General features: G+C 70.6%; 48 protein-coding genes, 3 pseudogenes and 1 riboswitch (1 of these 52 running past the window's edge). Of the genes and pseudogenes, 22 read left to right on the plus strand and 29 right to left on the minus strand.

The genetic code is table 11. The features are described from left to right. Positions 1-104: 104 nt before the first annotated feature. Positions 105-572, plus strand: a complete 468-nt coding sequence (locus AB0I51_RS42665; protein ID WP_362983939.1) for a hypothetical protein — start codon at positions 105-107, stop codon at positions 570-572. 4 nt (positions 573-576) lie between these two features. Here the strand turns inward: AB0I51_RS42665 and AB0I51_RS42670 are convergent, their stop codons facing one another. Then, positions 577-2,613 (minus strand): SpoIIE family protein phosphatase, encoded by a 2,037-nt coding sequence (locus AB0I51_RS42670; RefSeq protein WP_362983941.1) that lies wholly within the window; start codon positions 2,611-2,613, stop codon positions 577-579. Positions 2,614-2,811: 198 nt separating this feature from the next. On the opposite strand from AB0I51_RS42670, the gene AB0I51_RS42675 reads away from it, so the two are divergent. Both AB0I51_RS42675 and AB0I51_RS42680 read left to right on the plus strand, forming a co-directional pair. After that, positions 2,812-3,957 carry a serine hydrolase domain-containing protein gene (locus AB0I51_RS42675; protein ID WP_362983943.1) on the plus strand — a complete coding sequence of 382 codons (1,146 nt, stop codon included), beginning with the start codon at positions 2,812-2,814 and terminating at the stop codon, positions 3,955-3,957. Positions 3,958-4,003: 46 nt separating this feature from the next. Then, complete coding sequence (locus AB0I51_RS42680; RefSeq protein ID WP_362983945.1) at positions 4,004-4,555, plus strand: hypothetical protein; 552 nt, start codon at positions 4,004-4,006, stop codon at positions 4,553-4,555. Positions 4,556-4,579: 24 nt separating this feature from the next. Here AB0I51_RS42680 and tgmB read toward each other — a convergent pair whose 3' ends face one another. The 3 genes from tgmB to AB0I51_RS42695 form a co-directional block, all read right to left on the minus strand. Continuing rightward, the gene (tgmB, locus tag AB0I51_RS42685) at positions 4,580-5,566 is read right to left on the minus strand and encodes an ATP-grasp ribosomal peptide maturase (protein ID WP_362983947.1); all 987 of its coding nucleotides are present in this window, start codon (positions 5,564-5,566) and stop codon (positions 4,580-4,582) included. A 16-nt stretch (positions 5,567-5,582) separates the two neighbouring features. Further along, entirely contained in the window at positions 5,583-5,774 is a 192-nt protein-coding gene (tgmA, locus tag AB0I51_RS42690; RefSeq protein ID WP_019070092.1) for a putative ATP-grasp-modified RiPP, read from the minus strand. A gap of 164 nt (positions 5,775-5,938) precedes the next feature. Beyond that, positions 5,939-6,235, minus strand: a complete 297-nt coding sequence (locus AB0I51_RS42695; protein WP_362983950.1) for a YkvA family protein — start codon at positions 6,233-6,235, stop codon at positions 5,939-5,941. Between the two features lie 155 nt (positions 6,236-6,390). On the opposite strand from AB0I51_RS42695, the gene AB0I51_RS42700 reads away from it, so the two are divergent. Continuing rightward, positions 6,391-7,188, plus strand: coding sequence for an AraC family transcriptional regulator (locus AB0I51_RS42700; protein WP_362983952.1), 798 nt, complete (start codon positions 6,391-6,393; stop codon positions 7,186-7,188). Positions 7,189-7,240: 52 nt separating this feature from the next. On the opposite strand, the gene AB0I51_RS42705 is transcribed toward AB0I51_RS42700, so the two are convergent. Beyond that, a complete protein-coding gene (locus tag AB0I51_RS42705; protein WP_362983954.1) occupies positions 7,241-8,512 on the minus strand; it encodes an alpha-L-fucosidase in 1,272 nt (423 codons plus the stop codon). A gap of 98 nt (positions 8,513-8,610) precedes the next feature. Here AB0I51_RS42705 and AB0I51_RS42710 point away from each other — a divergent pair, with 98 nt between their 5' ends. Next, the gene (locus AB0I51_RS42710; RefSeq protein WP_362983956.1) at positions 8,611-9,309 is read left to right on the plus strand and encodes a maleylpyruvate isomerase N-terminal domain-containing protein; all 699 of its coding nucleotides are present in this window, start codon (positions 8,611-8,613) and stop codon (positions 9,307-9,309) included. Here the strand turns inward: AB0I51_RS42710 and AB0I51_RS42715 are convergent. Both AB0I51_RS42715 and AB0I51_RS42720 read right to left on the minus strand, forming a co-directional pair. After that, a complete protein-coding gene (locus AB0I51_RS42715) occupies positions 9,292-10,509 on the minus strand; it encodes a hypothetical protein (RefSeq protein ID WP_362983958.1) in 1,218 nt (405 codons plus the stop codon). The two genes, AB0I51_RS42710 and AB0I51_RS42715, sit on opposite strands and share 18 nt — an antisense overlap. A gap of 277 nt (positions 10,510-10,786) precedes the next feature. Further along, entirely contained in the window at positions 10,787-11,206 is a 420-nt protein-coding gene (locus tag AB0I51_RS42720) for a hypothetical protein (protein WP_362983960.1), read from the minus strand. Positions 11,207-11,500: 294 nt separating this feature from the next. Between AB0I51_RS42720 and AB0I51_RS42725 the strand changes: the two are divergent. Continuing rightward, positions 11,501-13,580 (plus strand): annotated as a pseudogene (locus AB0I51_RS42725) (SpoIIE family protein phosphatase). Between the two features lie 18 nt (positions 13,581-13,598). On the opposite strand, the gene AB0I51_RS42730 reads toward AB0I51_RS42725, so the two are convergent. Then, the gene (locus tag AB0I51_RS42730) at positions 13,599-14,564 is read right to left on the minus strand and encodes a DUF1152 domain-containing protein (RefSeq protein ID WP_362983962.1); all 966 of its coding nucleotides are present in this window, start codon (positions 14,562-14,564) and stop codon (positions 13,599-13,601) included. Here AB0I51_RS42730 and AB0I51_RS42735 point away from each other — a divergent pair. Both AB0I51_RS42735 and AB0I51_RS42740 read left to right on the plus strand, forming a co-directional pair. Further along, positions 14,564-15,541, plus strand: coding sequence for an RNA polymerase subunit sigma-70 (locus tag AB0I51_RS42735; RefSeq protein ID WP_362984026.1), 978 nt, complete (start codon positions 14,564-14,566; stop codon positions 15,539-15,541). The two genes, AB0I51_RS42730 and AB0I51_RS42735, sit on opposite strands and share 1 nt — an antisense overlap. 56 nt (positions 15,542-15,597) lie before the next feature. After that, positions 15,598-16,155, plus strand: coding sequence for a dihydrofolate reductase family protein (locus AB0I51_RS42740; RefSeq protein WP_362983964.1), 558 nt, complete (start codon positions 15,598-15,600; stop codon positions 16,153-16,155). Positions 16,156-16,212: 57 nt separating this feature from the next. On the opposite strand, the gene AB0I51_RS42745 is transcribed toward AB0I51_RS42740, so the two are convergent. Further along, on the minus strand, positions 16,213-17,577 hold the full coding sequence (locus AB0I51_RS42745) for an FAD-dependent oxidoreductase (RefSeq protein ID WP_362983965.1): 1,365 nt from the start codon (positions 17,575-17,577) through the stop codon (positions 16,213-16,215). A gap of 147 nt (positions 17,578-17,724) precedes the next feature. After that, positions 17,725-18,483, minus strand: coding sequence for an SDR family NAD(P)-dependent oxidoreductase (locus tag AB0I51_RS42750; RefSeq protein WP_362983967.1), 759 nt, complete (start codon positions 18,481-18,483; stop codon positions 17,725-17,727). 225 nt (positions 18,484-18,708) lie between these two features. On the opposite strand from AB0I51_RS42750, the gene AB0I51_RS42755 reads away from it, so the two are divergent. The 4 genes from AB0I51_RS42755 to AB0I51_RS42770 all read left to right on the plus strand — a co-directional run bounded on the left by AB0I51_RS42755 (position 18,709) and on the right by AB0I51_RS42770 (position 25,326). After that, entirely contained in the window at positions 18,709-20,022 is a 1,314-nt protein-coding gene (locus tag AB0I51_RS42755; RefSeq protein WP_362983969.1) for an MFS transporter, read from the plus strand. After that, positions 20,006-22,726, plus strand: a complete 2,721-nt coding sequence (locus tag AB0I51_RS42760) for a glucosidase (RefSeq protein ID WP_362983970.1) — start codon at positions 20,006-20,008, stop codon at positions 22,724-22,726. Before AB0I51_RS42755 ends, AB0I51_RS42760 begins: the two co-directional genes overlap by 17 nt. Then, on the plus strand, positions 22,723-24,207 hold the full coding sequence (locus AB0I51_RS42765) for an alpha-amylase (protein WP_362983971.1): 1,485 nt from the start codon (positions 22,723-22,725) through the stop codon (positions 24,205-24,207). The genes AB0I51_RS42760 and AB0I51_RS42765 overlap by 4 nt, the downstream gene beginning before the upstream one ends. A gap of 192 nt (positions 24,208-24,399) precedes the next feature. Next, positions 24,400-25,326, plus strand: coding sequence for a hypothetical protein (locus AB0I51_RS42770; protein WP_362983973.1), 927 nt, complete (start codon positions 24,400-24,402; stop codon positions 25,324-25,326). Between the two features lie 77 nt (positions 25,327-25,403). Here AB0I51_RS42770 and AB0I51_RS42775 read toward each other — a convergent pair. After that, positions 25,404-25,658 (minus strand): annotated as a pseudogene (locus AB0I51_RS42775) (MarR family transcriptional regulator); the annotation flags it as partial. A gap of 125 nt (positions 25,659-25,783) precedes the next feature. On the opposite strand from AB0I51_RS42775, the gene AB0I51_RS42780 reads away from it, so the two are divergent. After that, complete coding sequence (locus AB0I51_RS42780; RefSeq protein WP_362983975.1) at positions 25,784-26,992, plus strand: cytochrome P450; 1,209 nt, start codon at positions 25,784-25,786, stop codon at positions 26,990-26,992. Here AB0I51_RS42780 and AB0I51_RS42785 read toward each other — a convergent pair. The 7 genes from AB0I51_RS42785 to AB0I51_RS42815 all read right to left on the minus strand — a co-directional run bounded on the left by AB0I51_RS42785 (position 26,989) and on the right by AB0I51_RS42815 (position 33,063). Beyond that, complete coding sequence (locus tag AB0I51_RS42785; RefSeq protein WP_362983977.1) at positions 26,989-27,648, minus strand: DUF402 domain-containing protein; 660 nt, start codon at positions 27,646-27,648, stop codon at positions 26,989-26,991. The two genes, AB0I51_RS42780 and AB0I51_RS42785, sit on opposite strands and share 4 nt — an antisense overlap. A 3-nt stretch (positions 27,649-27,651) precedes the next feature. Then, positions 27,652-28,140, minus strand: a complete 489-nt coding sequence (locus AB0I51_RS42790) for a helix-turn-helix domain-containing protein (RefSeq protein ID WP_362983979.1) — start codon at positions 28,138-28,140, stop codon at positions 27,652-27,654. Continuing rightward, on the minus strand, positions 28,128-28,718 hold the full coding sequence (locus tag AB0I51_RS42795) for a TetR/AcrR family transcriptional regulator (RefSeq protein ID WP_362983981.1): 591 nt from the start codon (positions 28,716-28,718) through the stop codon (positions 28,128-28,130). Before AB0I51_RS42795 ends, AB0I51_RS42790 begins: the two co-directional genes overlap by 13 nt. A gap of 43 nt (positions 28,719-28,761) precedes the next feature. Continuing rightward, positions 28,762-29,211, minus strand: coding sequence for a hypothetical protein (locus tag AB0I51_RS42800; protein WP_362983982.1), 450 nt, complete (start codon positions 29,209-29,211; stop codon positions 28,762-28,764). Then, positions 29,204-30,616, minus strand: a complete 1,413-nt coding sequence (locus AB0I51_RS42805; RefSeq protein ID WP_362983984.1) for an APC family permease — start codon at positions 30,614-30,616, stop codon at positions 29,204-29,206. The genes AB0I51_RS42800 and AB0I51_RS42805 overlap by 8 nt, the downstream gene beginning before the upstream one ends. Then, positions 30,609-32,519 carry a primary-amine oxidase gene (locus AB0I51_RS42810; RefSeq protein ID WP_362983986.1) on the minus strand — a complete coding sequence of 637 codons (1,911 nt, stop codon included), beginning with the start codon at positions 32,517-32,519 and terminating at the stop codon, positions 30,609-30,611. Before AB0I51_RS42810 ends, AB0I51_RS42805 begins: the two co-directional genes overlap by 8 nt. Before the next feature lie 124 nt (positions 32,520-32,643). Next, the gene (locus AB0I51_RS42815) at positions 32,644-33,063 is read right to left on the minus strand and encodes an ATP-binding protein (RefSeq protein ID WP_362983988.1); all 420 of its coding nucleotides are present in this window, start codon (positions 33,061-33,063) and stop codon (positions 32,644-32,646) included. 301 nt (positions 33,064-33,364) lie between these two features. On the opposite strand from AB0I51_RS42815, the gene AB0I51_RS42820 reads away from it, so the two are divergent. The 4 genes and pseudogenes from AB0I51_RS42820 to AB0I51_RS42835 all read left to right on the plus strand — a co-directional run bounded on the left by AB0I51_RS42820 (position 33,365) and on the right by AB0I51_RS42835 (position 37,090). After that, positions 33,365-34,462, plus strand: a complete 1,098-nt coding sequence (locus tag AB0I51_RS42820) for a PP2C family protein-serine/threonine phosphatase (protein WP_362983990.1) — start codon at positions 33,365-33,367, stop codon at positions 34,460-34,462. A 70-nt stretch (positions 34,463-34,532) separates the two neighbouring features. Beyond that, positions 34,533-34,988: a MarR family transcriptional regulator gene (locus tag AB0I51_RS42825; RefSeq protein WP_362983992.1), complete on the plus strand. Its 456-nt coding sequence runs from the start codon at positions 34,533-34,535 to the stop codon at positions 34,986-34,988. A gap of 28 nt (positions 34,989-35,016) precedes the next feature. After that, positions 35,017-36,069, plus strand: coding sequence for an LLM class flavin-dependent oxidoreductase (locus AB0I51_RS42830; RefSeq protein ID WP_362983994.1), 1,053 nt, complete (start codon positions 35,017-35,019; stop codon positions 36,067-36,069). Between the two features lie 89 nt (positions 36,070-36,158). Next, positions 36,159-37,090 (plus strand): annotated as a pseudogene (locus AB0I51_RS42835) (GNAT family N-acetyltransferase). Here AB0I51_RS42835 and AB0I51_RS42840 read toward each other — a convergent pair. From AB0I51_RS42840 to AB0I51_RS42850, 3 genes are all read right to left on the minus strand, one after another. Further along, positions 37,077-38,009: a chitinase gene (locus AB0I51_RS42840; RefSeq protein ID WP_362983996.1), complete on the minus strand. Its 933-nt coding sequence runs from the start codon at positions 38,007-38,009 to the stop codon at positions 37,077-37,079. The pseudogene AB0I51_RS42835 and the gene AB0I51_RS42840 sit on opposite strands and share 14 nt — an antisense overlap. Positions 38,010-38,271: 262 nt before the next feature. Beyond that, positions 38,272-39,447: a permease gene (locus tag AB0I51_RS42845; RefSeq protein ID WP_362983998.1), complete on the minus strand. Its 1,176-nt coding sequence runs from the start codon at positions 39,445-39,447 to the stop codon at positions 38,272-38,274. Positions 39,448-39,521: 74 nt separating this feature from the next. Beyond that, positions 39,522-39,869 carry a DUF2218 domain-containing protein gene (locus AB0I51_RS42850; RefSeq protein ID WP_362984000.1) on the minus strand — a complete coding sequence of 116 codons (348 nt, stop codon included), beginning with the start codon at positions 39,867-39,869 and terminating at the stop codon, positions 39,522-39,524. Positions 39,870-39,974: 105 nt separating this feature from the next. Here AB0I51_RS42850 and AB0I51_RS42855 point away from each other — a divergent pair, with 105 nt between their 5' ends. After that, a complete protein-coding gene (locus tag AB0I51_RS42855; protein ID WP_362984002.1) occupies positions 39,975-40,556 on the plus strand; it encodes a TetR/AcrR family transcriptional regulator in 582 nt (193 codons plus the stop codon). Positions 40,557-40,814: 258 nt separating this feature from the next. Then, entirely contained in the window at positions 40,815-41,276 is a 462-nt protein-coding gene (locus AB0I51_RS42860) for a hypothetical protein (protein WP_362984004.1), read from the plus strand. 37 nt (positions 41,277-41,313) lie between these two features. Here the strand turns inward: AB0I51_RS42860 and AB0I51_RS42865 are convergent, their stop codons facing one another. The 4 genes from AB0I51_RS42865 to AB0I51_RS42880 form a co-directional block, all read right to left on the minus strand. Then, entirely contained in the window at positions 41,314-43,365 is a 2,052-nt protein-coding gene (locus AB0I51_RS42865; protein ID WP_362984006.1) for a beta-galactosidase, read from the minus strand. A 135-nt stretch (positions 43,366-43,500) separates the two neighbouring features. Beyond that, positions 43,501-44,841 carry a sugar ABC transporter substrate-binding protein gene (locus tag AB0I51_RS42870; RefSeq protein ID WP_362984008.1) on the minus strand — a complete coding sequence of 447 codons (1,341 nt, stop codon included), beginning with the start codon at positions 44,839-44,841 and terminating at the stop codon, positions 43,501-43,503. A 45-nt stretch (positions 44,842-44,886) separates the two neighbouring features. Continuing rightward, positions 44,887-45,837: a carbohydrate ABC transporter permease gene (locus tag AB0I51_RS42875; RefSeq protein WP_362984010.1), complete on the minus strand. Its 951-nt coding sequence runs from the start codon at positions 45,835-45,837 to the stop codon at positions 44,887-44,889. A 2-nt stretch (positions 45,838-45,839) separates the two neighbouring features. Beyond that, the gene (locus tag AB0I51_RS42880) at positions 45,840-46,766 is read right to left on the minus strand and encodes a sugar ABC transporter permease (protein WP_362984012.1); all 927 of its coding nucleotides are present in this window, start codon (positions 46,764-46,766) and stop codon (positions 45,840-45,842) included. 270 nt (positions 46,767-47,036) lie between these two features. Between AB0I51_RS42880 and AB0I51_RS42885 the strand changes: the two genes are divergently transcribed. Beyond that, positions 47,037-48,059 (plus strand): LacI family DNA-binding transcriptional regulator, encoded by a 1,023-nt coding sequence (locus tag AB0I51_RS42885; protein WP_362984028.1) that lies wholly within the window; start codon positions 47,037-47,039, stop codon positions 48,057-48,059. 54 nt (positions 48,060-48,113) lie between these two features. Here the strand turns inward: AB0I51_RS42885 and gndA are convergent, their stop codons facing one another. Continuing rightward, positions 48,114-49,583 carry an NADP-dependent phosphogluconate dehydrogenase gene (gndA, locus tag AB0I51_RS42890; RefSeq protein ID WP_362984014.1) on the minus strand — a complete coding sequence of 490 codons (1,470 nt, stop codon included), beginning with the start codon at positions 49,581-49,583 and terminating at the stop codon, positions 48,114-48,116. A 177-nt stretch (positions 49,584-49,760) separates the two neighbouring features. Between gndA and AB0I51_RS42895 the strand changes: the two genes are divergently transcribed. Further along, positions 49,761-50,621, plus strand: coding sequence for an endonuclease/exonuclease/phosphatase family protein (locus tag AB0I51_RS42895; protein ID WP_362984016.1), 861 nt, complete (start codon positions 49,761-49,763; stop codon positions 50,619-50,621). A gap of 6 nt (positions 50,622-50,627) precedes the next feature. Here the strand turns inward: AB0I51_RS42895 and AB0I51_RS42900 are convergent, their stop codons facing one another. Together AB0I51_RS42900 and AB0I51_RS42905 are read right to left on the minus strand one after the other, a co-directional pair. Beyond that, a complete protein-coding gene (locus AB0I51_RS42900) occupies positions 50,628-51,092 on the minus strand; it encodes a hypothetical protein (RefSeq protein WP_362984018.1) in 465 nt (154 codons plus the stop codon). Positions 51,093-51,298: 206 nt separating this feature from the next. Next, positions 51,299-53,035 (minus strand): NlpC/P60 family protein, encoded by a 1,737-nt coding sequence (locus AB0I51_RS42905; protein WP_362984020.1) that lies wholly within the window; start codon positions 53,033-53,035, stop codon positions 51,299-51,301. Positions 53,036-53,043: 8 nt separating this feature from the next. Next, positions 53,044-53,217, minus strand: a riboswitch (cyclic di-AMP (ydaO/yuaA leader). A 334-nt stretch (positions 53,218-53,551) separates the two neighbouring features. Here AB0I51_RS42905 and AB0I51_RS42910 point away from each other — a divergent pair. Beyond that, positions 53,552-55,633 carry a DUF1996 domain-containing protein gene (locus AB0I51_RS42910; RefSeq protein ID WP_362984022.1) on the plus strand — a complete coding sequence of 694 codons (2,082 nt, stop codon included), beginning with the start codon at positions 53,552-53,554 and terminating at the stop codon, positions 55,631-55,633. Positions 55,634-55,716: 83 nt separating this feature from the next. On the opposite strand, the gene AB0I51_RS42915 is transcribed toward AB0I51_RS42910, so the two are convergent. Continuing rightward, on the minus strand, positions 55,717-56,699 hold the 3' portion of the coding sequence (locus AB0I51_RS42915; RefSeq protein WP_362984024.1) for a glyceraldehyde-3-phosphate dehydrogenase. Its footprint extends 463 nt past the window's final position; 983 of the gene's 1,446 nt are visible here — the last part of the coding sequence; its start codon lies off the right edge, out of view — the gene reads right to left on this strand; it ends in the stop codon at positions 55,717-55,719.

Genomic DNA, 56,699 nt, shown 5'->3' on the forward strand with positions numbered 1-56,699 from the left:
TCGGCCACCGCACCTCCAGCGGTCGGAACGGACGTCACCGCCCATCCAACCGCCCTAACCAGCAACCCGGCGAACCTTCCCGGTCAGAGCACTAGCCTGGGCCGGTGACCAAGATCCTTCTCGCACTGCACGTGCTGGCCGCCATCGTCGCGGTCGGTCCCGTGACCGTCGCCGCCAGCATGTTCCCACCGGCGGCCCGCCGCGCTCTCACCGATACGGACGGCGCCGACTCGGGGGTGACGACCGTGCGACTGCTGCACCGCGTCTGCCGTCTCTACGGCGCGGTCGGCCTCGCGGTGCCCCTCTTCGGCTTCGCCACCGCCTCCGCGATGGGCGTCCTGGGCAGCGGCTGGCTCATCGCCTCCATCACCCTCACCGCGGTGGCGGCCGGCCTTCTGATCGCCTTCGTCCTGCCGCGTCAGGACGAACTCCTGGAGGAACTCGGCGAGGGGCGGCCCGTGGAGCGCGCCGGGACCGTTCAACTCGCCATGTTCACCGGCATCTTCAACCTGCTGTGGGCCACCGTCACCGTCCTCATGATCATCCGCCCGGGCTCGACCACGGGCGCCTGACCGGTCAGCCCGTGGCGCGGACCAGGAGGAGCGCGACATCGTCGTCGGGCTCGGGGCGCAGCGCGTTGAGGAGCATGTCGCTCGTCTGCTCCAGGGGGCGCCTGGAACTCTGCAGGAGCCGCGTCAGCGTGTGCAGCCCCACGTCGATCGACTCGCCCCGGTTCTCCACGAGCCCGTCGGAGTACAGGGCGAGCAACGCGCCCGTGGTGAACTCGACTTCGGCGGTCCCGAAGTCCACCCCGCCGACACCGAGCGGTACTCCGCCGGGGATGTCGAGGAGTTCCGCCGCGCCGTCGGGATGGATCAGTACGGGCGGCAGATGCCCGGCGCTGGACAGGGCGCAGGTGCCCCGGCCCAGGTCGACCACGCCGTACGCGCAGGTCGCGATCGTGTCGAGGGAACCGGTGAGGTCGTCGAGGTGGTGCAGCAACTCGGCGGGCGGCAGATCGAGTCGGGCCAGCGCGCGGGTCGCGGTGCTCAACTGCCCCATGATGGCGGCGGCTTGGACGCCCTTGCCCATCACGTCGCCCACCACGAGCCCGGTCCGGCCGGGTCCCAGTGGCAGCACGTCGTACCAGTCGCCCCCGACCTCGCTCAGCGCCGGCAGATAGCGGGCGGCGATGTCGAGCCCCTGCTGCCGGGCCGGGGCCGGCGGCAGCAGGCTGCGCTGCAGGGTCAGCGCGGTGGTGCGCTCACGGCCGTAGAGACGGGCGTTGTCGATGCAGATCGCGGCGCGCGCGGCGAGTTCCGAGGCGAGGACCCGGTCCTGCTCGTCGAAGGGGCGCTCGTTGACGGTGCGGTAGAGGCTCAGCGTTCCGAGCACCTCGCCGCGGGCCATCAGCGGGACGGCGAGGTAGGAGTGGACGCCCGCCGCGCGCAGGGTCTGGGCGGCGCGCCCGTCCCTGGCGATGCGCCGCATCATCGGCCGGTCCACCCGCTCCACCAGGATCGGCCCGGCCTCGCGGACGCACTGGGTGATGATGCGGTGGGGGCCGTAGGTGGCCAGTTCGCCGACCGGGTCCGCCGCGTGGATCGCGTCGGTGAGGTATCCGGCCGCGACGGCCAGTGCCCGGAACTCGACCTGCGCGTCCCCGGCCACCGGGGTGATCCCGCCGTGCGCCACGACCGACTCCAGCACGTCGACGGCGGCCAGGTCGGCCACATGCGGCACCGCCACGTCGGCCAGTTCCCGCGCGGTCTGCTGGAGGTCCAGCGTCGTCCCGATCCGCACCCCGGCCTCCGCCACCACGGACAGGTGCTGGCGGGCCTGCGCGACCTCGGCCGCCGCCTGCTCCCGCTCGGTGACGTCCAGGACGGCCATCGCGAGACCGAGCACCCTGCCTTGCGCGTCCTCGATGCGGTGGTACGACTCCGAGTACGCCCGCTCCACGGCATCGGCCGCCGTACGGCCCACGGTCTGCTGGTCGAGCAGCGGCTTGCCGGTGATCAGTACATGCCGCATCCGTGCCTCGATGGCCGCCACGTCCAGACCTGGCAGCACCTCGCCGACCCGGCGCCCGACGACGTCCGCCTCCGGTACGCCGTTGATGCGCTCCAGGGCCGGGTTCACCGCGACCCACCGCAGATCGGTGTCGAACACCGCGATGCCCACCGGTGTCTGCCGCACCAGGCTGTGGGACAGCGCCAGATCCCGTTCCACGCCCCGTACCGTCGTGGCGTCCGCCGCCAGACCCAGCAGATGTACCTGGCCGTGGCTGTCGCGCAGCCGCATCGTGCGGAACTCCACGGGCCGCTCCGTGCCGTCCCGGTGCAGCAGCGGGAAGACCCCCGCCCAACGCGCACCCGAGCCCACCTGGGCGAACAGCTCACGCGCCCGGACCCGGTCGTCGGGGGAGACGAGCAGCCGGTCGGCGCGCTGTGTCAGCGCCTCCTCGGGGGAGTAGCCGAGCAGTTGCTCCGCCTCCGGACTCCACAGCGTGATGTACCCGCCGGCGTCCAGGACCACCGCCGCGACCTGCAACAGGTCGAGCAGTCCTCCCGAGGCGGCCGTGACACCGTCCCCGGCACCGTACGTGTCCATCCAGCCGCTCCTTCCGGCGCGGCACGACACCACCAGGATCCGCACCACCGGTCATCCGATTACGGCACAGCCCGTCCCACCCGGCAACACCGTGGGGAGGGGGAGCGGACGCGGCCGTATGGAGCACCTACCCGCGCGAACGCCGAGGAGCCCCCGGATTCTGGTCGTGCCCTGCCCCCACTTCCCCCAGGACATCCGATGCCCTTCCCGCTCCGTCTCGTCTCCCTCCTGGTCGCCGGCTGCGTCGGCGCCCTCGTGCCCGCGTCGCCCGTCGCGGCCGACGACCACTCCCTGCAGAGCGGCCTCGACGAACTGGTCGCCGCCCCGGGCGGCCCGCCGGGCGTCATCGTCGTGCTGCGCGACGGCGACCGGCAGCGTGTCCTGCGGGCCGGTACCGCGGACCTCACCACCGGCCGTCCGCTCGAACCGGACGACCACACCCGGACCGCGAGCACCAGCAAGGCGTTCAGCGGCGCGGTGGCTCTGAGTCTCGTACGACAGCACCGGCTCGCCCTCGACGACACGATCGGCGCCCGGTTGCCCCAACTGCCCAAGGCCTGGCGGGCAGTGACACTGCGTCAGCTGCTCCAGCACACCAGCGGGCTCCCCGACTTCAGCCAGAGTCAGGAGTTCCGGAGCCTCATCCAGGCCGACCCGCACCACCACTTCGACTCGCGGCGCCTGCTCGACTTCGTGGCGGGAGAGCCGCTGCGGTTCGCTCCCGGCTTGCGGTACCAGTACTCCAACTCCGACAACATCGCCGTGGCGCTGATGGCGGAGGCCGCGACCGGCGCGCGCTACGATGACCTGCTGCGCCACGACGTGTACCGGCCGCTGGGCCTGCGTGACACGAGCCTGCCGCAGGGGTACCGGATGCCGAAGCCGTACATGCACGGCTACGCGGTCGGCGGACCGTCGGGACCCGAGGACGTCAGCGAGGCGATCGGCATGTCGGGGGTGTGGGCGTCCGGCGGCATCACCTCCTCGCCCCGCGACCTGACCTCGTTCATCGGCGGATACGCCGCCGGGGCCCTTACCTCCCGGGCGGCGCTGCGGGAACAGCGGCACTGGATCCCGGGCGCCTCCGAACCGGCGGGACCGGGCCGCAACAGCGCAGGACTTGCCCTCTTCCGCTACGACACCCGCTGTGGGGTAGTTCTGGGGCATACCGGAAACACCCTCGGTTACACACAGCTGATCGCGGCCACCCCCGACGGCCGGCGCGCGCTCACTTTCTCATTGACAACTCAGGTGAACCAGACGGGGAACGCCGCTCTGCTGAGCAAGCTGCGCTCGGTCGAGGAGGACGCGGTGTGCAGCCTCCTGGGGACATACGGGTCGTAACACCACAGGCGTGCCGGAAGCCTCCGGCATGCCCCACCATGAGTGCGTGCACACGCGACTCACTTACCAACGGCAGGACGAGCGGGCGGCGTTCGCGCTCGCGGACGCGCTGGGACGCGCCGGGGCCGACGTCGTGCTCGACGGGTGGCCGACAGCCCCGGACGGTGCCCCCGATCAGGAGACCGTCGTCGTCCTGCTGTGGTCGGCGGCGTGGGACCGGACACGGACGCAACCCGCGCCGCCCGCCGCGCACGTGCCCGTCCGGCTCGACGACACACCGCTGCCGTCCGCCCTGGCCGGGCTGCGCCACCTGCGGCTCGCTCAGGGCTGGGGCCGGGTGTCGGACGAGGCGGCGGCGATGATCGTGCGCCTCGGCTTCCCGGCTTCGGTGCCGGCGCTCTCCGTTCGGGGCAACCCCACCGAAAGCACCCTGGCGATCAGCGACTTCGGCCCTCTGGGGCTGTTCGCGAGCTGCCCGCGGTGCGGCGGGAGCAGCGAACGGCTGCGCCCGTACGTCACGGTCGACCACCACTACGACCGGGCGCTGCGGCTGGTCATCTGTGGCGCGTGCAACTGGCAGGACGGCTGCGAACTGTGACTGCGGCGAACCGTTTCCGCTACCTCAAGCGACCGTGCTGTCCGACCCGTTGACGAGACCCTCCCGCTCCGGGGCGGCGGGCAGGGCCAGCCACTCCGCGATGGTGCGGGCGATCGGCTGGCCGGTGTCCGCCTCGACGAAGCCGAACTGGCCCGACTGGTTGCACTCCAGGAACCACCAGGTCCCGTCCCCGTCCTCGGCGAAGTCGAAGGCGCCGTAGGCCAGTTCGGCCTCGCCCAGATAGGTCCGGACGGCCTCGGCGATGCGCGGGGGGACCTCGGCGGGGTGCCAGGGCTGCGCGGGTGCGGCGAAGCGGACGTCGACCTCGGTGGGGTCCGCGTCCGGGGCGGTCGCCATACGGGCGGCCAGCATCCGGTCGCCCACCACGGTGAGCCGGATGTCGGCGCGCTTGGCGATCCGGCGCTGCAGCAGCGTGGGACCGAAGGCCACGGCGGCGAAGTCGGTGTCCGGCGCGACCCGGCTGGTCGGCACCGCCCGGGGCGGATCCTGCGGGTGGGCGCCGGAGACCGGCTTGACCACCAGGTCGGGGAAGCGCCGCGAGAACTCGCGGGCGGCCTGCGGGAAAGTGGTGATCAGCGTGGCGGGCACGGGCAGTCCGCTGCGCTGGGCCAGCCGCAGCTGCCAGGGCTTGTGCCGGGCGCGGCGCGCCGCGTCGGGGTGGTTCATCCAGCGGGCGCCGGAGCCGCGCAGCATGCCGTAGAGCGCCTGTGAGGCCTCCTCGGTGAGCCACGCGGAGGGCTGGGGCGCGCGGGTCGCCGGGGTGCCCGGTCTGCGTACCCAGATCGAACGCAGTCCGCTCACGCTCACCAGCCGTCCGCCGGCCGCGAGATGGCCGCGGAAGGCTCCGTGGACGTACTCGCCGGAGAGCGCGACCCCACCGGTGAGGTCGGCGGGATCGATCCGGACCACGGGGACGCCGGCCGTGTGCAGGTGCACCATCACCAGGTCCGCGGTGACGTCCTCTTCGCAGGTAAGGACCAACACGGTCATTTTCGTCGTTCCGTGTTCAGTCGTCGAAGTGAGTCTTCGATCCCGCGGTGGACGTCGTGGTCCCCAGTTCTCTCAGCAGAGCGAGATCATGGGCGGCGACCCGTCCGTCGGCGAGCACGTTCAACTGCAGTCCGGAGTCGTAGCTGTACGGAGTGGTGAGCTCCAACTGTGCTGCCGGGCGAGCGTAGTTGAGCGCGAACGGTTGCATCGTCTCTCCCTCGTCGGTACTGCCTCGTGCAAGCGGTGGCCACCTCGCGAGGTTGCTTGGCCCGCTGACTTCCGTCTGCTTCCAGAGACTTATACGAATCGAACGAGTGAATGGTTTCCTTACTCTGCGTAGTCACGGTAAGGAAGGTAAGACGCTCGCCGGGTTCAGCCGAGGTCGCCCGGCCGCCCCTCCTCCTGCTCGCCGAGGGACTTGCGCATCGAGCGCAGGGCGAGCAGAAGTACGGCGATGTCGTCCAGGTACACGGGATCGGGCATCAGGTCGGTCGGCAGTACGAAGTAGAGGACGGCACCCCAGAAAACCCATTTGGGGCCGGTCGGAAGCCCTGCGCGCCGCAGTCCGCGCCGCATGCGGACGAGCCGCACCAGCAGTCCGACGGCCACGGCGAGCAGCGCCACCGCGAGCACCACGGCGACGACGATCACGGTTGTGGTCGAATCCACGGGCTCCCCTTTTCCGGTCCGGCCGCACGGCATGTGCCCTATCCGGATGCCCGGTTGAGGCCCTGGTATTGCCGAAGAGGGGAACATCACACCCGAACGCCCGGAACGGTCTTGACAGCCGTCTACGGCTTGTCCGGCGCTGGTACGTTTTCACCGTGAGTACGACCGGCGGGACAGGAACCCACGTACAGATCGGCCTCGACGCCCCACCACGCGTCGCGAGCCTCGGCGTCGGTGTGCACGGCACGGTGAGCCCGCGTGACGTGTTCCGGCTGCCGGACCTCTGGCAGCTCCATCTCTACCGGTACGAGGCGGAGTTGACCGTCGACGGGGTGCCGTACGAGATCAGGCCCGGCCGGGTGAGCCTGGTGCCGCCCGGCGCGCTGGTGCGCTTCCACTACCGCGGCCGTTCCGAGCATCTCTTCGCCCACCTGGAACTCCCCTCCGCCGGTGAGCGGTTGACCGTTCCCGTGATGCAGGACGCCGGTACGCAGACGCCGGTGCTCACCGACCTGATGCTGCGGGCCGTCGCGGCGGCGCCGCGCAACTCCGTCCGTGCGGCCGCCGAGTTGTGGACCGTGCTGTGGCGGGTGGCAGACCTCGCCACTCCGTCCGCCGGTGACACCGGCGGACCCCGTCCCGCGCTCGCCCTCGCCGTCGCACACATCGAGGCGCACCTGGCGGCACCGCTGACGGTGCCCGAGGTGGCACGCGCGGCGGGGGTCTCGCACAACCACCTCATCCGCCTCTTCCGTGCCGAGATCGGCAGCACGGTCGTCGCCTACATCCGGCACCGCCGCCTGGAACACGCACGGCACCTGCTTCGGGAGTCGACGCTGTCCGTCCCGGCGATCGCGGCGGCCGTCGGCATCAGCGACCTGCAGGCCTTCAACAAGGCGTGCCGACGCGAACTGGGCGCCTCGCCGAGGGCGGTTCGCGCCGGCACCGGGTGAATCGGGGCCGCGCTGTGCGCGTCGGTCCCGGCGCGCTTCGTGCGCGTGCAGGTCAGTCCCGGCCCGTGCCCCGGTACAGGTCCAACTCCCCGTCCAGCTCCACCGCCAGGACCGTCGCCGGCTCGTCCACATCGGCGGCCCGCGGGGCGTCGATCCACGTCACACCCGGAACCTCGCCGAGCCCGCCGATCACGTCGTGGCCGAGTGCGGCGCCGGTACCGAGCACCGTGACCCGCTTCACCGGCGTACGCAGGCCGCGCACCGACACCGACTCGCGCGGCGGATCGAAACACACCAGGTACAGCGTGCGGCGGTCGGCGGACAGGGTGCTCGGCCCGTAGTGGTGCCCGGCGGGCAGGCCCGCCACCGTGCCGTACACCGCCTCGGAGTGCCGGGCGATCCACGCACCGAGCCCCTCAAGGCGCTCCACCTGCGCGGGCGGGATCGTCCCGTCCTCCTTCGGGCCCACGTCGAGCAGCAGATTGCCGCCCATCCCGATGGTCTCCGTGAAGTAACGCACCAGCTGCCGCACCGACTTGTGGTGGTGGTCCCCGTGCTGGAAACCCCACGAGTCGTTGACCGTCAGACACAACTCCCAAGGCCCGTCCGGGGCTTGCAACGGCACCCCCTGCTCGGGCGTCGCGTAGTCGCCGTGGCTCAGCATGCGGGCGTTGAGGACGGTGTCGGGGTTCCCGGCGAGGATCAGCTCCGCCAACTCCCGCATGCCCCACTGCTCTTCGGCGCGCTCCCACTCGCCGTCGAACCACAGCAGGTCGGGCCGGAATCGGGCCACCAACTCGCCCACCTGGCCGTCGCGGTAGGCGAGGTAACGCGCCCAGGCTGCCGGATCCTCCTCGCCGGGCCGGGCGGAGGCGTACGGGTTGGCGCGCAGCTCCTCGTCCGGCGGTCGCGGGTGCACCGTGCTGGCGTAGTCGGGGTGGTTCCAGTCGGAGTGGGAGTAGTAGAGCCCGACCTTGAGGCCCTCCTCGCGCAGCGCGTCGGCATAGGGCCCGATCAGATCGCGGCCGGCCGGGGTGCGGCGGACCACGTCCAGGTCACCGTGGGCCGAGTCCCACAGGGCCACACCGTCGTGGTGCCGGGCGGTCAGCACCGCGTACCGGGCACCCGCCCGCGCGAACAGCCGCGCCCAGTCACGTGGTTCGTACCGCGCGGCGGTGAACCCGTCCAGCTGGCGCATGTACTGGTCGTGCGGGACCTGGCCCGTGTAGAACGACCAGGACTCCGGTACTCCGTCGACGGCGTAGATCCCGTAGTGGACGAAGATGCCCAACTTGGCATCGCGGAACCAGGGTTGCATCGGCATACCGCCAAGCTAGGCCGCGTGACGGCGGGGCGCGTGGGCGGTGATCACCACTGGTGGTCCATTTTCACCATCGCGGCAGCGCTGCGTAGGCTGTTCGCATGACCGAGGTTCCCGGAGGCCACTCGCGTCACCGGAGTCGCCCGGTCCAGGTGCTGCGCGATTCCTACGAGGCGCTGGCGTCCGTCGTCGCGCCGCTCGGGGACGAGGAGTCCTGGCTGCCGACCGCCTGCACCGGCTGGGCCGCGCGCGATCTGATCTTCCACTGCCTCTCGGACGCCCAGCGCGCTCTGGTGGCCCTGCACACTCCCGCCCCGGGCCCGGCCGACCGCGATGCCGTCACCTACTGGCGGGACTGGCGGCCCAACCCGGTCGGCGCGGCCAACGGCCGGCGCTGGAGCAGGGTCGGGGCGAGCATGTTCCTCGACTTCCGGCAGTTGCGCGCGCTGTACCTGGAGACGGCGACAGCCACGGTGGTGGCCGCTGCCGCGACCGACCCCGGCCTCCCGGTCTCCACGCAGGGCCACGTCCTGACCGCCGCGGACCTGATGACCACCCTCGCGGTCGAGGCGAGCATCCACCATCTCGACCTCGTCCGGGAACTGCCCGCCGCGCCCGGCCCGTCCGTGAGCGGACTGGCCGCGGTGCGCTCCACCCTGGACGGGTTGCTGGGGCGCCCCGTCCCCCTGGACTGGACGGACGAGCACTACGCGCGGGCCGCCACGGGCCGCGCACCGCTCACCGGGGCCGAACGACGTTCCCTGGGCGCGGATGCCGACCGGCTACCGCTCTTCAGCTGACCGGTCGCCGTCCCGTGACGGATCGACTCGGCCTTCTGCGTCGGCCGGCGGCGGTACGGGGTCTCTCTCGGCAGGCGGTGCCGGGCGCAGCGCCTTCGTCACGTCCCGCAAGCGGCCGAACGTGCGCTGGAACGGGGACCCGGCCGACGAGGGAGGTTCGCCCGGCACGACAGCGCCACCGGACTCGCGCAGTGCGGCCAGTGCCTCGTTCGCTCGGTCGGCCGCCTCCCGGTACAGATCCCGGGACTTCGTCATCGCTTCGAGCGCCTCGGCGTACATGGCCACGAGCCTGCGCTCCCGGGCCAGTTCCTCCTCCAGCGTCATCAGGCTCCACTGCTCGCGCAGCGCGGTGACGGCTTCCGCGCCGCCCTCCGGCAGGGGGCGCGCGGAAGCGGCGTAGCGGCAGAGCACGTCCACCAGTTCGGTGGGCTCGGAACCGTCGAGGAAGACGCTGCGCACGGAGAAGTCGCGCACGTCGTAGCCGGCGGCGACCGGGTTGGTGGGCAGCACCACGGCGCCGCCGCGCGGCACCTGGAAGTCGAACTCGCGCAGCAACGCCCAGTTGACGGACCGTAGTTGGTCGGGTGTGGCCCGGTGCTCGACCACGCAGTGCCGCAGACTCTCCGGCAGCAGCCGGGCCAGGGGGAGCCGGCCGAGCGCGTCCGGGGTCATCGCCTCGTGCACGACGACGTGAATGCTCCAGCCGTCCTGCGCGCAACTCCGGAACAGCCGCCGCAGGTCCTTCTCGTCGGACGGCAGCGGATTGACCTCCCGGAAGCGCAGACCGGGGACCGGCGCGTGGTCCCAGTCGGCGCCCGCGTCCTCGGGCCAGAAGACGGTCGCGGGGGAGGGCCAGTGCGGGGCCCATGTCCGTTCGGCCTCCGCGACCAGGATCCATTCCCGCCCGTCGGCCGAACCCGCGGGGGCCGGCGAGCCCGGCGCCGGAAGCGCCGGAAACGTCAGCCGGGCCCGCACGGTCACGGTCCCCTCGACCCGCCAGCGGGCCTCGAAGACCAGCTCCCGGGGATCATGGCCCTGGTCCTCGTCCGGTTCCAGATGGTCGTCGATGACCTCGCGGTCCTTGAGTCGCTGCAACTGTCGCCGTACGACACCCGCCGAGTCCTCGGACCCGACGTGGCGGCCGCGAGCCAGCCACACCGTGTGGGGGATCGTGGGCGGAGCTGTGGAGGAGTTCGACATAGGCCAATCTGCGGGCGGGAGCGGGGCTGACCCACCAGTATCTCCGTTGGAGATCTTGGCGGGTCAAGCGGGGGTCGTGGAGTCTCGTATGCCCGGAATTCCTCGGATCCCGCGTGAGCATACGCGCGGGGTGTGATCGGTCCACTCCGGGCGGCGGGGTTTCACACGTGCCTTTGACATGGCCCGGTCCCCAGAATGGTGGCGCGGACGGGACCCGCCCACCATCCGCTCGGGGTGGGTCCCGTCCGTGTGCCCCGCTCCGGGTGCCCCGCACACGTCACCTCCGCCGGCGTTCCGGCCGGGACGGCACACCCGCCCCGGCGGGCGGAGCGCTGAATCCGGCCGGCACCGAACGCGCGCCGGGCGGGGGCGGTGCCTGCAGGGGTACGACCGTCTCCTGGCGCGGCGGCCGGGTGCGCGGCGTGGGCTTGCCGACGACCCGGGTGTGCGTCATCAGCGAGGCGCAGGCCGCGCAGACCTCGGAGAGGGTCCACACCTGGCCGACCGCCGGATCGTGCCGCAGCACGAGCAGCACCGAGCCCGAGCAGTCGACCCGGGTCCCCTCGTGCGCCGCACACCGCTGCCGACGGCAGCCGCAGGCCGCGTCGGGGCGCACGGTCGCCGCTCTGACGTGGGCCGCCGCATGCGCTTCGGCGAAGCGGCGCAGGGCCGGGAGGTCACGCGACCGGGCGGGCATGCCGCACCCGGAGGAGCAGCTGACCGAGGCGGTACGGTCGCGGTGACCTGTGATGCGAATAGTCCAGGTACGCCCGGGTCGACGGGCTGACGGGGCGTCAGGGTACGCGAGAGCCAAGACCACAGTTCCTTTGAGTGGAGGTGTTCACGCGGAAGAGGCGCTGAGTTAAGAACTACCCGTCGTGGGGCACTTCACAGCATTTACGGACCCCAAGTATTCGTTCGATCCCGCGGACCCGGACGGCTGCTCCGGCGCCCGGTTGTTGGCGTCCGGGTGCGGGAGCACACTGATCCCATGGATCCCGCCCGCGGGGACGACGACGAGGGCGCGCTCAGCGAGCGCGCGTTCCGGCAGGCGTCGTTCTCGATGTCGGTGTTCGACGCCGCGCAGCGGTATGTGCGGCTCAATGCCGTGGCCTGCGAGGTGATGGGGCTCGGCGAGGAGGCCCTGCGCGGCCACGCCTTCCCGTACGGCCTGCCGGCGGACGTGGACCAGCTGGGCACCCTCCAGGCACTGCGCGACGTGGCGGCCACGGGCAAACCGGCGCACTACGAGAGCTACACCCGCGCCCCGTCCGGAATCCGCGAGCACGCCTGGAACCTGGAGCTGTGGCCGGTCCGGGACGACCGGGGCGAGGTCCGCGCCGTAGGCATGGCCGGATTCGACAGCAGCGAGCAGCACTGGGCGCGGCAGCGGCTCGCGGTGCTCGACGAGGCCGCCGTCTCCGTCGGCACGACCCTCGACCTCGACCGCACCGCGCGGGAACTCGCCGAACTGGTCGTCCCGAGGTTCGCCGACTTCGCGAGCGTGGATCTGCTGGAGGCGGTGATGCACGGCGAGGAGCCCGAGGACGGCGGCCCGGACACGGACGTCGTGCTGCGCCGGGCCGCGCATCTGTCCACCGAGCCGGGGACCCCGGAGGCCGTGATCGGCCTGGGCGCCAGCGACGCCTACCCGCCGTACTCGCCGCCCGCCCGCGCCCTGCACACCGGCCGTCCGGTGCTCAGCGGAAGCGGCGACCCGGACTTCGACCGGTGGATCGCGGGCGTCCCGGCACGGGCCGCGAAGATGCGGGGATCCGTCGTCAGCCCGCTGCTTGCGGTGCCGCTGATCGCGCGCGGCACCACGCTGGGCGTCGCCGTCCTGCTGCGTACCCGGCCCGACCCCTTCACACAGGACGACTTCGCCCTCGCGCGGGAGATCGCGGGCCGGGCCGCCCTCTGCGTCGACAACGCCCGCCGCTACGCCAGGGAGCGTTCCACCGCGCTCACCCTCTAGGAGAACCTGCTGCCGCGGGGTACGTCCCCGCAGTCGGCTGTCGACGTCGCCTGCCGCTATCTGCCCACCGACTCGCGGGCCGGTGTCGGCGGCGACTGGTTCGACATCATCCCGCTCTCCGGCGCGCGGGTGGGCCTGGTGGTCGGTGACGTGGTCGGCCACGGCATCCAGGCCTCCGCGACCATGGGACGGCTGCGCACCGCGGTCCAGACGCTCGCCGACGTCGACCTTCCGCCGGACGAGCTCCTGGCCCACCTCGACGACCTGGTCCTGCGGCTCGGCGGCGACGACGAGAACGGCGGGCGCGTCGGCGTCGGCGGAACCGGGGCGACCTGTCTGTACGCGGTCTACGACCCGGTGTCACGGATGCTGACTGCCGCGAGCGCCGGGCACCCCCACGCCCGTCCTCGTCCTGCCGGACGGCACCACGAAGGTGGTCGACATCGGCGTCGGCCCGGTCCTGGGCGTGGGCGGTCTGCCCTTCGAGACCACCGAACTCGAACTCCCGGAAGGCACCCTCGTCGCCCTGTACACGGACGGCCTGGTGGAGGCCACCGACCGGGACCCGGACCTCGGCTTCTCCCCGCTGCGGCGGGCCCTGGCGGGATCGCGGTCCACCCTGGAGGACCGCTGCGACCAGGTGCTCTCCGCGCTGCTGGCGAAACACCCGCGCGACGACGTGGCCCTGGTGCTCGCCCGCACCAAGGCCCTCGACGCCGACCACGTGCAAGTCTGGGACCTGGCAGCCGACTTCGAGGGCGTCTCCGAGGCCCGGAGGCTTGCCACCGCCCAACTCGACGCCTGGGGGCTGACGGAGGAGGCCTTCGTCACCGAACTGGTCGTCAGCGAACTCGTCACCAACGCGATCCGCTACGGCGCCGAGCCGATCCAACTCCGCCCGATCCACGACCGCACGCTCATCTGCGAGGTCTCCGACGGCAACTCCACCTCGCCCCATCTGCGCCGGGCCCGGATCTACGACGAGGGCGGCCGGGGCCTGCTGCTGGTCGCCCAGCTCACCGCCGACTGGGGCACCCGGCACACCTCGACCGGCAAGACCATCTGGGCCGAACAGGTGCTGACACCGACGACTTGACCCCGCCTGGTCGGGCGGTCAGTGGGGATAGGCGCGCGGTGGGCGCTGCCGGGGCAGTTCGTCGCGGAACTCCTCGATACGGGAACTGACCTGCCGGATCAGCGCGGTCCGCGCCAGCCGGTCGAGGTAGAGGTTGCGGCGCGCGAGCCCCGGAGCGTCCACGCAGAAGTACAGCGACATCAGCGGATTGATGAACAGCTCGCTGCCACGCGTGCGTTCGGTGAAGCGGACATCGCCGAAGTCCCCGCGTACGGCGGCGGCGACGGAACCGTTGACGATGCTCGGGTGGTCCGGCGTGCACTCCTGGGCGTGGGCCACCGCTTCGAGGTACAGCTGCCCCTCGCGGCTCTCGCGCGGGAGGGAGAACGCGCCGAGGTAGGCACCCTCGCGCTCCAGGGCGGCCAGATTCTCCAGCACCAGCGCGTGGTTGACCCCGTGGTACGCGTCGATGCCGAAGCCGAGGCACGCCACCAGGCGCACCGGTACCTCGTCGAGCCCGTCCACCGCGGCGAGGCTGACCATGTCCTCCTCCGGTGTACCGAGCCCGTGCTCGTCGCCGCGCATCAGGATGTCGGTCCCGCCGTCGACCAGCACGACGGCGTCGACACCGCCCAGGTGGTCGATCAGCGCGCGGTACGCGGCCCGCAGCGGCTGCACGCCGGTCAGGGGGAACGCGTACACCGTGGACGGCATGTCGTGCAGCTGGAGCCACCGGGCGAGGGACCGCTCGGGGAAGTAGTCGCCCCGGGCCTCCGTGCCGGGGCGTACCGCCGCGACGTCCGGTTCCACCCATACGTCCTGGTCGAGGCCGTAGAGATCGGCGAAGGACAGGTTGGCGAGGTGCACCTCCTTGCCTGCCGAGCGCAGGGCGAGGGCCAGGGGCAGCCCGGCGTAGACGTCGAAGCCGCCGCCGGCCCCGGCGACGAGTATCCGGCGCGCGTCGCGCAGCCGGGAGAAGAACGGGGGTTCGAGGAGGGAGAACACTGGAGGACGTTAACAGCCCCGTACGCCATGATGGGCGGGTGGACTTCGAGCCGTACCGGGGCGAGTTGGTGGCGTACTGCTACCGCGTGCTGGGCTCGTTCCACGAGGCCGAGGACCTGGTGCAGGAGACGATGCTGCGCGCGTGGAAGGCCCGCGAGCGCTACGACCCGAGCCGCGCGTCCGTCCGGACCTGGCTGTACCGCATCGCCACCAACGTCTGCCTCACCGCCCTCGAAGGACGGGCCCGCCGCCCCCTCCCGTCCGGCCTCGGCGCGCCGGGCGAGGACCCAGGGACCCCGCTCACTCCGGCCACCGACATCCCCTGGCTCCAGCCCTTCCCGGACGCGCGCTACGACATGGAGGCGCGGACCGACATGCGGCTCGCGCTGGTCGTGGCCCTGCAACGGCTCCCGGCGCGACAGCGGGCCGTGCTCGTCCTCCGCGAGGTGCTCCAGTTCAGCGCCGCCGAGGTCGCCGACCAGCTCGACACCACCGTTCCGGCCGTCAACAGCACACTCCAGCGTGCCCGCGCCGCCCTCACGGACATCGGCGACGGTCACACGGTCGCCGAACCGGACGACCGGGCGGCGCGCGAGGTGATCGACCGCTACCTGCGGGCCTTCGAGGCGGCCGACGTCCCTGCCCTCGTGCGGCTCCTGGCCGACGAGGTCGTCCTGGAGATGCCGCCGGTCCCGCTCTGGTTCCGGGGCACCGGGCACTACGGCGCGTTCATGCGCCGCGTCTTCGAACTCCGGGGTACGGACTGGGCGTTGAGGCCGATCGCGGCCAACGCGCAGCCCGCGCTCGCCGCGTACGCGAGGGACCCAGACGGAGGCCGGTGGCTGCACAGCGTCCAGGTGTTCACCGTCGCCGACGGCCGTGTCACCCGCAACGCCGTGTTCACGGAGCCGCAGGTGCTGGCGTCCTTCGGCCTGCCGCGGCGGATTTCCTCGGATCGACCGCTCCCGCCGCGATGAGTTCGGCCGCTGCCGCCGGTACGTACCGGTGAGCATCGACCGAAAGGACATGGATCATGAGCGTCACCGTCATTCAGTTCACCACCCTGGACGGGGTCGTCTCCGACCCCGACGGGTCCGACGGCACCCCGCACGGCGGCTGGCTCTTCCGCTACGGCCGTGAGGAGATCGAGGGCGACAGGTTCCGGCTGGCCGACACCCTGGACGACGGGGTGGTGCTGCTCGGCCGTGGCACGTGGGAGGCGTTCTCGCGGCTGTGGCCGGGACGCGACGACCCGTTCGCCGCCCGTATGAACGCCGCGTCGAAACTGGTCGCCTCCCGCACCCTGACCGATGTGTCGGCGTGGGCGAACTCGACCGTCCTCGACGGTGAACTCGTCGACGCCGTGAAACGCGAGGAGCGGGAGGTGGTCGTCATGGGCAGCCTGAGCGTCGTCCACACACTGATGGCACAGGACCTGGTCGACGAGTACCGGCTGATCACCTTCCCCACCGTCGTCGGCACCGGCGAGCAGCTCTTCGCCGCAGACGGTCCGCCCGCGCACCTGGAGTGCCTGGAGGTGGCGAAGCCGGGATTCACCGTGTTCGCCCGGTACGGGAGGGCCGTGCGCTGACATGCGCGAGGGCCCGGCGGTACGACCGCCGGGCCCTTGACGTCAACCGGCCGGGGCCTACGCGCCGCTCGCCCGGAGCATGTCCTCACGCTCGACGATCTTCACGCGCTCGCGGCCCTGCGGCTCGCCCAGCGCCTTCTCGGCCGCGTCCAGCCTGTACCAGCCGTCCCAGGTGGTGAACCGGACGTTCCGCTCGGCGAGGAACGCCTCCACGGCCTCCGGGTCGGGCGAAACAGGCGTGTGCAGTCGGCCGTTGGCGTGGTCGTCGAGCAGGTTCGCGACCGTCTCGTTGGCATCGCCCTTGGTGTGGCCGATCAGGCCGACCGGGCCACGCCGGATCCAGCCGGTCACGTACGTCGACTGGAGGTGCTCGCCGGTCTCCTGGATGACCCGGCCGCCCTCGTCCGGGACCGTGCCCGACTCGATGTCCCAGGGGAGTTTGGGGAGCTTGTCGGAGAGGTAGCCGACCGCACGGTAGACCGCGGTGACGTCCCAGTCCTTGAACTCGCCGGTGCCCTTGACGTTGCCTGTGCCGTCGAGGGCGGTGCGCTCGGTGCGCAGGCCGACGACCTTGCCGTCCTCGCCGAGGATTTCCGCGGGCGACTCGAAGAAGTGCAGGAACAGCTTGTGCGGGCGGTCGCCGACATCGCGGATCGCCCAGTTCTCCAGGGTCTTGGCGACCATGTCGGCCTGCTTGTTGCCACGACGGGTGGCGATCGAGCCCTCGTCGTAGTCGATGTCCTCGGGGTCGACGATGACCTCGATGTTGGGGGAGTGGTCCAGCTCGCGCAGCTCCATCGGGGAGAACTTCGCCTGCGCCGGGCCGCGGCGGCCGAAGACGTGGACTTCGAGGGCCTTGTTGGCCTTGAGGCCCTCGTGGACGTTCGGCGGGATCTCGGTCGGAAGCAGCTCGTCGCCGGTCTTGGCGAGAACGCGGGCCACGTCGAGAGCCACGTTGCCGACACCGAGGACGGCGACCTTCTCGGCCTCCAGCGGCCAGGTGCGCGGGACGTCCGGGTGACCGTCGTACCAGGAGACGAAGTCGGCGGCGCCGTAGGAGCCGTCCAGCTGGATGCCGGGTATGGACATGTCGCGGTCGGCGGTGGCGCCGGTGGAGAAGACCACGGCGTCGTAGAAGGAGCGCAGGTCGTCGAGGCTGATGTCCGTCGGGTAGTCGACGTTGCCGAAGAGACGGATCTGCGGCTTGTCCAGGACCTGGTGCAGGGCGGTGATGATGCCCTTGATGCGCGGGTGGTCGGGGGCGACGCCGTACCGGATCAGGCCGAAGGGCGCGGGCATCCGCTCGAAGAGGTCGATGGACACGCCGGGTTCGGCGGCCACCTCGGACTTGAGCAGGGCGTCGGCGGCGTAGATCCCGGCGGGGCCGGCTCCGACGATGGCTACCCGCAGGGGGCGCGGCATGATCAGGTTCCCTTCGAGCGATGACAAGCGACTCGACGGGAAGCTTAAGCTAAGGCATGCCTAACCCAGTACACGGGTCCGCTCTATGACCTCATAAGGCCGACTTATGGGGTGTCCAAGGCCGTCGCATGGTCCGGAACGGGGGCCTCAGCCGGCCGGGCGGATGTGCACCACGTCCTGCACGACCTCGGGCGGGGTGGCGAGCAGCTGGAGCATGACCCGGGCGACGGTCGCCGAGGGGAGCGGCTTCATGGCGCCCACCCTGGTCAGATAGCCGTCCGCCTCCCACACCGGCGCGGCGCGCTGCCGGTCCTCGCCGGGGAAGTTCTCGATGAAGGCGCTGTCCGAGATGGAGCCCAGGATCACCAGGGCGACCCGGATGCCGTCGCCGCGCAGCTCCTTGTGCATCGCGGCGGTGAAGCCGTTCAGGCCGTGCTTGCTCGCCGCGTACATGGCCATCAGGGGCATGTGGTCGAGGGTGATCTCGGAGGAGATGTTGAGGATGTCGCCGCCCCCGGCCGCCCGCAGCAGGGGTGCGGCCGAGCGGATCGTGTGGATCGGGCCCAGGAGGTTGGTGCCGACGCAGGCGTGGATGTCCTCGTCGGCGGTCTCCTCGATGGCGCGGATACGGGCCACGCCGGCACTGTTCACCAGGATGTCCACCCGTCCGAACCGTTCCCCGACCTGTGCGAACGCCGCCCGCACGCTGTCGCCGCTGCTGACGTCGGTCGGGATCGTCAGCACCGGTCCCGCCATCTCCCGCGCGGCCGTCTCCAGCCGGTCGGCGCGCCGGGCGAGCAGCACCACCTGTGCCCCGTTCTCGGCGAGTTGCGCCCCGGCAGCCCTCCCCACGCCGGTCGAACCGCCGCTGATCACCGCGACCTTGCCCTGCATCGTGCCTGCCATGACGGCCTCCCCGGCGAGACGTGACGATCGGATGAGAGGCTACCTCTCGTGATTTGAGAACGCCATATCCGTACCTGGAGCGCGAGAGTCGTGGGACGGCCGTGAGCGACGAAGTCGCTCTGGTGGCAGGGCGGTCGGCTCGCTAGGCTGCGCGGCAGAAGCGGGATCGTCAACGCGTCGGTGGCTGGGTAGCGCGTCCCTCCGACGTGCTCACGGGAGACGCCGATGGCGTACCGATCCCTTCTCCGTTTGCCCGGCGCGGGATTCTTCCCGCTCGGGTTCCTCGCCCGCCTTCCCTACGCGACCTCGTCGCTCGCGACGCTCATCCTGGTCCGGGCCGCCTCCGGCAGTTACGCCTTCGCGGGGCTCGCCGCCGCTGCCCAGGGCATCGCCAACGCGCTCGGCGCCCCGCTCGCCGGGGCACTGGCCGACCGGCACGGCCACCGTCTCGTCGGGGCGGCGTCGGCACTCGCCAACGCCGCCGCCCTGACCGGCCTGGTCGCGACGAGCCACACCGCCCGCCCGGGCACGATCGCCGCGGCTGCCCTGGCCGGGTTCACCCAACCGCCGGTCGGCTCCCTGGTCCGCGTCCACTGGTCACGCCTGCTCCACGCGCGCGAGCGGCCCGACCTCGTCCCCACCGCCCTCTTGTACGAGGCGACCGCCGACGAGATCAGCTTCGTCGCGGGCCCGGCGATCGTCGGACTGCTCACCCCCCTCGGCCCCACGGCACCGACCGTGGCGGCCATCACCCTGCTCCTCCTGGCCACCCTGCCCTTCGCCCTGTCCCTCGCCCCCGGCGGAGTCGCGCACCGACCCGCACCGGGCACCTCACGAACTCCCTTGCCCCGCCTGCCACTTGCGGTCATGTTCCTCGCCATGGCCGCGATGGGCACCGTCTTCGGCGCCGTACAGACCGGTGTCACCGCCTACGCCGACGACAGCGGACACCCCGGCAGCGCGGGACTCCTCTACGCCCTCTTCGGCGTCGCCAGCGCCCTGGCGGGTGCCGCCTGCGCCTGGCTCCCCGACCGGTTCGCTCTGCTCCACCGGTACGCGGTCTTCGCGGCGACCTTGCTCCTGGGCACCTGCACCCTCGTCGCCGGGAACGGACTGCACGCCCTTCCCGCGGCGATGACCGTCGCCGGTGTGACGGTGGCCCCCTACATGATCAGCCTGTACGCGCTCACCGAACGCCTCGCGCCCGCCGACCGGGCGACCGTCGCCCTGACGATCCTGTGCGCGGGCGGCCCGCTGGGCACCGCGACCGGGCAGGCGCTGGCCGGACACCTGGCCGACCGTCACGGTGCCACCGGAGCCTTTCTGGTGGCGCCGGTCGCGGCGGCAGCGGCGCTGCTGCTCGCCGTCACGGCGGTTCTCGTGTACTCCCGGCGCACCTTCCGTACCGGCCCGGTCACCGAACGGGACGCGGCCACCGGGTGGCCATCCGGGCAAGCCGTTGCGGTCGAGTCCAAGACGCCTGAGTCTGAGGGAATGCGCCGGGCCACGAGGAGGACACGTGATGGCGACGAACGGTGACACACCGGATGCCGAGCGGCGACGGCTGGCCGAGGCCGACGATTCCGGGGTGCCCTGGCGCCGTTGGGGCCCCTATCTGAGCGAGCGCCAGTGGGGGACCGTACGGGAGGACTACAGCCACAGCGGCGACGCCTGGTCCTACTTCACCCACGACCAGGCCCGCTCCCGCGCCTACCGCTGGGGCGAGGACGGCATCGCCGGCATCAGCGACGACAAACAGCGGCTGTGCTTCGGGCTCGCGCTGTGGAACGGCCGCGACCCGATCCTGAAGGAGCGGATGTTCGGCCTCACCAACTCCGAGGGCAACCACGGCGAGGACGTCAAGGAGTACTACTTCCATCTCGACAGCACGCCCACGCACTCGTACATGAAGTACCTCTACAAATACCCGCAGGCGGAGTACCCCTACGAGGACCTGAAGGCCACCAACTCGGCACGTGGGCGCGGTGACTTCGAGTACGAACTCCTCGACACCGGCATCTTCGACGAGGACCGCTACTTCGACGTGTTCGTGGAGTACGCCAAGGCGGGCCCCGAGGACCTGCTGATCGAGGTCACCGCCCACAACCGCGGCCCCGACGAAGCCCCGCTCCACCTGCTCCCGACCCTGTGGTTCCGGCACACCTGGTCCTGGGCGGGCGGGACCGCCGTCCCGTCCATCCATCAGGAATCCGGCGGCCTACTCCGCGCCGACCACGCAGACTTGGGCCCGCGCTGGCTGTACTGCGACGCGGACGCGCAGCCCCTGTTCACCGAGAACGACACCAACAACGAGAAGATCTTCGGCAGTTCGAACGCCTCCCCGTACGTCAAGGACGGTATCGACCGGTACGTGGTTCAGGGCGAGACCGGAGCGGTCAACCCCGAACGGATTGGCACCAAGGCCGCCGTCCACCATGTGCTCACCGTCCCGGCCGGACAGAGCGCGACCGTCCGCCTGCGCCTCACCGCTACCGAACTGCCCGACTGGACCGGCGACTTCGACACGGTCATGGCCCAACGCCGCTCCGAGGCCGACGAGTTCTACGACGACTGCTCCCCGGCCGGCGCGTCGGCCGACGAACGGCGGCTGGTGCGGCAGGCGTTGGCAGGAATGCTGTGGAGCAAGCAGTACTACTACCTCGACGTCGAGCGCTGGCTGACCGAGCACGGCGTCGACCCCCTCGCCTCCGACCCCCGGGTGCGGAACAGCAACTGGTACCACATGGTCAACGACGAGATCATGTCGATGCCGGACACCTGGGAGTACCCGTGGTTCGCGGCCTGGGACCTCGCCTTCCACACCGTGGCCCTGTCGATGGTCGATCTCACCTTCGCCAAGGGCCAGTTGGACCTGCTGCTGCGCCGCCTCTACCTCCACCCCAACGGCCAGATCCCGGCCTACGAATGGAACTTCGGGGACGTCAACCCGCCCGTCCACGCCTGGGCCACCCTGTTTCTCTACGAGTTGGAGAAGCACCGCACCGGCAGGGGCGACCGCGTCTTTCTGGAGAGCGCCTTCCAGAAGCTGATGAAGAACTTCAGCTGGTGGCTCAACCGCAAGGACACCGACGGCAACAACGTCTTCCAGGGCGGCTTCCTCGGCCTCGACAACATCGGCGTCTTCGACCGCAGCGCCCCGCTCCCCACCGGCGGCCACCTCGACCAGGCGGACGGCACCGCGTGGATGGCCCTGTACTGCCAGAACCTCCTTGAGATCGCCATAGAGCTGGCCGTGGACAACCCCGTCTACGTCGAGCAGGCGCAGTCCCTGTTCGAGCACTTCGCGTGGATCGCCGTCGCCACGAACCGCATCGGCGCCGACAACGCCAGCCTCTGGGACGAGGAGGACGGCTTCTTCTACGACGTGCTGCGGCTGCCCGACGGGACGGCGACCCGGCTCAAGGTGCGCTCGCTCGTCGGACTGATTCCCCTCGCTGCCACCAGCCTCGTCGGTGGCTGGGCGGACCAGCGCTTCCCCGAACTCGTCGCCGGAGCAATGGAGTTCATCGAACGTCACCCGGCCGTGGAGGCCACCATCTCCTCGCGCGAGGCGATGGGCCCGAACGCCGACGGCCGCTATCTCTTCGCCCTGTTCGGCGAGAACAGGCTGCGGCGCGTCCTGTCCCGGATGCTCGACGAGGACGAGTTCCTCGGCCCGCACGGCATCCGTTCCCTCTCCCGCTACCACGCCGAGCACCCGTACACCTTCGACGTGCACGGGGAGACATACGGAGTCGGCTACCTGCCGGCCGAGTCCGACTCCGGGATGTTCGGCGGCAACTCCAACTGGCGCGGCCCGGTGTGGTTCCCGGTCAACTTGCTATTGATCCGTGCCCTCTTGAACCTGCACGCCTTCCACGGCGCCGACTTCACTGTGGAGTGCCCGACCGGCTCGGGCCGCCACCTCACCCTCTACGAGGTCGCCCGCGAGATCGCCGACCGGCTCACCGCGACCTTCCTCAGCGACGAGGACGGACACCGGCCGGTGCACGGCGCCCAGGCCAAGTTCGCCAAGGACCCGCACTGGAAGGACCTGATCCTCTTCTACGAGTACTTCCACGGCGACAACGGCGCCGGCCTCGGCGCCTCCCACCAGACCGGCTGGACCGGACTGTCGGCGATCACCGCCACCCTCTTCCACACCCTGGGCGACGGCGAGTGGTCGGCCCGGGGCCGCGAGAGCCTGCGCCCGACCGGCGACCGAGAGGAGCCGCTGTCATGACCGCCTGGCCCGACCACCCGGTGATCTACGAGATCAACACCCACATCTGGCTGGGGGAGTTGAGCGCCCGCTACGGGCACCTCGTCACCCTCGGCGAGGTGCCCGCGGCCGCCTGGGACGAGGTCGCCCTCCCCGGTGTCGACGCCGTCTGGCTGATGGGCGTGTGGGAGCGCAGCCCGGCCGGACTGGAGATCGCCCTGCGCGACGCCTCGCTCCAGGAGTCGTTCCGGGCGGCGCTGCCCGATCTCCGCCCGGAGGACGTGGCCGGATCGCCGTACTGCGTCCGGAACTACGTCGTGGAGGTGTCTCTGGGCGGCCCGGAGGGACTGGCGGAGGCCCGCGCCCAACTGGCCGCGCGTGGCGTCCGGTTGATCCTCGACTACGTCCCCAACCACGTCGCCCCCGACCACCCCTGGCTGACCGAACGCCCCGGCTGCCTGGTCCAGGGCACCCCGGACGACCTGGCCCGCGATCCAGGCGCCTTCCTGGAGTCCGGCGGCAAGGTGTTCGCCCGTGGCCGCGACCCCTACTTCGCCCCTTGGCCCGATGTCGTCCAACTCAACGCCTTCAGCGGCGAGTTGCGTACAGCCGCCGTCGACACCCTGGCCTCGATCGGCGACCAGGCGGACGGCGTGCGCTGCGACATGGCCATGCTCCTGATGACCGACGTCTTCGCGAAGACCTGGGGCGAGCGCGCGGGCGCGGCACCGGCCGAGGACTTCTGGCCCTACGTCCTCCCGAAGGTCCGTGGGCGCCACCCCGACCTCCTCTTCGTCGCCGAGGCGTACTGGGACCTCGAATGGGACCTCCAGCAGCAGGGGTTCGACCACTGCTACGACAAACGGCTCTACGACCGGCTGCTGCACGAGGGCGCGGACCCGGTGCGCGGCCATCTGCGGGCCGGCCTCGACTACCAGCGCGGCCTGGTCCGCTTCCTGGAGAACCACGACGAACCCCGGGCCGCCGCGACACTGTCGCCCGAGCGGGAACGGGCGGCGGCGGTCACCGTCGCGACGCTGCCCGGCGCGACCCTCTGGCACGAGGGGCAGTTCGAGGGGCGCCGGGTACGCCCGCCGGTCTTCCTCTCCCGCCGGCCGGAAGAACCCGTCGACAAGGAACTCCTGGCCTTCTACCACCAGTTGCTCGCCGCGGTGGGCGCCTCCGGTATGCGCGGGGGAGGGGAGTGGCAGTTGCTCGACTGCACCGGCTGGCCCGACAACCCGTCCCACGAGAACCTGATCGCCTGGTCCTGGACGACCGATTCCGGCCGCCATCTCGTCGTCGTCAACCTGTCCGAGCAGCCGGCCCAGGGCCGGGTCCGTCTCCCGTGGAGCGACCTCGGTGGCGGCCGCCGCCAACTCACCGAACTGCTTTCCGAATTGACCTACGAACGGGACGGCGACGAACTCCTCGACCCTGGCCTCTACGTCGAATTGGAGGGCCTGCGCTGGCATCTGCTCGCGGTGATGTCCGGATCTTGACTTGTGGCCAACTGGTGGCGGATTGACGGGAGTTGTGGAAGGTGACAGGAATTCGGCCTGCTTCGCTGGGGCTTCACTGAGCGAAGCATTTGCGGGCGGTCCGGTCGCGCACGACCTCGATCGTTTTCTTTCGTGCGCCCGCCGCCCGCGCTCTGCCACCTCCCACACCTTTTGTCATCGTCGAGGCTCACCTTGTCACGTTCGCACCACCTCCCATCCCTGTCCGCCCTGGCGGCCACCGCGTTCATCGCCGCCGCCGCGCCCGTGCTCGCGGCCGGCACCGCGAGCGCCACCGAGAACGACGCGTGCCGGTCCGTCACCGTGCAGTACCGCATAGTCGGCGCCGACGGGAGCGTTGTCGGTGCCGACCGGACCTCGCAGGGCGGCTTCCACCAGTGGGACACCGCCCCCGGCACCGTCGAGGTCCGGCTCGCCTTCGGTCAGAGCGTCGGCGAGGGCTGCGAGTACCCCGTCTCGCTGGCCGAGTACACCGCCGAAGGCTCCACCTGGTACACTTCCGGCCACCAGACCATGGTCGACAAGGCCACGGTCTACCTCACCGCCAAGGACGTCGCCGGCGCGGACGACACGGGGCAGACCTGGCGGAAGCTCAACGTCAAGTCGCCCGACTGCTACGGCCAGATAGACCTGTACGGCGACGACGTCACCTACGACGGCGGTAGGGGCGAGGGCCACGGCCCGCTCCCCTACGAGCCCGACAACATCATCACCCCGTACCACCTCGTCGCGGCCTGGAACGGCGGTGACAAGGAGCGCACTCCCAGCACCCCGGACTCGCCCACCCCGACGCCGACCCGGCCGGCCCCGGCCCCGCCCGCGACGCCGTCGACCCCGGCCGGCAGCACGCCTCCCGCCGAGGAGTCCACCCCGCCGGCCAGCCCCAAGCCGTCGACGACGCCTCCCACCTCCGCGCATGTCCCGCCGCTGAAGTCGACGCCCTCGCCCACGCCGAAGGCGACGCCCAACGGCGGCAAGCAGCCGCTGGCGGAGACCGGTTCCAACGCGCCGGTCGGCCTCGTCGCGGGCGGCGCGGCCCTCGTCATCGCCCTGGGCGGCGGCGTGGTCCACGCGGCGAGCCGCGCACGCCGCTCCTCCTGATCTGATCCGGCCGACCCGGGCACGCCCGTTGTGAACCGAGAGCCCCGCCCCGTGGATTGCCGCGGGGCGGGGCTCACTCACGGCCGGGGCCAGGGACGCCCGCCGAGCCGCTCGATGTCGGTGTTGAAGCGTCGTAGAAAGGCCGCGAAGGCGGCGATGTCCGCCTCCGACCAGTCGTCCATGATCTGGTCCAGGGACTGGACGAGACCCTCGCGTTCCTCGTCGAGCATCCGCGCGCCCAGGTCCGTGATGCGGAACTTGCGGGCCATCCCGCCCTGCGGATCGGGGATCCGCTCCACCAGACCGGAGCGCATGGCCGCCGACGCCCGCCGTCCGGCAGCCGCCAGGTCCGGCCACGCCCAGGCGACGGCCCTGGCGCACACGGTGGACGCCGTATGGGGCACAGGCAGGTGACCCCGCAGCCGCTCGTTCCCCTTCGACCATCGAAAGGATGGCCGTGCCCACACCCACCCTTCAGGACCTCGCCCCCGACGGCCACGACCTGGCCACCGATCCGCACCCCGTCTACGCGGCCCTGCGCGCACGGGGTCCCGTGCACCGTGTCCTGGTCCCGGGCAGCGGCGAGAGCTGGCTGGTCGTCACCCGGGACGCGGCCCGTGCCGGGCTGACCGATCCGCGCCTGCGCAACGACATACGCCACTCCTCGACATGGCAGGACGGCGGCGGCCACGCCCTCGGCCGCAACATGCTCCAGACCGACCCACCGGACCACACTCGGCTACGACGGCTGGTCGCGGGCCACTTAACGCCCGCGCGGATCGCCGCGCTGCGCCCGGCAGTCGAGGCGATCGCCGTCGACCTGCTCGCCGGGCTGCCGATGCGGGGGACCGCGGATCTGGTCAGCGACTACGCCCTGCCGTTGCCCGTCACGGTGATCTGCGACCTGTTCGGGGTGCCCGCCGCGGACCGTACCGTGTTCCACGCCTGGTCCAGCGAACTCGTCATGCCCGCCTCGTCCGAGGCGGGTGCCTCGGCCGCCGACGCCCTGGGCGGGTACCTGGCCGACCTGCTCCACCGGAAGCGCGGAACCCGAGAGGCCGACCTGCTCGGCGACCTGGTCGCCGCGGCCCGCGCACCCGAGTCCCCCCTCACCTCCCAAGAACTCCTCGGGATGGCCTTCCTTCTCCTGGTCGCCGGGCACGAGACGACCGTCAACCTCGTCTCCGCGACCGTCCACGCCCTGCTGACCCACCCCGAGCAACTCGAACTGCTGCGAGCGGAACCGGAGTCGACCGGCGCCGCCGTGGAGGAGTCGCTGCGCCACAGCGCACCCGTCCACGCCACGGCGTTCCGTTTCGCGGCCGAGCCGATCGATCTCGCGGGTACCCGCATCGCGGCCGGAGACACAGTACAGATCTCACTGGCGGCCGCCTCCCGCGACCCTCTCCACTTCCCCGATCCCGACCGCTTCGACCTGCGGCGTCGGGGCCCGGGCCACCTGGCCTTCGGCCACGGCCTCCACCACTGCCTCGGGGCACCCCTGGCCCGCACGGAAGCCGCCGTCGCCGTGCGCCTCCTGCTGCACCACCGTCCCGACCTCACCCTCGCCACCGACCCCACGACGCTCCGCTGGCGGACCAGCACACTGGTGCGGGGGTTGAGCGCACTGCCGGTGCGCTTCGGCCCGGCGGCACCGGGCGCCTAGCCCACGGTCAGGACTCCGGCGGGCAGCGCGGGAGCCGGCCAGTGGGGCTCGGAGCGCCAGTTCGGAAGGCCTCTGTCGACGGCGAACGGGCCGCTGCTCGCCCGGATCATCGCCAACGCCTCCTCGCGCGCCGCCTTCACCGAGCGGTGCTCGGCCTCGCTCACCACCCCCAGCCGCCGGCCGTGGGCGTACTCGTCCTCGTCCTTCCACTCCCACCGGGACAGGTCGGGCGCGACCACCAGGTCCAGCAGGAGGTCGAAGGTGTCGAAGCCGATGGGCGTGCGGCGCATCGGCTGCTGGAAGTTGACGTACCAGTGCGTCAGCCGATGGTCGCCCGTGACGTCGTAGAAGGCGTTGACGCTGAACCAGGTGTCGGGCGGTACCCACTGGAGGTGGGCCGTGCTGCGCCAAGTCCATTGGCCGAGCTGCCAGTTGCCGTCGGCCAGGTTCGGCAGGGCGCGTAGGCGGACGGCTGTGTCGCCCGTGCGCAGCCACTCGATCCAGGTCGTCGGGACCGACAGCTCCGCGCCCGGCCCGCATCCGAGGACAAGTGCTTCCGGTGTGTCCTCGACGACCCGGAACGCATGGGCACTCCACACCTTCCGACGGAACACATCACGTCGTACGGCGGTCTCGTCCGGCCGGAATCCCTCCATGACTCATGTCTGCCCGTGTGCCACCGCACGGAACTCCAGCGGCGTACGGCCGTCCCGCTTGCGGAAGAAGTTCGCGAAGTCGGTCGGTTCGGCGAAGCCGAGGGTGCCGGGGATGTCCGCCGCGGTCGCGTCGGTGTGGACGAGGAGGCGTTTGGCCTCCAGGAGGACACGGGCGTCGAGGTACTGCTTGGCGGTCGTGCCGGTGGCCGCGAGGGTCGCGCGGGTGGGGGTGCGTGGGCTGTAGCCGAGCGCGGCGGCGTAGCCGGTGACGTGGTGGCTGGTGCGGAAGTCGCGCTCCAGCGCGGCTCCGTAGCGGCGGAACGTGTCGTCGGCCGGGGCGGACGACACCGGGTCCGGGCGGACGTGCGAGAGGCGGAGCAGCAGGACGCAGAGGAGCATGCGGAGGGTCTGGAGATGCGCGTCGAGGGGGAGGGACGTCAAGTCGTCGTGCTCGTGCGGCCCGTCGTACCCCCGCTGATCTACGGCCGCCACGAGCCCAACAGGCCGTCGAGAACCGCCTCTTGACGCCGGGGTGTGGTGGCGTGGGGCATCAGGACCGCGTTGATCTGGAAGCCCATGAGGGCCGCGAGGAGAGTGTCGACGATCTCGTCGTCGGGCGGTTCCGTGCCGATGTCGCCCTGCCGGCGGGCCTGTTGCAGATAGCCGCACATCTGCTCGCGCCAGGCCGCCATGGCGTTCTCGTGGACGCCGGCCATGCGGTCGTCGTGGACGGCACGGTCCCAGAAGGCGATGACGACCCGGGCCTCCGTGAGGCGTACGTCGTCGAGCGGCATGATCTCCAGGCAGAGCAGGCGCAGCGCCGGTACGCCGGTCGCGTCGGCGATGGACTCGTGGGCGCGGACGTTGGTGCTCTCGAAGGCGTGCTGGAAGGCGGCGAGCAGGATCTCGTCCTTGTTGCGGAAATAGCCGGTCAGCGCACCGTTGGCGTATCCGGCCTCGGCGGCGAGGTCGCGCATGGTGACGGCGTCGAGCCCGCGTCTTGCGATCAGGGCCCATACGGCTTCGATGATCTCGCGGCGCCGCGCGTCATGATCGACGATTTTGGGCATGCCCCGACCTTAATCGAGCGGCTCCGGCGCCGGTCCGACCCGGTCAGGCCAGCATGGCGGCCATGCCCAGGGCCATCATCGCGCCGCCCGCACCGCTGAACGGACCCGCACACGGCATGCCGGGGCGCAGGGCCCGGTGCATCACGGCACCCGCCCGGGCCAGCAGCCACAGCACCACCGCCAGCGCGAACAGCCCGTGGTCGTCGGCGTGGTGGTCGTGCTGCCCCTGCGCGAGGCGTGCCATGGCCGCTGTGACCACGGCCATCACGGCGAGGTCGGCGGCGACCGGCCCGCCGGTGAGCAGACACATGCCGGCCGTCACGGCGGCGCCCGCGAGCAGCGGGTAAGGCCCCGGGTTCCCCACCACCATCATCAGCGTCACGGCGAGCACGACGGCGTGCGGCCCCCAGCGTCGTGCGGGCCCCGGTACATGCCCCGCGAGGCACAGGCCGGAGCCCGTCAGCGCGACGGCGGCCGGGAGGACGTCATGCATCGCGGCGGCGGACGGCGGCCGACACCGCACCGGCCGCGAAGAACAGCACGACGATCCCCTCGAAGAGCCGCGCGAGCCCGGCCGAACCACCGATCAGAGTGGTGAAGTTGGCCAGCACCATGAACGTGATCCAGCACAGCCCCAGGGCGCCGAGCGCAGGCGCGAACCGGGTGTGCCACAGCCGGGTGTCCGCCCCGGTGCGGGCGAAGAAGGTGATGATCGCGACCCCGACGAGGATCATCAGCACCAGCACCCCGAGCGTGGCCAGACCGCTCATCCAGGTGAACAGCTCCAGCACCGGATCGGACCCCGCGAGGACGAACGCCGCCACGACCACGGCCGCCGACCCGCTCTGCACCAGCGAACCGGCGTGCGGTGAACCGTGTTTGGCGTGACTGATGCCCAGGACCGCGGGGGCGTCGCCCTGGCGGCCGAGGGAGAACAGATAGCGGGAGATCGCGTTGTGGAAGGCGAGCAGCGCCGCGAACAGGCTTGTCAGCAGCAGGACTTCCATCGTGTCGGAGGCGGCCGAACCGACGTACTGCCCGGCCACGGCGAAGACCAGCCCGCTCGTGTTCTTCGCTGCCGCACCCTGCACCTCGTCCGTGCCGACCGCCAGGACGACCGCCCAGCTGGACAGCGCGTAGAAGCCGCCTATGGCGATCACCGCGAGGTAAGTCGCCCTGGGCACACTGCGCTTGGGGTCCCTCGCCTCCTCGCTGTAGATGGCGGTCGCCTCGAAGCCGACGAAGGAGGCGACCGCGAACATCACCCCGATGCCCGCCGACCCCGTGCTGAAGGCACCCGGCGTGAAGGAGTCGAAGTCGATGCCGTGCGCGCCTCCTTGGACGAAGACCGCCACCGTCATCACCGTGACGATGCCGACCTCCAGGACCAGCAGCACCGACAGCACCTTCGTGCCGACCTCGATATTGCGGAAGCCCAGTACCGCGACCAGTCCCCACAGCACGCCGGCCCACAGCCACCAGGGCAGGTCGGGGCCTCCGTACTTCACGACCAGCCCCTGAAGGGTGACACCGGACAGGCCGTAGATCCCGGCCTGGATCGTGCTGTACGTCAGCAGCGCCAGCCCGGCCGCCCCGGTACCCGTGATCCGGCCGAGCCCGGCGGTGACGTACGAGTAGAAGGCGCCGGTGTCGACGACATGGCGGCTCATCGCCGCGTAGCCGACGCTGAACAGCAGCAGCACGACGGCGACCAGGAGGTAGGCGGCCGGTACGCCGGGGCCGTTGCCGATGGCCAGCATCACCGGCAGGGCGCCGCCGATGGCGGTGAGCGGGGCCGCTGCCGCGACGACCATGAACACGATCCCGCCGACTCCGATGGAGCCGCGGAGTTTTGACGGTGCGTCAACCTTGCTGGTGTCGATGGTCCGTTCAGACATGGCAGCCTCCTGAACCGGTCCCGCAGGCGGAGTGGGCGGAGGTGCTCGGCGGCACGTCGAGGGTGGGATTGCGGTCGAAGAACCCGACCGGTTTGAGGGTGAAGCCCGTGGTGTCGACCGGCATGATCGGCCAGTCCTCGGGACGCGGGGCGTGGGTCAGTCCGAAGGTGTGCCAGACGACGAGGTCCTGCCCGTCGAGGTCCCGGTCGGCGGCGGCGTACGCGGGCAGCCCCGCCCCGCCGGGATGCTGGTTGACGAAGTCGCCCGCCGGGTAGCGCTCGGCCGGGTCGTAGGCGGTGACCCACAGGTGCTTCGTGGCGAAGGCGGCGCGGGCCGCGATCGAGGACTCGGGATCGGCGAGGAGGGCCGGCTTGCCCTCCGGGTGCAGGGCGTAGGCGACCGGCCTGCCGAGCCGGTTCAGGGACCCGGGGTTGGAGATGTGCCACACGCGGTCCACACCCGCGTCGGCCATCCGCTGCGCCTCGCTCTCCCGCGTCAGCGGGGTGCGCTTGAGGGCGAAGGCGTTGCCGCGCAGGTTGTCGGGTCCCATCGGCACCCGGACCGTCTCGATCTCCTCGACGCGGTTGACCGGGCCGTCCACGGCCATGTCCAGCCGTGCGCTGAACAGGTGTTGGTGGTACGGGGCGCCGAGGCCGGGGGCGACTTCGGTGGCGTAGGGGTGGTCGCCGCCGGGGTGGGCCGAGGTGAAGACGACGCCGGTGGCCTTGGCCTCGAACTCGATGGTGCCGTCGAGGTACAGGTACCAGTAGAAGCCGTAGTCGTAGTTCCCGACCGTGGTGAAGAAGGAGAGCACCATGCGTCGTTGGCGCCGGGTCTCGGCGGAGCCCGCCCAGAGGTCGGTGTGCTTCCAGAGGATGCCGTAGTCCTCCTCGTGCAGACAGACGGCGTTGGTGAGTGTCTGCGGTGTGCCGGTCTCGTCGGCGATCACCGCGTCCAGGTAGGTGATGTCGCCGAGGCAGTCGCAGCCGAGCTGGAGCGCGTTGGCGTAGCGGCCGATGAGGTACTCGCCGGTGTCGAAGTAGTTCTGCCAGGACCGCACGGGGGAGGGGTCGGCGTACGGCACGACCATCTCGGCGATCGACGCCCGGTGGATCACCGGGCGTCCGGCGAAGGCTAGTTGGTGGAGTATCAGTCCCTCGCGGGCGTCGAAGCCGATGCGCAGGGACCAGTTCTCCCACGTCAGGGCGTTGCCGTCGAGGGTGAAGCTGGGGCCCTGCGGCTGGGTGATCTCGATGGGCCTCAGAGTGGTGCGCGGCGGACCGGTGACGGCCGGGTCGTCGAAGTTCCCCGACTCCACCGGTACCGGTACCGGGCCGAGGTCGATGACCTGGTCCACGCTCCGGTTCAGGACGTCCACGTGAGCGACGAGTCCGTCGACGGGATGCGCCCACGCGTGGTCCTTGGCGTGTTCCTGTACGAAGGCCAGCCCGCGCAGGATGCGGCGGCCCCGTTCCTGCGGGTACTCGGCGTCGTACACGCCCGCGGAGAGCGGGGCGACGCGTACCGAGTCCACGTCCAGGCCACGGGCGGCAAGCGCCGCCAGCCAGTGCGGATCCTTGGCGAGAACCTCCTCGACGATCGCGAACTCCGCGTCCAGCACCGGGAGCTGACCCTCCGTCGAGGCGTCGATCAGCCGGTGCGCCACGACCCGCGAGTCGGTCAGGGAGACCGTCGCGTCGCAGGAGGGGCCGCCGGAGATGTCGAGCAACAGGACCCGCAGCCGCCGATCCTCGTGTGCCGGGGCCGACTTGGGCGGATCGAGGAGTCCGAGGTAGGCGAAGCGGGTGGCCTCAGTGACCAGTCCGGCCGCCACGAGAAGCTCGCGGGCGGTGGTGATCTCGTCAGGGGTGAGCGGGTCGAGGGCATGAGGAGCGGCAGCCATACGGGCCTCCGGGATTTTTTCTCTACGTCCGTAGAGCAAAAAATCGCGCGACCACGTTTCACTCGGCAGTACGCCCGCGTTGCCTTGCTGTTAAGTCCCTGCCGTCAAGTCGACGGGAGCCGGGTCAGATGGCCAGGATCGCCCGCACCCGCTTGCCGCCCCCGGTGAGCGGGGTGACATCGAGGCGGTGGGCCAGGCAGCGGACCATGGCCAGGCCGCGTCCGCTCTCGCCCTCGGCCGTCAGCGGCCGTACCCGGGGCGGGGTCGGGTTGCCGTCGTAGACCTCGACCGTGACGCGCTCGTCGGACAGTTGGAGACGCAGCCGGCACTCGCCCCGCCCGTGCTCGGTCGCGTTGGCGACCAGTTCGGAGACGATGAGCGTCGCGTCCTCGATCTGCTCCTCGTCCACCCGCGCCATCCGGCTTCGGGAGCGGGTGAGGAACTCCGATGTCAGCCTTCGTGCCTGACCCGCCGCCGCGGCCTCGTCCGGCAGCAGGTACTCCACGCGTACGGAACGCCTATGGGTACGCCGATGCGTACGCATGGCGAATCACTTCCCCTCCTAGGACACCCGGTATCCCCGCGGTGTCACCGCACCGGGGCCGCTGCATCTCTTGCGCGGCGGGTCCTTCACACTTGACTTGCCCGGAGTCCGTGATCGCCAACCGGCCTGCGCCCATTGGTTGTCGCCGATCACGAAATGTCAGTTCTCGGAATCAATTGGGTAAAGGGCCGGGCGCGTCCGAGGGATTGCCTGACAGCCTTGCGATGTCCAAGGTGGGGGAGGGGCCCCTGCGCGGAAGGCGAAGCCGGTTCCGGATGCCGGGACGCCGTTGGAGTGGACCATGGCCGCAACGAAGCCGCAGCGCAGTCTCTCCGTGCTGACCTGGCTGCCCGCCGCGGTGATGGCGGTTGTCGCCGTAGGGGATGTGCTCACCGGCCCCGGACTCGGCTTCCTGCCCCTGGCCTCCCTCGGACCGGCCTTCGCCGGACTGGTCGGCGGCTGGCGCCGCACCGCGTGGTTCGGCGCGGCGGCCCTCGCGCTCTGCGTCGGACTCGGCCTGTACGACGGCCTGTTCCAGGAACGCAGGGGCTTCCTGGCGATGGTGTCGGTGGTCGGCGTGACCGGTGCGGGCATCGCAGCCGCCGCGATGCGCGGACGCCGGGAGGCCGAGCTGGCCAGCGTGCGGTCCATCGCGGAGGTCGCGCAACGCGTCCTGCTGCGCCCGGTGCCGCTGACCGCGGGCCCGCTCCAGGCGGCGGTGTCGTACACCTCGGCCGTCGCGGAGGCCCGGATCGGCGGCGACCTCTACGAGGTGGTCGCCTCCCCGCACGGCGTCCGCGTCATCGTCGGCGATGTGCAGGGCAAGGGTCTGGCCGCCGTCGAGACGGCCGCCGTGGTGCTCGGCGCCTTCCGGGAGGCCGCCCACGACGAACCCGACCTGGTGGGACTCGGTGAGCGCCTGGAGCGCAGCGTCTCCCGTGTCCTGTCCGACGAGAAGTTCGTGACCGCCGTCCTCGCCGAGATCGACACCGACCACGAGGTGCTGTTCCTCAACTACGGCCATCCGCCTCCGATGGTCGTACGGCGCAACGGCACCGCCGACTTCCCGGCACCACCCGCCTACGCCCCGCCGCTCGGCCTCGGCGGCGCCCACGGCGGCGAGACCCCGAAGCCGTTCCCCGTGTGCTTCGCCCCCGGCGAGCAACTGCTGCTGTACACCGACGGCGTCACCGAGGCCCGCGACGAGGACGGCACCTTCTATCCGCTCGGCGAGCGGGCGCATCTGCTGAAGGAACCCGACGCGCAGAGCGCGCTGGACTCGCTGCGCGAGGACCTGGTCCGCCACACCGCCGGCCCGCTCCACGACGACGCCGCGATGCTCCTGCTGCGCTATCACGAGCACGCGGAGACGGCCGGAGAGACCTCGCCCCTCGGGTGAACAGGGGAGGACTGCGACGGCCTCGCCGCTGGCTCCGTTCATTGCTGCGTCAATCAAGTAAACTGGTGGCATGACCACGCCCGAGCAGCAGCTGCAGCCCATGAACCCGCACGAAGAGGCGCTGGTGCGCGAACTCGCGCGGGTGATGCTCGTACTGCCCCGCGCAGTCGACGCCGACATGGTCCGCGAGCAGCGCCTGCCGCTGTCCGAGTACACGACGCTCATGCACCTCTCCGAGGCCGCGGACCGGCGGATGCGCATGAGCGAACTGGCGTCCGTCTGCAACCTCTCGCTGAGCGGCATGACCCGCATCGTCACCCGCCTCGAGACACAGGGGCTGGTCGGACGGGAGCGCTGCGCCGAGGACGCCCGCGGCTGGAACGCCGTCCTCACCGACCAGGGCCTCGCCCGCCTCCAGGAGGCATGGCCCGCCCACCTCGCCAGCGTCCGGCGCCATGTCCTCGACCACGTCGACGCCGACGACCTGCCCCGGCTCCTCGGCGTGATGCGCCGTATCGCCACCTGACCCACCGAGCAGACCCAAGGAGTACGACATGACCAACCCGACCAGTACCGACGGTGTCACGCTCGGTCTCGACACGTTCGGCGACGTCACCAACGGCGCGGACGGCAAGCCGCTCACCCACGGCCAGGCCATTCGCCGCCTCGTCGAGGAGGGCGTTCTCGCCGACCGGGTCGGCGTCGACCACTTCGGCATCGGCGAACACCACACCGAGGCGATGCCCCTGTCGGCGGCGGACGTCGTGCTCGCGGCCATCGCCGCGCGCACCTCGGACATCCACCTCAGCTCGGCCGTCACCGTGATCAGCTCCGACGACCCGGTCCGCGTCTACCAGCGCTACGCCACCCTCGACGCCGTCTCCGCCGGCCGCGCCGAAGTCATCCTCGGCAGAGGGTCGAGCACCGAGTCCTTCCCGCTCTTCGGCTACGACCTGACCGACTACGAGGAACTCTTCGAGGAGAAGGTCGCCCTCTTCGCCGAACTGCTCAAGGAGAAGCCCGTCACCTGGTCCGGCAACACCCGTGCCGCGCTCGACGGACTCTCCGTCTACCCGCACAGCGAGACCGGCTCCATCCCGACCTGGATCGGCGTCGGCGGCAGCCCCCAGTCGGTGATCCGCACCGCCCAGCACGGGTTCTCCCTGATGCTGGCGATCATCGGCGGAGACATGGCCCGCTTCGCCCCGTTCTCCCAGCTGTACCGCCGGGCGCTGGCGGAGTTCGGCCACCCGGCGCGGCCCATCGGCGTGCACGCGCCCGGCCATGTCGCCGCCACCGACGAACAGGCGGTGGAGGAGTTCGTGCCGGCCTTCCAGGAGCTGATCCGCAGCGTGGCGCGGGAACGCGGCTTCCGCACCCCGACCCGCGAGAGCCTCATGCGCGACGTCGGTCCCGGCGGCGCCCTGCACGTCGGATCGCCCGAGACGGTGGCCCGCAAGATCGCCGACACCCTCAAGACCCTCGACGCGACCCGCTTCAACCTGAAGTACGGCATCACCGGAATGCCGCACGACACCCTCATGACCAACATCGAGCTGTACGGCACGAAGGTGGCGCCCCTGGTGCGCGAGCTGATGGCGGGCTGAACGCACGGGGGCGCGGAAACTCCGTTGCGGGGCGGGGGCCGTCACCCGACAGTGGGTCCACGACCGCCCCCACCTCCGCGCCACCCGGCCTGAGCGTCCGACCGGCGACCCCGGACGACGCATCGGCGGTGTGCGCGCTGCTCAACGAGACCGACGTCCTGGAGATCGGCCGCCGGACACCGAACTCACCGAGATCCAGGCGGACTTGAAGCATCCCGAAGTGGACCTGGAGCGCGACTCCTGGCTGCTCTTCGAGGGCGCCCGCCTGATCGGGTACGGACTGCTGTGGGACGGCTCGGGCGGCGAGCGGATCGACATCGACCACTGCATCGTGCCGGGCCGGCTGCCGGGCGCCCTGCACCTGTTCGACCTGATGGAGGCCAGGGCCGCGGAACGCGCCGCCGACAGCGGAGCGCCCCGCGCCGTGGTGCATCTGCACCTCACCCCGAACCCCGCCATGGACCTGCCCGCACTGCGCGGCCGGGGCTGGCAGCAGGTCCGCCGCTACAACGTGATGGCCCGTCAACTTTCGCCATCTGTAGACCTGTTGCCCGCCTCCCCGCCCGGTGTGACCCTGCGCCCCTGCCTGGAGGAAACCGACCGGCGCCGTGCCCACGCGCTGCTCCAGGAGGCCATGACCGAGCACTTCGACTTCCAGTACCGCACCTACGCGCAGTGGCTGGACGACATCCACGCCGAGCGGGTCGACTGGTCGCTGATCTGGCTCGCCCACGTCGACGGCCTCGGAGACGTCGCGATGCTGCGCAGCCACAACGACCGTGCCTCCATGGCCTGGATCGGCAACCTCGCCGTCCTGCGCCAGGCCCGCGGCCGGGGCCTGGGCAGCCACCTCCTGCGCCACGGCTTCCGCCACTACGCGGCACTGGGCCGCGACCGCATCGGCCTGGGCGTGGACACCGACAACACGAGCAACGCGCTCGCGCTGTACGAACGGCACGGCATGACGCTCGACTACGGGGTCGGCACCTGGGAGTTGATCCTCCTCGTCACCCGCGGGTGAACGACTTGAAGGTGTGGCTGAAGTACCAGGTGTCCTGGGCGATCCCGGAGCAGTTGTTGGCCCCGCCGGTGCCCACACAGCCGCCGTTGTCGCGCTGGAGCGCCCAGAAGGAGAGCGTGTTGATGCCCTGGGCCGCTGCCCACTTCTTCACCGTGACCGCGTTCTGAGTTGTGAACGTCTCGGCGGGGCCGAAGTCGTCGATGCCGGGCATCTCGGTGACGCCGATCGTCTTCCACAGCTTCGCCGGGTTCTTCTTCGGGTGCAGCGCGGCGAGTTGGGCATGCAGGCCCGCGGCGGCCGCCTTGGTGTCCTCCGCCATGTCGTGAGTGGCGCCGTCGTAGTAGTCGAACGTCATGATGTTGACGACGTCGACCCGCGCTCCGTTGTCGACCGCGTTCTGCAGCAGGGCCACGCCGTTGGGCGCGAGACCGGTAGTGGTCGTCGGCAGCGTGTAGGAGAACTCCACGCTGCGGCCCGTGCGTTCGGCCCAGTGCTGCACCTTGGCTATCGCCTTGTTGCGGCGGTCGATGCCCGCGGTGTTGTTGATGGAGTCGGCCTCGATGTCGAGGTCGATACGGCTCACGCCGTAGGTCGTGACCAGACTCTCGTAGACCTTGGCGATGGCGTCGACATCGGTGCAGCTGTCGGCCAGTTCGGTGTTGGTGGTGTCCGCGCTGTAGCCGCCGAAAGACGGGATGACGTTGCCGCCGCGCGCCTGGATGGTGGCGATGTCCTTGCCGAAGGTGGATCTGTCGATCGGCTGGGCGGGCTGGCCGTTCCAGTACGCCGTGCACGAGCCGGGCGCCTCGGTCTGCAGGAACGCCATCGTGAGGTACTTGTTGCCCGAGGCCGCGGCGAGCGCGGCCGGGCTCTCGCCGGTCCACGCCTCGAAGTACGGCGCCGCCACATGGTCCGGCATGGGCTGCGCGCGATGGTCGGCGCTCGCGTCACCCCCACCGAGAGCAACAAGCCCCGCGGACAGCGCGGTTACGGCCGTACAGGAAAGTGACGCACGAAGAGGCCCAGGTCGTCTCATTGACGCTCCCATGGTGAAAGGCGGGAAATCGCCCCCGACCGGGGCGAACAGCGACCATATTTGGACTAGACCAATCGTCTGTCAAGGTTCTTTACAGTGAAGTGACCGGTGCGGTGCGGGATTTCGGCGGGAGGTGGCGCTCGGGCTAGTGGTGGTTGTGGTGCTCGTGTTCCTGCTCCGCCTCGCCGCCGTCCGGTGAACCCCCCATCATCCGCAGCATCGCCGGTCCGCCGCTGCGCAGGAACCGTACGACCAGACTCGCGGCCAGCAGCAGGAAGACGATGTTGAGCCAGGTCGTGTAGTTCCAGGTGATCCCGTCGTCCGGGATCTTCGCGTCGGCCTGGTCGGGGACCAGGCCCAGTCCGCCGAAGGTGAACTCCACGACGTAGCCGGCGACGGCCATGGCCGTGAAGAACGTGACCAGCAGGAAGCCGGCCATCCGGGCGCCGTAGTACTTCCGGTAGATGTTCAGGATCGGCAGGATCAGCAGGTCGGCGTAGATGAACGCGATCACCCCGCCGAAGCTGATGCCGCCCTTCCACAGCACCACCGCGAGGGGCACGTTGCCGATCGAGCAGACGAAGGTCGCGATGGCCACCAGCGGGCCGACGAGCGGTCCGACCAGCTTCGCGGCGAGGGGGTGATCGGCGAGGAAGAACGTGTGCCAGAAGCTGTCGGGCACCCAGGCGGCGATCGCGCCCGCGATCAGCAGCCCGGCCACCAGGTCGCGCAGGATCGCGGCCCACTCCATCACGAAGATGTGCGAGACGGACGTGTACCCGTCCCGCGAGAACAGCCGGCGGGCGAAACTCCCCTCGCCCCCGATCGACATGTCCATCGCCGCATGCCCCTCCATGGAGCCCGCCAGCCCGCGCTCCGCCTGGTCCTGCGCCCGGTGCAGCAGGCGCTCGCGCAGGAAGAGGCGGAACAGTACCGCGAGCACCACGATCATGATCGGTCCGCCGACGAACTCGGCCGCGGTGAACTGCCAGCCCATCAACAGGGCCAGGATCACGCCGAGTTCCACGACCAGATTGGTGGAGGCGATCTCGAAGGCCATGGCCGCGGTGAAGTTGGCGCCCTTGCGGAACAGGGAGCGTGCGAGCGCGACAGCGGCATAGGAACAGGAGGAGGAGGCCGCGCCGAATCCGGCGGACAGCGCCAGCGTGCGCGGCCGGTCGTCACCGAGCAGCCGTACGACCGTCGACCGGCGCACCACCGCCTGCACGACGGCGGAGAGCGTGAAGCCGAGGATCAGCGCCCAGGCGACCTCCCAAGTCATCGAACCGGCAATGGACAACGCGTGCCCGATCGCTTCCATGAACCCGCCCCTCTCCGGTGTGCGTCTGGCTGGACTATACCCCCAGGGGGTATTGAGTGCACAGAGGGGGGCGGCTACGGCGACGGCTGCCAGTCCACCCGCAACGGGTCGCACCTGCTGAACCTGCCGACGTGTGTGGTGACGAGATCCTGAAGTCGCCCGAGGTTCTCCTGGCCGTCGGCCTCGACGCGCACGCGCAGCAGGCCGGGGGTGGCCCGGAGGGTGCACTGCCCCCACGGCAGGCGGAGCACCCCGTCGCCGTCCGTCCACGCGACATGGATCTGGTCGGTGGGAACGTCCGGGAGTGCGTGTGCCCGCGAGCGGTGAATCAGGTGGCGGCCCTTGTTGTCGAAGTGTTTGCAGAGTTGTACGAGATACCGGCTGGGGCGTTCGGTGGCTATGCGGGCTTCAGCGGTGGGCATGGGTTCCTCGGTTCGGTGTCGGCTGCGGCTCCGACAGCGTTATAGAGACCCTCTGTCGCTATCAATACAAGTTGTGTTGACGATGGCGCGACGTATGCTGAGGCCGTGCCGAAGCTCTGGAGCGAGACCATCGAGGAGCACCGCCGCGCCGTACGCGACACGGTGCTGGAGACCACGGCGCTGCTGGTCACCGAGCACGGGCTGCGCTCGGTGACGATGTCGAGGATCGCCGAGGGGAGCGGGATCGGCCGGGCCACGCTCTACAAGTACTTCCCGGACGTCGAGTCGATCATGACGGCGTGGCACGAGCAGCAGATCACCGGGCATCTGCGCGAACTCACCGAACTTCGGGACGGCCCCGGCAGTGCGGGCGAGCGGCTGCGAGCGGTACTGGACGCGTTCGCGCTCATTCAGCAGCGGCGCCACGGTCACGGCCCCGAACTCGGCGCACTGCTGCACCGGGGCGACCATGTCGCCGGCGCCGAGCAGCACCTCCACCGCTTCCTGAGCGAACTCCTGGCGGAGGGCGTGCGGGCCGGTGACATCCGTGACGACGTCTCCCCGGACGAACTGGCGACCTACTGCCTCCACGCCCTCGCCGCGGCAGGCGTCCTGCCGTCCAGGGCGGCGGCACGCCGACTCCTGGCGGTCACCCTCGCGGGACTGCGCCCGACGGCCGCGGAATGACGGGACTTCCGGTCTTCGACGTGCTGCTGGCCCGGTTGGTGAGTCACCGGCAGCTGGACATCGCCGGCCTGTCGAGGTCGGCGGAGATCCCGGAACCCGAACTCCGCTCTGTGTATGAGGGAACGGCGCCGAGTCCTTCGCTCCTTCGGAGGCTCGCTCCGGTGTTGCGGCTGCACGCCGCCGACTTGTTCGTGATCGCGGGCCTGCCGATACCGGACGAACTCACTCCGCTGGACGCGAGACCTGGTCGCCGGCCTCGTGCAGGACGCCGTCGGCCTGCCACTGGAGCGCAGACGCCGGTTGGGTCAACTGGCCCGCGCGTTGCCCCAGGAGAGCCGCACGGAGCCCGTTCGGACACCGCAGGTGTACGAACAGTTCGAGCGCGGTCCTGGTGGCGTGCTCTTGGGCATGGTCGGCAACCGCAACCTGAGCGGGATCGCCCGGACATTCCTGTCTCTGACGGGCCGGTACTGGGCCGTGTCCACGTACGGAGCCGTGGGCGGTGGCCGGAAGGAACTCACCCCCAACCTGCTGGCCGACTTCGCGACCGTCCTGGGCGTGCCCGTCGACACCCTGTCCGTCCTCACCGGTGTCGACGTCCCCGATGTCCCGCCGCCCCGGAGCCCGGCGGCAGTTGACGCGGCCGAACTGCTCTGGGAGGTGCGGCGCCTGACGGTCGATCAGTTGCGTCAGGTCGCCGACGCGGCACGGGTCGTGTGAGGCGCGTGACCGCTGTTCGCGGTCACGCGCCCCGTCGTCAGTTCGCGGGCCGGCGTACCACCGCGACGTCCCTGGGGGAGAGCACGGGGAAGCCGTCGTCGCCCGCGGTGCCGACCAGGAGTTCCCCGGTCAGGCCCGTCAACGGCACTGTCCCGTCCGTGCGGTTGACCAGGAACAGGTAGCGGCTGTCGGCGTTCCGGCGCACGGTCAGTTCGACGTCTCCCCTTGCCCCGGCCGGGAGTTCGCTGCCGACACCCGCGGGTGCGAGCAGTTGGGGGAGGAGGCCGGTGAGGCCGTCGCGGCCCAGCCGGGTGGAGACGTAGGCGGCCGAACCGCCGCCCACCGTACGGCGGGTGACGGCGGGGCGGCCGGTGTACGCGCCGCTGCGGTAGCGGGCCAGCACCTCCACCACCGGGTCGGTCACCGTGATCCGGTCGGTCCACAGGGAGCCGGTGGCGGCGGTGTCGAGGTCCAGCTCGACCGTGTCGCCGTCGAGCAGCGGGCCGAACTCCTCGATACGGATGCCCAGCAGGTCGCGCAGGGCGCCCGGGTAGCCGCCGAGCCAGATGTGGTCGTTCTCGTCGACGACACCGGAGAAGTACGTGGAGACCAGGTGGCCGCCCTGCTCGACGTACCGGGTGAGTTCCTTGGAGAGGGCCGCCGGGATCATGTGCAGTACGGGTGTGATCACCACGTCGTAGCGGTCCAGAGCGGTCTGCGCGGTGACGACGTCTGCCCGTACGCCGAGGTCGAGGAGGGCGGAGTACCAGTCCAGCGCCTCCTGCCGGTAGTCGAGCCGGTCCGTGGGGTGCGAGTCCTGCTCGCTGGCCCACCAGGACTCCCAGTCGAAGACGATGCCGACCCGGGCCGTCTCGCGGTCCGTGCCCGCGACCGGCGCCAACGTCCGCAGGGTGCGGCCGAGTTCGGCCACCGCGCGGAAGACCTCGCTGTCGGCACCGGCGTGCGGCACCATCGCGGAGTGGTACTTCTCGGCGCCGGCCGCCGACTGGCGCCACTGGAAGTAGCAGACGGCGTCGGCGCCGTGCGCGACGTGCAGCAGCGAGTCGCGGGCCAGGTCGCCGGGGCGCTTGGCCACGTTGACGGGCTGCCAGTTGACGGCGCTGGTGGAGTGCTCCATCAGGAACCACGGCCGGCCGGCGGAGATGCCGCTGACGAGGTTCGCGGAGAAGGACAGCTCGTCGCGGTCCTGCGAACCGGGCGTGACGTAGTGGTCGTTGGAGACGAAGTCGATCTCGGCGGCCCAGTCGGCGTAGTTCATGCCCTTGGTGTTGCCCATCACCATGAAGTTGGTGGTGACCGGCACGCCCGGGGTGATCTCGCGCAACAGGTCGCGCTCCGCGCGCAGATGGTCCTTGAGCGCGTCGGAGGAGAAGCGCTTGAAGTCGAGTTGCTGGGTCGGGTTCGGGAAGGACGCGGCCAGCCGGGGCGGCAGTATCTGCTCCCAGTCGCTGTACCGCTGCGACCAAAATGCCGTGCCCCAGGCCTGGTTGAGGCTCTCGACGGTCGCGTAGCGGACGCGCAGCCAGTCTCGGAAGGCGCGGGCCGCGTCGTCGGAGTAGTCGTAGACGTTGTGGCAGCCCAGCTCGTTCGAGACGTGCCAGGCCACGAGTGCGGGGTGGTCCGCGTACCGCTCGGCCAACTTCCGTACCAGGCGCAGCGCGTGCTCGCGGAAGACCGGCGAGGTGGGGCGCCAGTGCTGGCGGCCGCCCGGCCACAGGGTCTCGCCGGCGGCTGTCACCGGGAGGATCTCCGGGTGCTCGGTGCTGAGCCACGGTGGCGGGGACGCGGTGGCGGTGGCCAGGTCGACGCCGATGCCGCCCGCGTGCAGCAGGTCCATGACCTGGTCGAGCCAGCCGAAGTCCCAGTCGTCCCGGGCCGGTTGGATGCGGGCCCAGGAGAAGATCCCCAGCGAGACGATGTTGACGCCGGCCTCGCGCATCAGCCGGATGTCCTCGTCCCACACCTCGCGAGGCCACTGCTCCGGGTTGTAGTCGGCGCCGTAGGCGAGACGGGGGGTGGCGTCACCGTCCGGTCCGTGCCGCAACTGGGACAGGAGGGTGGAGATCATGGAGGTCCTTCCGGCTACTGCACAGGTGGAACGAGATGCGTGGTGGATTCCGGGCGGGCCGCCGCCGGGCGGATGCTGCTCGGCGGCGGCTCCCGAGGAGGTGCCGGTCGCTTCGGACCGGCTACTTCGAGCGGGTCACTTGTTGACCGTGAAGCCCTGCTCGTTGCCGTACTTGACGGAGGCGTCCTGCCAGCTCTTCAGACCCTGGGCCAACGTGGTGCCGGAGATGTAGGCCTTGCCGACGGTGTCGTTGAAGATCGAGTTGGCGTACTGCTGGAAGGGCAGGTACGACCAGTCGGAAGCGACCTCGGACGCGGACTGCGCGAAGATCTGGTTGGCCTTCTGGCCGCCGAAGTACGGGAACTCCTTGCTCAGGAACGCGGAGGACTGGAGTTCGGCCTTGGTCGCCGGGAAGGCGCCCTGGTCGACACGGGTCTGCACACCGGCGCCGGCGTTGGCGTACTCGACGAACGCGTAGGCGAGTTCCTTGTTCTTGCCCAGCGCGGGCAGGGCGAGGGACGAACCGCCGTTCTCCGCGCTGGCCTTGGCACCCGCGGTCCACTGCGGCATCGGGGCCGCGCGCCAGTCGCCGGAGGCACCGGCCACGCCGCTGACGAAGTTGGCGGGCATCCAGGCACCGGTGGTCAGGGTGGCGATGGTGCCGTCACCGAGGCCCTTGTACCAGTCGTCGGTCCAGCCGTTGATGGGCGAGACGAGCTTCTCGTCGAGGAGCTTCTGCCAGGTCTCCGTGTACTTCTTGGCGCCCGCGTCCTCGAAGTTGACCGTCACCTTGGTGCCGTCGACCTTGTAGGGGCGCGAACCGGCCTGCCACAGCATGCTGGTGGTGAAGCCCGCGTCACCGGCGTCGTTGGCGATGTACGCCTTGGGGTCGGCCTTGTGCAGCTTGCGGGCCGCGTCGACGTACTCGTCCCAGGTGGTCGGGACGGCGATCTTGTACTTGTCGAAGACCTTCTTGTTGTAGAACATCGCCATCGGGCCCGAGTCCATCGGCAGACCGTAGACCTTGGCGCCGTCGCTCACCGCGTTCCACGGACCGGCCGTGTACTTGGAGGCCAGCTTGCTCGCGCCGTACGGCGCCAGGTCGCTGAGACCCTTGGTCAGGGAGTACTGGCTGAGTGCGAAGTACTCGACCTGGGAGACGTCCGGGACGCCCTTGCCGGCCGCGATCGCGTTCGACAGCGCGGTGTAGTACTTGTCACCGGACTTGTCGCTGACCAGGTTGATCTTGACCTTGGGGTACTTCTTCTCGAAGTCGGCCGCGACCTTCTTCAGGGTGGGCTCCCAGGCCCAGACCGTGACCGAGCCGCCCTTCTTGAGGGCCGCCTGAATGTCCGAGGCGGAGACAGCCTTGCTGCTGGAGCTGCTGTCGTCCGAACTGCCGCACGCCGTCGCCCCCAGGGAGAGGACGGAGAGGAGGGCGAGGCCGCGCAGCAGGCGGCCGGTGGTTCTGCGCATGGAGGTGCTTCCACTTCTTCGTGGGTGGGACTTCTTGAGGGTGGGTTATTCCTTGACGCTTCCGGCGGCGAGACCGGACTGCCAGTACTTCTGCAGCAGCAGGAACGCCGCGATCAGCGGCACGATGGTGAGCAGCGAACCGGTGATCACCAGGTTGAAGATCACGTCTCCGCCGATCGTCTGCGCCTGCGAGCTCCAGGCGCTCAGACCGAGGGTCAGCGGGTACCAGTTCGGATCCCTGAGCATGATCAGCGGGAGGAAGTAGTTGTTCCAGGTCGCGACCGTGGTGAACAGCAGCACGGTGACGACACCGGGGGCGAGCAGCGGCAGCGAGACCTGGAAGAAGGTGCGGATCTCACCGGCTCCGTCCATGCGGGCCGCTTCGAGGAGTTCGACGGGGATGGCCTCGGTGGCGAAGACCCACATCAGGTAGAGGCCGAACGGCGAGATCAGCGAGGGGATGATCACCGCCCACGGGGTGTCCGTCAGCCCGATCTTGCTGAACATCAGGAAGGTGGGCACCGCGAGGGCCGTGCCGGGGACGGCTACGGCGCCGATGACCACGGCGAAGATCGCGCGCTTCCCGGGGAAGTTGAACTTCGCCAGCGCGTAGCCGCCGAGGATCGCCAGGAAGGTGGCCCCGCCGGCGCCGAGCACGACGTAGAGCAGGGTGTTCAGCAGCCACCGGCCGAAGATGCCGTCGTGGTACGTGAACGTGTCATGGATGTTCGACCAGAGGGCGAAGCGGTGGGCGAACCACAGGCCGTTGGAGTCGGCGAGCCCCGACTGGGTCTTGGTGGCGCTGATGACCAGCCAGATCAGGGGCACCACGGTGTAGACCAGGATCAGACCGGTGAGCACGGTCAGCAGCACGCTGCGCTTGGGGCGACCGGGCGTGTGCTTCTTGCGGGGGGTGCGCAGCCGGGGCGCGCTCCGGGAGCCGCCGCCGGACGGTGCGGGCGCCGACGCCGAGGCGGTGGTGACGGGGGTGCTCATGGTCAGGCTCCCTTGCGCATGCCGCGAAGCTGCACGACATAGGCGATGACCATGGTGATCAGGCCCATGATGATCGCGACCGCCGCGGAGTAGTTGTGCTGCTGGCCGTTGAAGGACAGCGAGTACGTGTAGAAGTTCGGGGTGTAGTCCGTGGTGATGGCGTTGCGCGCGAGAGGCCGCAGGATGCTCGGCTCGTTGAAGAGCTGGAAGCTGCCGATGATCGAGAAGATCGTCGCGATGACCAGCGCACCGCGGATCGCGGGGAGCTTGATGGCGGTGATGACGCGGAACTGCCCGGCACCGTCGATCTCCGCGGCCTCGTACAGCGAGGTCGGGATGACCCGCAGCGCGGAGTAGAAGATCAGCATGTTGTAGCCGACGAACTCCCAGGTCACGATGTTGCCGATCGACGCCAGCACCAAGTGTGTGGAGAGCGGGTCGGGCAGCGTGACGCCGAAGGCGCTGTTGATGTCGCCCACCAGACCGAACTGGGTGCCGTACATGAAGCCCCACATCAGGGTGGCGACAACGGCGGGCACGGCGTACGGCAGGAAGATCGTGATCCGGAAGAAGTCCCGGCCGAAGAGCCGGCCGCTGTCCAGGGCGAGGGCCACGAACAGGGCGATGCCGAGCATGATCGGCACCTGGACCACCAGGAACAGCGAGACCCGCTCCAGCGAGGACCAGAACTGGTCGTCCTGGAATGCCTGCGTGTAGTTGTCCAGGCCGACGAAGTGGTTTCCGCCGATGAGCTGGTTGCGGTACAGGCTGAGATAGACCGAGTAGACGATCGGAGCCAGGAAGACGAAGGCGAAGACCACCGCGAAGGGGCCGATGAAACCCCACCCTGTCCAGGAACGGCGGTCCCGTTTGCCCGTTGGCCGGACCGGGGGCCGTGTCGTGGCCGCAGGGGGCTGAAGCGTCGTCATGTAGTTCCTCGCTCGTCCATCTCGGAACCGGCGTCACACGCCGTCGCGATGGTTGCGTAAACACCCAGGTCCGAGTGGGTCCCGGCCTGTTATGTTTACGTAAACATCTGATGGCGGCATGTCTACACTGCCCCAATGTCGGTGGTCAAGGGCCGTTTGGTGAAACGTGCCCCAGGCAATCGGATCGATAGGGGAAGGAGACGGGTGGACACAGCGCACGGTGCCTCGGCCGACACCGAGGAGCCCCGTAGACGCGGCGGGAAACGGGTGATGCGGCGCGCCCCGAGCGCGTCCATGGCCGATGTCGCACGCCTGGCCGGAGTCTCCTCGCAGACCGTCTCCCGGGTGTCCAACGGTTACGCGGGTGTGAACGAGGAGACCCGCCGGCAGGTCCTCGCCGCTATGAAGGAACTGGGCTACCGGCCCAACAGTGCCGCCCGCGCGCTCAAGCGGGGTGAGTTCCGCACCATCGGCGTGATCACGTTCAACCTCTCCACCACGGGCAACATGCGCACCCTGGAGGCGATCGCCACCTCCGCCGCGCACGAGGGCTACGCCGTCACGCTGCTCCCGGTCGCCGTCCCCACCCAGGACGAGGTGCGCGGCGCCTTCTCCCGGCTGGGCGAACTCGCCGTCGACGCCGTCATCGCGATCATGGAGGTCCACCTCCTCGACGCGGCGACCATCTCGCTGCCGCCCCACGTCCAGGTGGTCGTGGCCGACTCCGACGCGGGCGACCGCTACAGCGTGGTCGACACCGACCAGAACGGCGGGGCGCGCGCCGCCGTACGCCATCTCCTCGACCTCGGCCATCGCACCGTCTGGCACCTCGCCGGACCCGAGGAGTCCTTCGCCGCCCAGCGCCGCGCCGACGCCTGGCGCGCCGAACTCACCGACGCCGGACGGCCCGTACCCCCCGTCGTCCGCGGCGACTGGTCCGCCGAGTCCGGCTACCGCGTGGGCCTGGAACTCGCCCAACAGGCCGACTGCACGGCCGTGTTCGCGGCCAACGACCAGATGGCCCTGGGCCTGCTGCGGGCCCTGCACGAGCGCGGCCGGCGCATCCCCGAGGACGTCAGCGTGATCGGCTTCGACGACATCCCCGAGGCCGGCTCCTTCCTGCCGCCCCTGACCACCGTCCACCAGGACTTCGCCGAGGTCGGCCGCCTGTGCGTACAGGGCGTTCTGCGCCGGATGCGGGACCGGGGCGACCAGCACGGCACCACCCTGGTGCCGACCGAGCTCGTGGTGCGCGCGAGTACGGCGGCGCCCGCCCTCGCCGTGGACGAGTAGCGGGCGCGAGACTTTCCGGCCCGCCTCAACGGGCGGGCCGGGCACCGGAGTTGGTCAGGCGGTCGTCTCCGGGCGGCCGGGCCGGGACCAGTGGGTGTGGAAGGTGCCGGAGCGGTCGGTACGCCCGTAGGTGTGGGCGCCGAAGAAGTCGCGCTGGCCCTGGAGCAGGGCGGCCGGCAGCCGCTCGGCGCGCAGCGTGTCGTAGTGAGACAGCGCGGCGGAGAACGCCGGGACGGGGATACCGCGCCGGGCTGCGGAGGCGACGACCTCGCGCCAGGGGACCTGCGCGTCGCCGATCTCCCGCGCGAAGGTCTCCTCGCCCAGCAGGCTGACCAGACCGGGGTCGGCCGTGTAGGCGGCGCGGATCCGGTCGAGGAAGGAGGCGCGGATAATGCAGCCGCCGCGCCAGATCCCGGCGACCGCGGCGAGGTCGATCGACCAGCCGTACTCGGTGGCCGCGTCCTGGATCATCTTCCAGCCCTGGTCGTAGGCGATGACCTTGGAGGCGTACAGCGCCTGTTCCACCTGGGCGGTGAAGCGGTCGGCCTCGGTGCGGCTGAGCGGGGGAGTGGTGCCGCCGGGCAGTCCGCGGTAGGCCGCGCGCAGGTCCGCCTGGCTGGAGGAGGCGCGGGCGAAGGTGGCCTGGGCGATCGCGGTGACCGGCGAACCCAGTTCCAGCGCGGTCTGCACGGTCCAGCGCCCGGTGCCCTTCTGGCCCGCCGCGTCCTTGACGATGTCGACGAACGCCCCGCCGGTCTCCGCGTCCGTGTGGGCGAGGACCTCGGCGGTGATCTCGATCAGGTAGGAGCCGAGCCGTCCCTCGTTCCAGCGGCGGAAGATGTCCGCGATCTCGGCGGGAGAGTAACCCCCGACCTGGCGCAGCAGGTCGTAGGCCTCGGCGATCAGCTGCATGTCGGCGTACTCGATGCCGTTGTGCACCATCTTCACGAAGTGCCCGGCGCCGTCCGTGCCGATGTGCGTGGAGCAGGGCTCCCCGTCGACCTTCGCGCTGACGGACTCGAACATCGGGCCGAGCACGGCGTACGACTCCGCCGAGCCGCCGGGCATGATCGACGGCCCGTTGAGCGCGCCCTCCTCGCCGCCGGAGACCCCGGCGCCGACGAAGTGGAGGCCCTGTTCGCGCAGGGCGGCCTCGCGGCGGCGGGTGTCGGCGAAGTGTGCGTTGCCGCCGTCGATGATCATGTCGCCGGGCTCCATCAGCGCGGCGAACTCGTCGATCACGGCGTCGGTGGCCGGTCCGGCCTGCACCATGATCATCAGGCGGCGGGGGCGTTCGAGGGCGGCCACGAACTCCTGTGCCGTCTCGGCCGGGACGAAGGCACCCTCGTCGCCGTACTCCTTCATCAACTCGTGGGTCCGGTGCGGCGACCGGTTGTGGACGGCGACCGTGTAGCCGTTGCGGGCGAAGTTGCGGGCCAGATTGCGGCCCATCACCCCCAGGCCGGTGACGCCGATCTGCGCGGTGGCGTCGGCGGCTGGGCTGTTCGGTGCGGATGCGTTCATGGGGTGCCTGTTCTCCGAGTCGGTGACGTGGCGGGTCGGCGCGGGGCGCCCATGACCGCTGGTACGTGTGTGATTGCGGATTGACTCGAAATTCCGCGTGATTGGGAGCGATCTTGTGGACAGCCGCACGGCGTGTTCCGCCGGATGCGAAGATCGCTTCCCTGGGAGGGAGCGGCCATGGGTGACATACGGGTGACGTGTGCGACGTTCAACGTGCTGCACGGTCAGCTGATCCGGCCGGACGGCCACCCGGCCGCCGCCCGCCCCGGCGAGGCCTCGGCACCCCTCGCCGAAGCCGTCGCGTCCCTGGACGTCGACGTGCTGGCCCTCCAGGAGGTCGACCGCTTCCAGGAACGCTCCGGCCGCGTCGACCAGGCGGCGGTCGCCGCCGCCGCGATGGGTGCCCTCGATTGGCGCTACGCGACCGCGCTGCACAGCCGTTTCGTGCCGGGCCGGGGCTGGGTCAACGATCCGGCCGACCCCGCGCCGCGCGTCCACGGAACCGAGGCACCGGAGCCCGAAGTCCCGTCACAGGGCGTCGCGTTGCTGTCCCGGCTGCCGGTCCGCGAGTGGCGGGCCCTACGGCTCTCTCCGGGCCCGCTGGCCGTGCCGCTGAAGGTTGCCGGGCGGACCGCTCCAGTGCTGGCCCGCGATCAGCCCAGGGCCGCCCTGGCCGCCGTACTGGAAGGACCGCGCGGCCCGTTCACCGCGGTGGCCGTCCATCTCTCGTTCGTACCGGGCTGGAACATCGGCCAGCTGCTCACCGTCCGCCGCTGGATCGCCGATCTGCCCCAACCCCAGCTGTTGCTGGGCGACTTCAACCTGATCGGCGCGCTGCCCCGGGTCGCCCTCAACGCGACCGCGCGGCACAGCTGGCGGGGTCCGCGCCGCTGGGCGACCTACCCCTCGCACCGCCCGCGCGTCCAGCTCGACCACATCCTGGCGACGGGGCTCGACGCGGACGCGGTGGGGACGGCGCGCACTCCGCGGACGGCGATCTCGGACCACCGGCCGCTGGTGGTGGAGCTGTCGTTCTGAGCCGGTTCAGTTCCACAGGGGATAGGTCACGACGTGCGCGAACCTGTCCGGCCTCCCGGCGGTGTACGTGAGGCTGATCCGGCCGTACTGCCGTACCCCCGGATGCCGCTTCCACGTCTGCGCGTTGTCGAGCCGTACGACCACCGGATACGAGTGGAACTTGCCGGCCGCGCAATAGGGTTTGCAGTCGTTCACCCAGTTGACGCCCGTCGCCGTCGCGGAGTTGGCGTCCCAGTTGGTCCAACGCAGCGACGCCAGTCGGCTGTTGCCGTCGCCGCAGGCAAGCATGAAATTGGCGGGGCGCACCTCGGCACGCCAGAGGCAGTCGACCAGCACGGGGACCGCGGGCTGCCGCTGGGCGACCGGTTGCGCGCGCACCGTCGCCGGGGCCGCGGACGAGGTGCCCACGGCAGGTGCGAGCAGGGCAGCGGCACAGACCGTGACGAGTCCGACCATGGTGTGTTTGTACATGTCCGCTCCCGGCCGCCTGTTCGTACTGTCGCTCCGCACCCGCACCGGCGGTGGGCCCGCCCGGCGGGACACGGTCGTCGTCCGTCGTCTCGTTCGACGCTACGACCGTGTCCTGGGTTCCACCACTCGTACAGACCAACGACGCGGCCCGCCGGGAGTAGCGGGGCGTACGCGAGCGGGGCCGGGAATCCCCGGACCCGGGCGGTTCAGGCGGGCCGTACGGCGCCCCGAATGGCAGCCGAACCGGCGTAGAAGATCGACTCCTCGCGTATCGGCGTGCCCGGGCTCGGCGCGTGGATCATCAGGCCGTTGCCGGTGTAGAGGCCGACGTGGTCGATGCTGTCGTAGAAGAAGATCAGATCGCCGGCGCGGATGTCGGTGAGGGGGACGAGGGCGCCGGCGCCCGACTGTTCCTGGGCGGTGCGCGGGAGCATTACGCCCGCCGCCTTCCAGGCGGCCTGGGTGAGGCTGGAGCAGTCGTACGCGTCCGGTCCCGCCGCGCCCCACAGGCAGGGCCTGCCGATCTGTGCGCGGGCGAAGGCGAGCGCGGTGGCGGTTTTGCTTTGGGCGCCGGCGTCCGGTGCGGTGGGGGTGACGGCGGCGGGCGTCGAGCTCATGGCCGGGGCCGGGGGGAGTGTGACTTCCGGGGCCATGGCTGGAGGGGCGGGGGGTGCGAGTGTGGGGGCGACGGACGGGGCCGCAGCGAAGGAGACCTCGGGGGCGGGGGCGGTCGGCTGCCATTCCTGCTGCGGCGGGCGCCAGGAAGGTTCCGGTGCGGGCTGCCAGGCGGGCTGGGCCGAGGGCTGCTGGGGGATCAGAGGTATCTGCCCGGTGGACCAAGCGGGTTGCTCGGTAACTGCGGGCATCTGGCCTGTGGACCACGTCTCTTGCTCGGTCACCGCGGGCATCTGCCCTGTGGACCAGACCTGTTGCTCGGTCACTACGGGGAATTGGCCGGTGGACCACGGCGGTTGCTGGGTCACTGCGGGCATCTGCCCTGTGGACCACGTCTCTTGCTCGGTCACCATGGGCATCTGTCCGGTGGACCAGGTGGTCTCCGGGGCGGACCAGGTCGTCTCCGGGAGCGGCCAGGTGGCGCCCGTCGGCGCGGTCTCGGTGCGCGGTGCGCCGATGGCCGGGAGCAGGTCCAGGCTCGCGGTGAGCGGGTCGAAGGCCGGTACCGGGGCGGTCGCGAACTGCTGTGGTGCCACGACGCGCGCGGGCGGCACCTCGACGGCCGGGGCGGGCGGTACCGGCGGCAGGTCGAGGACGGTCGCCGGAGGCGTCTGCGACATCTGGGCCTGAGCCATCTGCGCGATCTGGGCGATCTGGGACATCTGCGCCTGAGGTGCCTGCGTCTGCGACATCTGCGGCATCACAGGAGACTGCTGCATCTGCTGCATCTGCTGCATCTGCTGCATCTGCTGCATCTGCTGTGCGGCGGGAGGCAGCGCGGCGATGGGTGCCGCGGTCAACTCCGATGCGGAGGCCATGAGTTGCAGGGCAGTGGGCTCTGGTGCGGCGGTGGTCCCCGCGGTCAGTTCGGCCATGGCGCGGCCGGGCTGCGCTTCGACTGCGCCGCCGGTGCTCTGGGGCTCGGGACGTCGTTCGGAGCGCTCGGGGCGGGACTCGGCCGGGCGGGCCGGGGTCCTGCCGGGCGGCAGGATCGCCGGCACGGTCGGGCCCAGTTGAGTGCGCGCGCGGTCGAACAGCTGCCGGGTGACGGCTTCGACAGCGGGATCGGAAGGCCGCGACGCGCCGGGGCGGGGGTTGACACGCTTGCGCGGCCCCCCGGACATCGCACGTGTGGCGTTGTAGTTTCCAGTGGCCGTCTCGGCCCTGTCGTAAAGGGAGTTGATCCGCCGCTGGACTTCGTCGCGGCTGGGTCGGTCGTCCACGGTGGGGCCACTGCCTCCGGTGCGCGTGCGTCGTTCTGCCGGCATGGCAGACGTGCTCCTTCCGCTTTGCGCCTACCGGGTTAGCTGTCGGGTTCGGGCGTCGATCACGGAAGGTTTGCCCTACGGTCCTTGCCCTGAAGGGCAGTTGGACCGATTCACCCCAAGTTCGGTTGGGTCCCCGGCTCCGGCTGCCGCGAGCGGCACGCCGGACTCGGCGCAAGCCGTGCGGCCCGGCGCCGATCGCCGGAGTAGGTCGTACGGCCTGAACGTCAACTTAGCCAACGTGTGTGCCTCGTGTGAAGGTTGAAGCGCGATATGTCCGATACGTATTTGTGACCTTTACCTCGCCCTGGTGTGTCGAGGGGTCAGGAGCCCGCCGGGGCGGGTGATCCATAAGAGGTCGCTATGAATTTCCGGGACGGTTGAACACACCGGGACCGGGCTCCGTATTGGGACGGGGGATTTCCATGCCGGGACGAGCCGGGCCGACCGATACGTGTAGGAGCAACTTCCTTGGCACGCAACACGCGCAGACGCCCCACAGGCGCACGACGCGCGACGATGGCAGCAGTCGCCCTGATGCTGGGCGGCGGAGGACTGGTGGCGGCGAACGTCTACGCGTCGGCGTCCGAAGGCGGTTGGGGCGGTGACTCCGCCCAGCAAGGGTCTCCGGACGCGGCATCGCGAGGCGCGACGATCGACTGCCCGGACATCGGCACCCAGTTGACGACGGTGCCCGACGAGGCGAAGGCCGACGTCGACAAGGAACTCGCGAATCTGGACCAGCAGATAACCGAGGCCTACCAGAAACTCCGGGACTCGACGGAGTCCATACGCCAGGACGCATCCTTCGCCGACAACGAGATCATGAATCCGCTGAAGGAGAAGCGCGCGGCGACCATCGGACGGATCGACGACGCCATCGCACGCGTCGGGGACCGCCCGGAAGGACTCGACGCGCTCGCCGGCTGCACCCTGATCGCGCCCACGAACGAGACCGGCGACCAGGGCGGCAACGGCGACGACCAGAGCGCCAGTGCCAGTGCCAGTGCCAGCGCTTCCGGCCAGGGCGGTCAGGGCCAGCAGCAGACCACCAACGGGCCGGTCGCCTCGGACTACGCGGACATCACCTCCGTACAGCCGAACGTGAACGCTCCGCAGGAGCAGGCGGGTGCCTCGGGCGGCACGTTCGTCACCGCCTGCGGGGTGAACGCGAACGGCCTGTTCAACTCCGACAACGTGATCGTCGCGCCCGGTGTCACCAATGGCGCCCACCACTTCCACGACTACATCGGCAACCAGTCCAACAACGCCTTCGCGAGCGACCAGGATCTGGCGAACGCCGACACGAGCTGCGAGAACCCGGGCGACAAGTCCACCTACTACTGGCCTGTGCTGCGCCTCCAGAACGGCAAGCAGGAGCGCGACGCGGACAAGCCCGGCGGCGGCACCGAGGGCAACTCGGGTGAGATCGTCACGGCCAAGCAGGTCACGCTGACCTTCGAGGGCAACCCGCAGAGCAAGGTCGTCGCGATGCCGCGCCTGCTGCGTATCATCACCGGCGACGCGAAGGCCTTCGTCAACGGCCCGGCCAACGCCAACGCCTCCTGGAGCTGCACCGGGTTCGAGGACCGGCAGCTCAAGGACAAGTACCCGCTGTGCCCGGCGGGCAGCGACGTCGTGCGCACCTTCAAGTTCCAGAGCTGCTGGGACGGCCGCAACATCGACAGCGCCAACCATCGCACCCACGTGGCCTTCGAGGCCGCCGACGGCGCCTGCCCGGACGGTTTCAAGGCCATCCCGCAGCTGGTGCAGCGGATCGTCTACGCCGTCGACGCGCCGAGCCTCCAGGACGGCGGCAGGACGTCCCCGCTGTTCGCGGTGGACTCCTTCCCCGAGCAGCAGCACAAGCCCGTCACCGACCACGGCGACTTCATCAACGTCTTCTCCGAGGGCCTGATGAACGACATGGTCACCTGCATCAACAGCGGTGAGAAGTGCGGCGCCGGCACGGACAACGACCCCGGATCGGGCGGCGGTTCGGGCTCCGGCGGCGGTACCGGCGGGGACAACGGCTCGGGTACGGCCGGTGGCTCGGGTTCGGGCGGCGGCTCCGGTTCGAACGGCGGTTCGGGTCAGCCGCAGGAGTCTCCTACGGCCACTGAATCCGCTACGGCGACGCCCACCGAGACCGCGTCCGACGCGCCCGCCGGAAACGGTGGCAACAACGGGAGCGGCGGAAACAGCGGCGACAACGCGGGCAACGGCGGCAACGGAGGGACCGGCGACCAGCCCACCGCCGAGCCCGAGACCAGCGCCCCGGACACCCAGACCACCGACCCCGGAGACTTGACGACCGCCGTGTCGGTCCCCAAGGTCGACACGAAGACCGAAGGGTCCAAGTCGACCGAGACTCAGGGGAGTTCCGACAACAACGCCGGCGGTCAGGTCGGCAGTCCCGTGGCGACACCCCCCGCCTCGTCCTCGGGCGGCGAGAGCTACGCCGCCGTCGGCCCGAACCAGCCGCAGGCAGAGGGCGGCCTGGCGGAGACCGGAGCGAACCTGTGGCCGGCGGTGGCAGGAGCGCTGCTGCTCGTCGCCGGATTCGTCGTGCTGTACCGGGGTAAGCGCAGCACTCGCTGACACCTCGCTCGGCTGTGACGACAACGGCCCGGCCGCCCTCACCGGGGTGGCCGGGCCGTCGTACGTTCAGCGTGTTCCGGTGGTCAGACGGCGGGTGCCGGGTACGTCGGGTACTCGACCCCGGAGACGTGCTGGACGACCCGGACGACCTGGCAGGAGTAGCCGAACTCGTTGTCGTACCAGAGGTAGAGGATGGCGTTGTCGCCGTCGACCTTGGTGGCGCCCGCGTCGATGATCGAGGCGTGGCGGGATCCCATGAAGTCGCTCGACACCGCGTCGGGGGCGGTGGTGAAGTCGATCTGCCGTTTCAGCGGGGACGTCAGCGAGATGTTGCGGAGGTGGTCCAGGACCTCGGCGCGGGTGGTCCCGCGGCCGAGCCGCAGGCTGAGGATCGCGATCGAGACGTCCGGCACCGGGACGCGGATCGAGCTGCCGGTGATCGGGGCCTTGAGGTCGGGCAGCGCCTTGGCGACGGCGGACGCGGCACCGGTCTCGGTGATCACCATGTTGAGCGGCGCGGAACGGCCGCGGCGATCGGCCTTGTGGTAATTGTCCAGCAGGTTCTGGTCGTTGGTGAACGAGTGGACCGTCTCCACATGCCCGCGCAGCACACCGTACTCGTCGGCCATCGCCTTCAGCGGCGGCACGATCGCGTTGGTGGTGCAGGATGCGCAGGACAGGATCTGCTCGTCCGGCTTGATCGTGTCGTGGTTGACGCCGTGCACGATGTTGGGGACGTCGCCCTTGCCGGGCGCGGTCAGGACGACCTTGTCGATCCCGGGCCGCAGATGCTGCGAAAGGCCTTCCCGGTCACGCCACTTGCCCGTGTTGTCGATGAGGATGGCGTCCTTGATGCCGTACGCCGTGAAGTCGACCTCGGAGGGGTCGCTCGCGTAGATCACCTTGATCTCGTTGCCGTTGGCGACGATCGTGCTGCTCGACTCGTCGACGGTGATCGTGCCCTGGAACTGGCCGTGGATCGAGTCGCGGCGCAGCAGCGAGGCGCGCTTGACGATGTCCTGATCCCCGCCCTGGCGTACGACGATGGCGCGCAGCCGCAGACCGT

The organism is Streptomyces sp. NPDC050549 (assembly GCF_040655035.1).
Taxonomy (GTDB): domain Bacteria; phylum Actinomycetota; class Actinomycetes; order Streptomycetales; family Streptomycetaceae; genus Streptomyces.

Excerpts from the sequence above, each read along its gene's own strand:
- tgmA (WP_019070092.1), bottom strand. The coding sequence starts at position 5,774 with ATGCAACCGTTCGCGCTCAACTACGCTCGCCCGGCAGCACAGTTGGAG.
- AB0I51_RS42785 (WP_362983977.1), bottom strand. The coding sequence starts at position 27,648 with ATGGAGGGATTCCGGCCGGACGAGACCGCCGTACGACGTGATGTGTTC.
- AB0I51_RS42755 (WP_362983969.1), top strand. The coding sequence starts at position 18,709 with ATGGCGTACCGATCCCTTCTCCGTTTGCCCGGCGCGGGATTCTTCCCG.
- tgmB (WP_362983947.1), bottom strand. The coding sequence starts at position 5,566 with ATGACCGTGTTGGTCCTTACCTGCGAAGAGGACGTCACCGCGGACCTG.
- AB0I51_RS42705 (WP_362983954.1), bottom strand. The coding sequence starts at position 8,512 with ATGCCGATGCAACCCTGGTTCCGCGATGCCAAGTTGGGCATCTTCGTC.
- AB0I51_RS42910 (WP_362984022.1), top strand. The coding sequence starts at position 53,552 with ATGGCAGCAGTCGCCCTGATGCTGGGCGGCGGAGGACTGGTGGCGGCG.
- AB0I51_RS42675 (WP_362983943.1), top strand. The coding sequence starts at position 2,812 with ATGCCCTTCCCGCTCCGTCTCGTCTCCCTCCTGGTCGCCGGCTGCGTC.
- AB0I51_RS42885 (WP_362984028.1), top strand. The coding sequence starts at position 47,037 with ATGCGGCGCGCCCCGAGCGCGTCCATGGCCGATGTCGCACGCCTGGCC.
- AB0I51_RS42795 (WP_362983981.1), bottom strand. The coding sequence starts at position 28,718 with ATGCCCAAAATCGTCGATCATGACGCGCGGCGCCGCGAGATCATCGAA.
- AB0I51_RS42805 (WP_362983984.1), bottom strand. The coding sequence starts at position 30,616 with ATGTCTGAACGGACCATCGACACCAGCAAGGTTGACGCACCGTCAAAA.
- AB0I51_RS42715 (WP_362983958.1), bottom strand. The coding sequence starts at position 10,509 with ATGTCGAACTCCTCCACAGCTCCGCCCACGATCCCCCACACGGTGTGG.
- AB0I51_RS42750 (WP_362983967.1), bottom strand. The coding sequence starts at position 18,483 with ATGGCAGGCACGATGCAGGGCAAGGTCGCGGTGATCAGCGGCGGTTCG.
- AB0I51_RS42745 (WP_362983965.1), bottom strand. The coding sequence starts at position 17,577 with ATGCCGCGCCCCCTGCGGGTAGCCATCGTCGGAGCCGGCCCCGCCGGG.
- AB0I51_RS42830 (WP_362983994.1), top strand. The coding sequence starts at position 35,017 with ATGACCAACCCGACCAGTACCGACGGTGTCACGCTCGGTCTCGACACG.
- AB0I51_RS42845 (WP_362983998.1), bottom strand. The coding sequence starts at position 39,447 with ATGGAAGCGATCGGGCACGCGTTGTCCATTGCCGGTTCGATGACTTGG.
- AB0I51_RS42825 (WP_362983992.1), top strand. The coding sequence starts at position 34,533 with ATGACCACGCCCGAGCAGCAGCTGCAGCCCATGAACCCGCACGAAGAG.
- AB0I51_RS42875 (WP_362984010.1), bottom strand. The coding sequence starts at position 45,837 with ATGAGCACCCCCGTCACCACCGCCTCGGCGTCGGCGCCCGCACCGTCC.
- gndA (WP_362984014.1), bottom strand. The coding sequence starts at position 49,583 with ATGAACGCATCCGCACCGAACAGCCCAGCCGCCGACGCCACCGCGCAG.
- AB0I51_RS42760 (WP_362983970.1), top strand. The coding sequence starts at position 20,006 with ATGGCGACGAACGGTGACACACCGGATGCCGAGCGGCGACGGCTGGCC.
- AB0I51_RS42880 (WP_362984012.1), bottom strand. The coding sequence starts at position 46,766 with ATGACGACGCTTCAGCCCCCTGCGGCCACGACACGGCCCCCGGTCCGG.
- AB0I51_RS42800 (WP_362983982.1), bottom strand. The coding sequence starts at position 29,211 with ATGCATGACGTCCTCCCGGCCGCCGTCGCGCTGACGGGCTCCGGCCTG.
- AB0I51_RS42840 (WP_362983996.1), bottom strand. The coding sequence starts at position 38,009 with ATGCCGGACCATGTGGCGGCGCCGTACTTCGAGGCGTGGACCGGCGAG.
- AB0I51_RS42815 (WP_362983988.1), bottom strand. The coding sequence starts at position 33,063 with ATGCGTACGCATCGGCGTACCCATAGGCGTTCCGTACGCGTGGAGTAC.
- AB0I51_RS42810 (WP_362983986.1), bottom strand. The coding sequence starts at position 32,519 with ATGGCTGCCGCTCCTCATGCCCTCGACCCGCTCACCCCTGACGAGATC.
- AB0I51_RS42670 (WP_362983941.1), bottom strand. The coding sequence starts at position 2,613 with ATGGACACGTACGGTGCCGGGGACGGTGTCACGGCCGCCTCGGGAGGA.
- AB0I51_RS42720 (WP_362983960.1), bottom strand. The coding sequence starts at position 11,206 with ATGCCCGCCCGGTCGCGTGACCTCCCGGCCCTGCGCCGCTTCGCCGAA.
- AB0I51_RS42850 (WP_362984000.1), bottom strand. The coding sequence starts at position 39,869 with ATGCCCACCGCTGAAGCCCGCATAGCCACCGAACGCCCCAGCCGGTAT.
- AB0I51_RS42740 (WP_362983964.1), top strand. The coding sequence starts at position 15,598 with ATGAGCGTCACCGTCATTCAGTTCACCACCCTGGACGGGGTCGTCTCC.
- AB0I51_RS42870 (WP_362984008.1), bottom strand. The coding sequence starts at position 44,841 with ATGCGCAGAACCACCGGCCGCCTGCTGCGCGGCCTCGCCCTCCTCTCC.
- AB0I51_RS42765 (WP_362983971.1), top strand. The coding sequence starts at position 22,723 with ATGACCGCCTGGCCCGACCACCCGGTGATCTACGAGATCAACACCCAC.
- AB0I51_RS42710 (WP_362983956.1), top strand. The coding sequence starts at position 8,611 with ATGACCGAGGTTCCCGGAGGCCACTCGCGTCACCGGAGTCGCCCGGTC.
- AB0I51_RS42820 (WP_362983990.1), top strand. The coding sequence starts at position 33,365 with ATGGCCGCAACGAAGCCGCAGCGCAGTCTCTCCGTGCTGACCTGGCTG.
- AB0I51_RS42865 (WP_362984006.1), bottom strand. The coding sequence starts at position 43,365 with ATGATCTCCACCCTCCTGTCCCAGTTGCGGCACGGACCGGACGGTGAC.
- AB0I51_RS42895 (WP_362984016.1), top strand. The coding sequence starts at position 49,761 with ATGGGTGACATACGGGTGACGTGTGCGACGTTCAACGTGCTGCACGGT.
- AB0I51_RS42900 (WP_362984018.1), bottom strand. The coding sequence starts at position 51,092 with ATGTACAAACACACCATGGTCGGACTCGTCACGGTCTGTGCCGCTGCC.
- AB0I51_RS42905 (WP_362984020.1), bottom strand. The coding sequence starts at position 53,035 with ATGCCGGCAGAACGACGCACGCGCACCGGAGGCAGTGGCCCCACCGTG.